This window comes from Desulfosalsimonas propionicica (assembly GCF_013761005.1).
GTDB classification, from domain to species: domain Bacteria; phylum Desulfobacterota; class Desulfobacteria; order Desulfobacterales; family Desulfosalsimonadaceae; genus Desulfosalsimonas; species Desulfosalsimonas propionicica.
The window spans coordinates 286,425-344,095 of record NZ_JACDUS010000001.1 but is presented as its reverse complement, the minus strand read 5'-3'; the positions used below and the strand labels follow the sequence as shown (position 1 = coordinate 344,095).

Here is a 57,671-nt window from a genome sequence, read left to right as displayed (position 1 = left end):
GGGCTCGTCAAAATAATCTCCGATTTGGGCAAATGCCTCGACTTCGGGCATGAACCCGGCAATCTGCTTTTGGGAAAAACCCATTAATCCGCCGCTGTGATACACATTCTGCCGGGCGGTAAATTCGGGATTGAATCCCAGGCCCAGCTCCAGCAGGGCGGAAATATGGCCGTTGACCATGATCCGTCCGTGAGTGGGGACCAACGTTCCGGTAATGATCTTGAGCAGTGTGCTCTTGCCCGCGCCGTTTTGCCCCACGATTCCGATGGCCTGGCCGGGCATCATTCCAAAGGAAATATCGCGAAGGACGACAAACTCCTCTGCCGGCTTTGGCGACAGACCAAACCAGGTAGCGACCCGCTGCAGCTCTCTTCGGTAGGTGCGAAAGATCTTGGTGATACCGCTGACTTCCATTACCGGCGCTGTCATAACACATCCACCATTTCCGGGCTGGCCTGGCGAAACATCCAAAAGGCCGCAGCCAGCAAAACTGCTGCCATGCCGGCGAGCCCCAGCAAGGGAAACCACTGTACGGGCTCTCCAAAAGCCAGCACGTTCCGGTAACCCTGCACCAGGTAGAACACCGGGTTGAGCTGAAGAAAAAACTTCACCTGATCCGGCACAATGGAAACAGGATAGACAATGGGGGTGCCCCAGAAGCCGATCTGCAATATCAGGGGCACCGCCTGGCCGACATCGCGGATGAATACATTGAGAATGCCGAAAATCAATCCAAAACCAAGGCCAAGGGCAGCCGTAAGGGCAACCAGAACGGGCAAATAGATGATTTGCCAGGTAACCCAGTGGCCTACGAGTAAAAATATAAACAGCCCGGCAAAAATAAATAAGATGTTGTTTACCAGTGCCGTGCCCACCGTGATGCAGGGCAGGCAAACTTTCGGAAATACAACTTTTTTCATCAGATTTCCGTTGGCGATAAACATATTCAGGGAACGGATAATCACGTTGGAAAACAGTTCCCAGCAGGCGATCCCGGAAACCAGATAGATGGCGTAGCCAAACCGGTTTTCCTCCAGTCCCGGCAGCTTTGCTCCCAACACCGCAGAGAGAATCACCGCATAGATGGCCACCATGACCAGCGGTTCAATCACCATCCACAGCCCGCCCAGGCGGCTGCGGATGAAATTGCTGATAAACTCGTTTTTGACAGAGGTGATGATAAAGTTCCGATATGCCCAGGCGGCGCGGATCAATGCGCTCATGACGGGTATTTTCCCTATACTTTGGTTTGTCTTGATTTAGCTGCAAAACGCATGGATGGGTTCATGGTTTTTGGTCATAAGTCTCTGTTTCCCTCCGGCCTTGCTCCTTTAAATCCGAAACAATGGACTTTATCTCCTGGACCCGGTTTAAAGTCGAGACCATAACCGCATCCGGCGTATCAATCAAAACCAGGCTGTCCACCCCCAATGCAGCCACCAGCCGGGAATCGGAATGAAAATAGCTGTTGTTCACATCCCGGATATATATATCGCCAATACAGGCATTGCCTGAGGCATCTTTTTCCAAAACTTCATGGAGTGCCGACCAGGAGCCGATGTCACTCCAGCCGCAAGCCAGCGGAACCACCATGGCATGATGGGTTTTTTCCATAACCGCGTAATCAATGGAATCCGCCGGGCAGGCAGCGAAGGCATCTTCATCGAGGCGCACAAAATCGGTATCTTCTATCGCCTGGCTGACCGCCTTTTTGCAGGCCAGCAGCATTTCCGGGCTGTGGGCGCCAAGCTCCCGGAGATAAGCGGACGCTTTAAAAAGAAACATGCCGCTGTTCCAGAGGTAGCCGCCGGTTTCAACGTATTTTTCCGCGGCGGCCCGGTGTGGTTTTTCCACAAACTCCAGGACCGGCAGGGCTTCTGCCGCCTCCCCGGCCCGGGATGTGCGAATATAGCCATATCCTGTTTCCGGTTTGTCCGGAAGGATGCCAAAAGTGACCAGGCCGTCATTTTCTGCGGCCTTTTGACCTGCAATGACGGCCTGGGCAAAAGCCGCCGGGTCCGCAATATAATGGTCCGCCGGCAGGACAAGCAGCAAAGGGTCTTGTCCCGCATCCAGGGCCATCAAAGCCGCAGCCGCAATGGCCGGGGCGGTGTTGCGGGCCACTGGCTCAAGAACAATGCAAGAAGTCTTTACTCCGGCCTCCTGGGCCTGGGCGGCGACCATGAAACGGTGCTCCGCGTTGCAGACGAGCACAGGGGGATTGCAGTCGTCAACAGAGTTCAGGCGCAGCAGCGTAGACTGCAGCAGGGTCTCCTGGCCGCCCAGCATGGGCAAAAACTGCTTGGGATATAATCTGCGCGACATGGGCCACAGGCGGGTACCCGAACCCCCTGACAACACTACTGGTAAAATCATATCTTATCACAATCTCCATGTGATTTGGATCGTTAAAAAGAACGGAAAAAATTCACGCCCCTGTTTTTTGTGCCAAAGGCTTTATTTCCAAGCACTCCGCCCCTTTCGGGGACACAAAAAGCATCGCCGAAAAGGTTTCAAATTTGAACAACTTTGGTACTCTTTCTATGCTTTACTGTCAAGACACGTTTAATGACAAAAGGGGCACCCGTGTGGCCAGGCACCCCTTTTGCTCAATTTATCTTTGATTCGTTTTTCTACCACACAAATCCCGCCTGCAGATAACCGTTGTAGTAATCATAATCCTCGTTGTGCTGGCTGATCACGCCGAGCTTGATCCTAAAGACCTCCCGGCTGTAGATGCCGGCCAAATTCAGGACGGCCGAGGTCGATGCCATGGATTCTTTGATCACTGCATTCTGGCCCATCAGGCTCTGGGCCACTTCCATGTCATTGTCATTGAGGGCCCTTTTGACCCCCATACCGGCGGTTATCCTGAATGCCCCGTCATTTTCCAGGCGCCACTTCCTGGAGGCGTCAATTCCTGCAGACAGTTGAAACCAATCTTCGCTCAGGGAATCATAATGCGTGTTCCAGTCCGAATTGACCGCAACCTTTGAACTGTGGCCCCCGGTTCTCCAGTTGGTCCAGCTGAGCCCCATTGACGGGTAAATGCCCCAAGCCGACGCCTCAAACTTCATTCCGGCCTTTGCCCCGGTCAAAAAAGCATGGCTGTCATAGTCATCTGTTTCCCTTAATTCAAGGTTCATCCCGGTCCATCCGGAATAGTCGTGCTCTATTTTATTGTAGCTGGCAAAAAATTCTCCAAACCATTTGTTCTGGTTATATATTCCGTACACACCCGCGGTGTAGCCGTCCTGGTCCTCGTCATTGTTTTTGTAGGTGTCGGTAAAGTCAACATCGTTTCTGCCGTATCCGCCGAACACGCCAACGGTAAAAGCGTCAAGCTTTCTTTCATATCCCATGAAAAACCCTCTGGAATCAATGTCTGCGCCCAAACCTTTTTCCTTGATTTTTGTATAATACGGCAGAATATAGGCACCGTTTTTATAGGCACCGCCGGAGGTTCCCAGGTTGTATACATCGCTTGTGCCTGCTGAGGCCAGCAGTATCGGCTCCTTGTTTTTTTGTGCATCTGCAAGGAAGCTTCCCCCGCCAAATACGTGGCCGGATAGCAGATACTGCGAAAGCTGCGCCTGGCCGGCATATGCAGCTGTGCGAGCGGCCATGCCCGCCCTTGCCGACTTGTTGCCCTCGGGTGTAAAATTGAAGATCACAGCCGAATTCCCGGCCCTGTCGTCTCCATGCCAGTTCACTGTAATATCCGGGTTAGAAAAGCCTTTTTTAAGCGGCCCCCATGTGTTTGCAACCGTGCTGTCCTCATCCACCAGGTAATAGGGCTGGCCGAGAACCGTGTCACTAGCGCCGTCTGCAATAAGAGGCACGCCGTTTAGATCCAGGGTGCTCAGGGCATCGACATATATGGGTCTTTTTGTTTCAGCCGGGCTGCCGTGGAAAACATAGCCGAATCCGTCCTGAAGCGTTACATCTGATCCATTATAAAGGGACAGGGCGCGGGCATTGCCAGAGGAATACAGACGGCCGGTGTTGCTGAAATCCGCGGTGGTTTTGTCAAACACGACCGCAGAGGCTATTTTAAAACTGCCGCCATTGTCAGGGACTGTTTCTTCGAATTCACCAAGATCGGATACATCAACTTTGATTAGTCCACGGTTCCCAACCTGAACTTTATCGCCATCGCTTTCTCCGATCCAAATGCCTGCAGTCCTGAAGCTGGTCTCACTTGGACTGTTATCGACTGAAGCAGATACCTCTATTGTGCCCTGATTGTCTATTGTGGTTATTTTAGAATCTGATACGGCGTAATCTACAAAGATGCCCAGTGCATAAATATCGGCATTTCCGCTTATGTTTGTCAGATCCGCACTTGACTCTATGCTTCCTGTGTTGATAATGGTGCTGTCTTTTAAAGTTCTGGCCTCACCTAAAAGGTATCCAATCTGAATCCCGCTGGCCTGGGCCAAAGCGTCTCCGTTGACATTATTTAAATTTGCCCTTGCACTGATACTTCCCGAGTTATCAATGGTGCTGTTTTCTACTGTCATCGAGTATACACCTGTGGCCGAACCCGAGGCATCTCCCTGCGTTCCGTCAATGTTGGTCTCTGTTTCAATGATGCCGGAGTTTATAATTGTGCTCTCTATAACAGGCAGCTCAAAATATATGCCGAAGACAGGAGCACTGCTGGCATCAGACGCTGCGAAAATTCTGCCTTCATTGATGATGGAGCCGGAAAATTCCCTGTCGAAACCCACATAATGATTGTTGTAAACCCCCACAACTCCGGAAAATTTTTCATCTTCGGATAAAAAAACCCGAACATCCTCCCAGTTGATATATTCAAATGAGTTGACCTCTTCCCCCGTTTTGAAGGCAGACTTCGCGTATACCGGCATTGACATGAATATCAGTATGCATAACAAAGCTAAAATCCGGCTCCACATAATTTTCTCCTGGCTTTTAAGATTAAAAATCAACTTTCGAGGAATACATTTTAGACGGTATTTACAACAGAGGCCAAATTGGGCATACATTGAAGCTTAAAATATTTATAATTATTTCATGTTGTAATATCACAACTCTCTAATTATAAAATACAAATCCAAGTTGGCACCCATTCGTAAATTCAACATACTGAAAGTATACGAATGTCGAGCAATCCGCAGTGACCAGTAAGAGCCCCAGATGATATTGGCAAATTCAGTTCGGGCATAGAATATTGGAACCAATTGCGGTGTACAATACGCATTCTGCTTTTCGCTTCAGCGAGCCAATAAACTGATTAGATCAGTAGCAACCGTGAATTGCTGAACGGCTGCGAGATTACGAAGATGACTCCCTTCGGTTCATGGATATTGCTATTGTATCGTTTACCAACAACCGGGGAAAAATGATATCCGAATGTCCAAGGTGCAGCAGATTAAAAATTCAAATTAGGGATTGAGGCGGGATATCCGAACACCTCGAAATCTTTGCGGTATAGCCTGTATACGATCTTTGCGGCTGCACGTCCAGACTGCCCTACATAAAAACTTGAAATTTTTTTATCTGCCCCTGTCGGCGCAGAACCTGATTTAATAATTTTTTTACCAATATCCTCATGATATTTATTGGGGGTATCCAAATTCAAAGTTTTAAATAATCTGTGCATATCCGAATCCAACGATTCAGATCTTAATAAATAGTCAATCCTTGATTTTTCAGGCCACAAAAAATCTACCTGTGGAATCCAATGATGATCACTATATAACCCCCCATTTTCTAAAAAAGTTAGAAAAGAAAGAAAACCGTCTATAGAGGGCAAAAAAGATGGCTTAACCGATTGAAACCTTTTAATAAAAGCACTCATCGCAAATTTTTGTAAATATGCACTCAAAATTCTAGTATAAGGATTTCGGCACACTGTAAAAAAAGTGTAGTACTTTAATGGCAAAATTCCTTTCATCAATGTTTTTCCACCTAAATGAGAAAAATGCTCGTAGGTTATCTTTCGTCGATCCCAAAAATCAATCTCTTTTCCACCTGTTGAGAGATACAGATTAAAAAGCAAGGCCGTGTTTGCCGCTTTTGGTATTCTGATAAAGACAAATCTGTGTTGATTTGATACACAAATCGAGGATAGGGTTCTCCACGTTTTATAGATCGTAAGAATTCTTGGACTTCCCAAGACCACCGGGTTTAGAATTGAGGATGCAGCAACAAGAATTTCTTTATTCAGATCCATTCAGTTCCTTTATATTAGCTTCTTGATAAAAATTCTGACTTGTTGAGGTGCAACAAAATAGGAAGTCAGTCTACAAATATTCATAAAATTTAACACATTTTCTTTATGTAATTCTCTAACAAGAACTAAATATGCTTGCCAATTAAAATCATAACTCGCCCTACGAGCCAAAATATCTGTTATAGAATAGCATCTGGATTGAATAGTCATTTTTTCTTTATTTCTTAGATACCAAGCCCAGACTGTCTCAAAGCCTCCGGGTTGGCTTAAACCGTCCTTTTCTGTTACTATCCTTACACATACAGGCTCAGGGGGAATACATGTATTCAACTCGATTCCTGCACTCAGAACCCACTCAACATCCTCTAATTTATTAATTTTCTCATTAAATGGATATTTTAAGAATATATGGCGGGGTGCTACTATTGTTGAAGTATTAAACCCTCCCTTGCGATTCAAAACAGCATCACTAGATTTTATCATCCCTTGAAAATTTCCTTTTGGGCGGCGCCATATTCTTCCTGAGGGTGCATACACCATTTCGATCCCAGCAATTATAGCATTCTTATTATTCTGTTTTTCAAGGTAATTAAATTGTACCTCTAGCTTAGTCGGCAACCAGATATCATCGTCGTCTAACAATGCGATCCAATCACCCTTTGCGCACCCGATACCGAAATTACGGGTTACTGAGGCTTTACCCGAACGGGGGGCTTCAATATATTTTAAATGGTCATAATCCAAGGACGATAGAAGTTCAGCCTTCTCTCGGTCAGGCCCATCATTGGAGACAATAATTTCATATGGCGGTAGAGTCTGCGACAATACGCTCTTCACCGCTCGAAGTAAAAGATCATGTCTTTTATAAGACGGGATAACAACGGAAATCATCATTGGAGTGTCCTGCCAAAGAGAGAAAAGCTTTTGACTTTTTCAATTGCTCGGTGCGTATGGCAGAGGGTGGTTGGATTCATTCGTCTTTCATTAGCGATTCATCCAGATATCTCCTGGACTTGATCAATTCATTATCCATTATTGCCCGGGCTTTTTGAAAATTGATCCGATTTATCTTTTTCGGTCCATCTTTTCCGTCAGAGCCAATGTCCAAAAGGCAATCCTTGATTTCAAATCTGCGGCATGCGTCTTCAAGCCTGTCAAGCGAAATCTGGTTTGCCGGAGCCACTATTACCGGTTTGTTCAGCTTCAGTGCAAACATAAGGCCGTGAAACGAGCGCGTAACAACCATTGATGAATTTTTTAATAAGTTTACCCACTCAAGAGGGCCGACGGATTCCATGGATTCATATTTGCTGTCGGTATTATGGTCTCCTTCCATTCCCGGCGAGACCACAGGCAGATGGTACGCTTTTTCAAGTTGTTCCAAAGCCCTCTCTCCAGCATTGGTCCGGCCGTAATAAAAAATATATTCACCCGGAACTTGAATTGGTCTCGCATGTTCGGAAACAAAATCCCAGTCAATCAGCAGCGATGGATCCACTACCATGTTAACCGGCAGGTTGGTTATGCTTTGAATAATTTCTTTTGTAAACTCATCTCTCACTCCGATGGCGTGAAACTGCTCCACAAACCGCTTATATCGATGCAATTTCGCAATAGGTGCTGTCTTGGATCCGGCACAGGCCGCATACCCGATTTTACGAATTTCTGCCGGCGCATCCCTTAAAAAATATGTGTCCAGCGCTTTTTTACCGTATTTGGGATTCCACACCTGATCACTGCCGACAACCAGGGATTCAATGGCAGTTTCATTTCGAAGGGCCTTTTTCAGGGAATCGTATGGTTGGCTTAACTGAAGCCATTTGTTTCGAAACGCATCAAAACTGTTAGCCGCTTCTTTTTTTGACTCTATCGGCCAAACTTTGTCCTTGACGGTATCAAAAACACGCGAAAATCTTGATCTGGGCCGTATCGACCGATGAAACGGCCTGACATTTAAAATGGTCACATCATAACCGAGGCTGGCTATATACGTCTGTAGCCCGTATGCTTGGAGAAGAGCCCCGTAATTGTAAACGTGGTGAAACGTCAAAATACCTATCATTGAAATTCTTCCGTATATACTCCTGGTTGAAGACCAATTCGGGCTGAGATAAAAATCTTTTGAATGAAGTAGTTTATATTCTTAAGCAGGCTCTTTGAATTCGCCCTGAAATTCTCATTGGGAGCCGGATTATTTTTTGATATTTCTTATATTTGGAAAGTTTTGTGCTCAGTTCAAGCAGATCATTGTCCTTGTTAAATTCAACCAAATTTTTTTTATGAAAATTCCATGCTATTGAGGATTTATCAGAAATTTCAAAATGTATACGTCGAATTCTTGATTGCAATATCATTGGTTTTTTATACAAATAATACCTCAAGGATAAAGAATCTTTTTTATCAAAAAGAAGGCTTTGCTTTTGATTTATCACATTCAGCTGGCTTTGCATCACCCGTTTAATACTAATTTCAGACAATTTTAACTTACCACTACCACAGGCTTCATTGCCAATTAATTCATCAGCTTCTGTATTTCTTATTAATATAATACTATGGCCTTCCGGTTGTTTTTTATACTCCGGCAGCCAAGCGTCCATAAACGCAATGTCTGCACATTCGGCAAAGACATCATCGCAGTAAAAACATCCCGGTATTTGAAAAAAGCCATTTGCAAAAGCTTCGCCTACACCATCTCTCCATAGTACTTGTTTGAAGATTTCATTGCTCCCGCAGCCAGAATGAAAAAGAAAGCCCAAGTTAGAAGCTGGTTGAGTGAGATCTTTGGTTCGAAAAATCATTTCTCTTAGTTCATGAGGATCGCCGCCACCAAGAGCACAGATATATTCCGCAAAAAATTTTGAGCATTGGTGCCCGCATGTCAGTCCCAAGACATAAGGAATTCGCCTTTTAAGCTTCGGGAATATGTCCTGAGCCAAACGAATCGCCTTGCACACACAAGGAAGCCCGATAACTGCGTAACGGCCCTCATTGTTGAGAATATATTGCATAACCTGGCTGACTTCGACCGGATAATAGGCTGAGCGCCCGCTGGCGCGAATTTCTTCAACGCTATGGCAAATCCTGAACTCAAATAATTTGTCCGGGTCTTTGGTTCGTCCAACAGTCGCTACCGCCTCAACCTTGCCTGAGGCCAGAAGCGCCTCCAGAGTCCATGATGCCATCCCGCCGGAGGCCCCGGTTGCCCGATGCTCCTTAGAATAGCCAACATAGGAAGAAAGATAGTAACCAGTCTCGCTTTTGTACTGGACTCCTTCGGCTTTGCCGTACAACTTTTTTCCGATCTCTGTTTCGTCAGGGGTATTGCCATGGGCAGGGCAAACTTTATAGCAAATTTGACAATTCTTGCTGCAATCTGCGCATCCCTCAACTTCTATCGGACTATATTCTCCACGTGGGTTCCAGCGGATTTCCAGCCTCTCTTTCGGGCAAACCGCTGCACACATGCCGCAGCCCACACACCAGCCTTTTTGAACAACTTCTGTTATAATATTCATATTAGAGCCCGGATGATGGACTGGCCGGAGCTGCCATACGGCGTATTTTGGCCAGGATTAAGGTGCTTATTTTACTCTTTACTGGCTTGGGAATCAGAAAAAGCCAGCTTAACAGACAGTATGCTCCCAAAACCAGTAGCCCCTGAAGCGCTAATAAAAAAATATTATCCGAAGAAATTGCGATTTTTAACAGCCATCCGCCTCCAACACACAGAGCGGTAATAATACCGGGAAGGCCGTATACAGACCAGAGATAGCCGGCGAACGAATAAGAAAATTGCCGGGAATAGGCATATGCCAGATAGAAAGTGTTGCGGATAAAAATGCAGCAAGCAATAAAGAGTGCCACGCCAAATATGTTCCATCCAAGCCAAGCAGTGCCGACAAGAGTCCCGAGACATACAACAACAGCCATTGCGACCTGGCTGTAGACCGTAGGGCGAATCTGGCCGCCGCCAAGGGCCAGGAAATAGTTGGCTGCCTGAACCTGGGAAACAGCCACCCCTGTGCTCATCACTGCAACTACGGACCAAACCCAGGCCAGATCGCTTCCAAGCCATAGACGCATAATCTCCGGGCCGAAAGTAGCCAGGGGCAGCGCAATACCAAAACCTACAAATGCTGCCAATTGGCCGGCATAAACAGCCCAGCGCCCAAGGGCCTTGCCTGTGTTTTGTTCCCGGTCCTGACTGGCCAAGGGAACAAGGGGCCGCGTGGTTTGCCCCAAAAAGCCTTTCATGGCGGTGGAAACAAGAAGCGCCGGGGCAAATGCCGCGACCATCTCCTGCCCCAGGACCTTGCCGATGATAAGGATCGGGCTTTGGAATACTACAGCACCAGCAACCGAGTTGGTCAGATTCAGCATGCTGAAGCCGAGCACCTTCCTCAGTGAGCTTTTTGATACATGATGGATTGAAATAAAAGCTGATTTTCCAACATGCGTTACAGCTATTCCAAAAAGGGCTAAAAACCGAAATAACTGAGACACCAATATGCTTAGACCAACAAACAAAATAGATGGATACAATAATTCGAACAAAGCAACGATTAAAACCAAGCGTATCAGATGACTGCTGATTTCAATGCAATTGGCTAGATCGTAGCGATTGGCGGCAAAAACCAGTCCTTGTGGCACAATGACTGTCATGTTCATAAACAGTGAGATGACCATGCAGATCAAAAGGCCGGTGGTGTCATAAGCAAAATCCGGGGGGATTTCATAAAACCGAACAAAGATCGGGATTAAAGCCAAGCCCAGCAATGAAGCCAGTAATCCCAGTCCGCCAAGTAAACACTGCGCCGTGCTGTTTATTCGTTGTAATTCGGTAGTATCATTTTTGGCAATTGCTTTGGCAAAAAAACGGATCAGAGTGGGCCCCATGCCCAACTGCAAAAACATAAAAAAGACAAGAGCAGACCTGGCAAGCTGATATATACCATACCCCTGCTCCCCAAGCCGCATGATAATATAAGGCAGCAAGATGAACCCAACCAGGGCAAAAGTAAGCTGGGCCATCCAGCCGCTGGCGGCATTAAGGGCGAATTGTTTTTTATTTAATGGCATTGATTTTCAGTCGCTCAAGCTTTAAGTATCACCCTTACCAATTCGATTACATTCCTGGTATGGATAGAAAATATGTATCGAAATTACCAAAGTATGCGGCAGGTTCAGGGATATTGCCGGGTTCCGGGTGTTTTCGGCAGTCAGGTAATAATCTGTCATTACGCGCAGGATATCGGCTTTGTCCGCATCCCGGATCATTTTCAAGAAAAACAGGGGCGTCTATTTGTTTCTTTCGGGAGGGCGAAACGGTTATGGTATTTTACCGCGTGGAGAATAATTTCTGCGGTTTCGGGGTCAAAGGCGGAGAGAAGTTTCTGGTTATGGATAATGGTTATGCCGAGGGCAGCGTGGTCTTCTGGCTGATGATCCAAAAAGGTTTTGTATCGCCGGTACTGCTCGAATCTCCCAATATCGTGGAGCAGTGCGATTGTCTCTGCGAGGTGCAGGTCAATTGCGCATAGTCCCAGGCTGCGGCCGATATCCAGAATATTTTCGCAGACACGCAGTGTGTGATCACGTTTTAAGTCCATGCCTTCCTGGACCATGGGATCGTCGGAATCAAACCCGTGCGTGTATGTATCAAACCAATGTTTTAATGTATCCATTTTTTTGGAGGGGAAAGTGTAAAGGGCCGAGGGACAAGGGTAAAGGGTCCTTTAGTCAGTGCTAATCTCAATACCTGAAGAGCTGATTTCATTTACCAATGGATTGTCAAGGGTAAAGTCTTCAGGCCTGAACGGACTTGGCTCTATGCGATCATCAAGCCTTAAGGCCTCTTTCATTAAAAAAACCCGTTCATCAAAAAGATCATGGGAAAAGTCGGGACTAATGATCGCTATATCAATATCACTCCATCTTCCGGCACTGCCTTTGGCATAAGAGCCATACAAATAAGCTTTGGAAACTTGTTTCCGCTGTTTAACCCGGGCAATATATTTTCGTAGAATATTTTCTATTTCAACTGGGACTTCAGCCACTTGAAATACCTCCTTATTATTGCCATTTGTTTGGTTGTGAACTGTTGAGTACATTTTTTACGAAAAGAGCTTTTAAAATCAGGATACCTGGATTCTATATTAAAAGCGGTTATGGTCACAAGGTCACTTTCCGCCTGTTCATCAAGTTCAATACCAGCAGTTTTCGCGAGCCTGACCAGGTTATGGATTGGAGGCGCATGGTCCCGCTGTTCCTTAACACACAGCGCTTTAAGCATCTTTTCCAAGGCCAAATGGCCAAAAAACAAGGCGTAAGAAAAATCTTCTTTTTCAATCAAATGCCCGGCAACCTTCAAGGCTTCTTCTGCCTCGAATGCCCAAAAGTGTATAAGCTTGTCTATGTCAGGTCTCATAATTTCTCCCGTAGGGCCGAGGGATAGGAAACAGGGGACAAGGGTTCTTGATCCTTGGCCCTTGATCCTTGGCCCTTTTAACTTCACCCTTGTCCACCACAAACCTGATTGCTGTTATTGGGCTGTACCATACCCATGATCGCCTTTTCCCTGCCTTTCAAAAGTGCACCCGGCTTCACTCAGATATTTTTTGAGATCCTTTGTAAAGTCGGCCATCAGACAGCAGCCCTCTCAGCAACTTCAAATCTTCTGCTCAACAGTTCAAAGGGAGCTCCCTCGGACATATCCATTCCGTTGGCCTCAAGCAGTTCCGGGATGACAATCTTGAGCTTATGTACCAGATTTTCCAGGTTATCTGATTCAGTGGCAAGGCCAGGGACATCATCGCTGGTGGCAACCCAGACCAATGCCTCATGGTCCCATTCAGCCCTTACAAATAAAGGTTTTGTATTCATTTCTCATCTCCTGACCGCTTGGTATCAGAAAGTTCAGCTACCGAGTTTACGAAGTCGGCTGAAACGACAGGTTCGCCAAAGATTCCTGTCGCAGCGTCATCCAATCTGGCAAAGGAGCATTCGTAGCGTCAGCATAAAGTGTTTCCGGGGCAATATCCACTTCGTCATCCCCCCACGTCAGTACCCCGAGTTCTTTATTTATGCTGAAATTTTTGAAAAATTCTATGCAATTAAATTTTTCAAAAACACTCCCTTGGTTTAAATACTTGGAAAAATCCACAATCCCTGTGACGCAATCTTCAAATGTCACCTCTATTTTATGGTGCGCCTGTAAAAAGTCTTTTTTACAGCCAGTGTTAAGTTTTAAGTGATTAAGTGTTAAGTAAAATCAACAGGTTATTTTTTTATTGGTTAGCGACTAAAGCAGTTTTATGACTTTTTACGGAACCATCAGTCTTTGTTATGCGCGTATTCGAGTTCTTCCTGGAGATCCTGGATTTCGGCTTTGAGGGCCTCGTATTCCTTTATCTTGATCTGCAGGAACCGGGAGGTGAGGCGGATTTTTTCATCAATGCCCCGGGGTGTGAGCTTGTAGATGTAGGCGCGGCGGTTCTGGGATTTTTTGAAGTTGGAAATCTTGACCAGGCCCCTGTCGGCCAGGGCCCGGAGGCAGTAGTTGACCTTGCCCAGGGATGCGCCCGTAATCCCGGCCAGTTCCCGCTGGGTGACCCGGGGATTGTCATGGATGTATTTTAAGATACGGAATTGGGTGGATTCGTTCATGGCAAAGACGGACTCCGTCCCTTTCAGGGGCAGAAAGGCTTCCTGATGAATGTTTAAAATTGAACAATTATTCGTAGCCCATGGCGGGGAGGGTGTCAAGGAAAGTTTTAAGTTTTAAGGGGTTGGGGGAAAAGCCCGGTCGTTTGACCGGGCGTGGGGTTTGACTGGCGGAGGGAGTAGGATTCGAACCCACGGAGCTTTCGCTCAACGGCTTTCAAGGCCGCCGCCTTAAACCACTCGGCCATCCCTCCGGCTTGAACAGATCTTTTCTATCAGAGCGCAAATCCCCGGGTCAATGCTTTTTTGGGGTTTTGGCAGCCGGGGTGCGTGTTGTGTATTGACAGGAGCTATATATGCCTTATTATAGGGTTTCATTGGGATTTTCCGGATTTTGGATTTTATTTATAAATGTCTGACCATACAGCACAAGTTCTTCAGGAGCCGTTTAAATGAAACAGAAATACGCAATTTCAAAAGACAGCAAAACCGGCGGATTGACCATCCAGGAATATGCCGAGCTCAGCAAGGACATGTTTTCCCTGGTCTGCGAGGAGTCTTATGACCCGGACCAGATTCAAACGGCCGTGGACGAAGGCCGAAAATCTTTGATCGATACCCTGCGCACGCCCAATTTGTATCCGATTTCGGATTACATTGAAAAAATCGCTGATACGGTGGTTGATCTTTACCAGCAAAAAGATGCACCCGGCGACCCTGTGGAACTGGTGTTTGATGACGTGGAGCTGTTTCAGCGCCAGGAAGAAGATGTTGAAACCGAAGAAGAGGACTCTGTGGAAATTGAGGATCTGCTCGATGACGAAGCCCCGGCTGACCAGGCACCGGAAAAGCAACCCCCCGCGGAAGAGCCCCTGGATGACGCATCCGACGAATCCCTGGAAGATAAATGATTTCCCGGGATTTTCCAACATAGAAGGAGATCAGAAAAATGTTTGAAACCAAGGAACAGGTATTTGAAAAGATCATGGAGCAGGAAAAGCCTGCGTGTCCCCACTGCGGCCAGGAAATGAGCATATGGGAAATCCCGCCCATTGCCGTTGGCGACGGGCTGGGCTGGGACTCGCCTTACATGTATGTGTGCTTCAACGACGAATGCCCGCTGTTTGTCGAGGGCTGGGAGAACATGTGGGAAAACTATGCCCAGCGGGCATCCTACCGCTGCATCAAAAGCCCCCACGGCAGCAATTTCGAGGTGATGCCGGTTTTCAGCTCCATCGGGGGCCAGGGCCAGATTGTGGATGACGAGGTGGTGGCCGCAGAGGAAAGGCTCAAGGAATCCATTAAAAAGGGCTTTTCCATCCTGTCTGAATGTTATGTGTCCAATGATTCGGTGACCTGCGTGCAGATGCTGCTCGATCCGTCCGAACCGGCCCGGGTGCGGATCAAGGCTGCTGAAATGGCAGGGGACATCGCGGGCCTGGAAGCCCTGGAAGTGCTCAACAACCGGCGCTTCGGCAATGAGCTGCTCCAGGAGAAAAGCAACGAGGCCATTTCCAAAATCCATGAACGCCACTTTACCCGGGAGTGTCCGTTTTGCGCGGAAATCATCAAAAAACGCGCAAAAGTCTGCAAGCACTGCGGCAAGGATGTGGCCGGGGTGTAACCCCCCGCATTGACCCGATCTTAAGGCCCGGAACTGCACAATGCAGTTTCGGGCCATTTTTTTGCAATGGCTTTTTTTAATCCCGCTTGATCTGGGACAGGGCTTTTGCCGCTGCTGCCCGGATGTTTTCCGGATATCCGCTGAAAAACCCCCGGGTGCGCACGACTTTCTCCAGGGCGGAAACCGCCTCTTTCGCCTGCATCCGGCCCAGGGCCTCGCAGGCCTTTGTCCGGATTTCATCACGCACTGCCTTGTTCTGCCAAAAGGATTTGGATTCCAGCAGGTTGATCAGATACGGCGCTGCGGGCTGATATCGAATGGCGCCCAGGACCGAGACAATATGACCGGCCAGCTGGGGCTCAACCACCGGAATGTGCTTTTGCAGCATATCCCCGGCCTTGTCTCCGTCAATGGCCTGAATACTTTTGACCGCCTCGAGCTGCACCCGGTAATCCGGGTATGTGAGCAGGGGCTCAAGCAGGCTCAGCTGCTCCGGCCCGCCGATGCGGCCCAGCAGCAGGGCCAGGTTCCGGATGTAAAACCACGGGCCTCCCTGAGCGAGCCTGTCTGCCACCGGCTGAACAGCGGCATTGCCCATTCGGGAGACGGCCTGAACGATCCGGTTGCGCTCGGCCATGCTGTGGCTGTCGCGCAGCCGGTCAAGCAGGCGTTCAATGGTGGTCGAGCCCAGGATCACCAGGGTGCGGATGTCTTCCTTCCCCGTGTCTGATGTGTTTCCCGTCTTGCTGAGCACCATCTCCAGAATCTGGTCCGTGGAAAGATGCTGGAGCATGTTTGCGGCCAGGGCCTGGATGGCTTCCGGCTTGGAAAGCCGGCCGTCGCGGATCAGGGAGTAGGCCTCGAGAATATGTTCGGCATCCGCTGCCGCATCCTTTTGGGTGATGATGGTTTCAGCCAGATTTTCCAGCCTGCGGGTCACCTGCTCATATTCTTCTGAAATGCGGTCTTCGGTCTTGATCCACTCAACGAGTTTTTTGGACATGGCAATGCGCTCATCCAGCCGCTCTGCGGCCTCCATCTGCTCATCGGTTTCGGCCATGATCCGTGCCACGGCGCAGCGCACCTCGGGGGAGTCATCGCGCAGGGCTTTTCCCATCTGCCCGGTCAGGGCCGCCAGCATATCCTGTTTTTCCTGCCGGGCCATCTGCACGGCGGCCTTGGGCAGCACGTCTGCGGTTTTTTGATCCAGAAACGATGAATGATCGCCTTTTAAAATCCGGGACAGGGCCTCCTTGACGGTCTTTGGGCGGCCCGGGGAAGCGGGCGGCGCTTCCGCCTGCTTGTACTGGTCCAGCAGTTTGCCGATGGTGTCTGCCGGATCTGCTGCGCCCACGTCCTGATGGGTTTGGTCAAAGGCTTCTGAAATGGATTTTAGAATCTGCTCCGTGTCGGCATCTGAAAGCCCTGCCAGAGAATCGAGCATGCGGCCGGCCAGCCGGGTCTGCTCGGCCCGGGTTGCATCCGCGTGCTGCTCAAGCAGATAGCGGGCCCCGGTTTCAAACACCCGGGCAAACCAGTCCGGATCAGCAGCCATCTCCCGGACCTGGTCAATGGTTTGCTGATCCACGGCGCCTTCTTCGCCCAGCAGGTACCGGACAAAATCCGTATCACTGATCTCCAGCCCCGATACAATCCGGTGGTCAGCATCTTTTTCCACGTATATTTTTTCGTCAATGGCAATGTGGGATACGCCGGCCTTTTCCAGCAGTTGACCCGGGCCGCCCGCATTTTGGATCTCCTGGGCGGATTTTCCCATCACCTGCAGAAATTGGGAAATTTCCGGGCCGGTAATACCCGGGAAAAAAGTGATGCTCTTGATGCCAAAATCCAGCATCATTGACAAAAAGGAGCGAATCTGGGGCCGCTGCTGCTGTTTTTCCGGCAGGGGCTGACCGGCAGCCAGCAGGTTCTTCTCGGATTCGGCAAATTCCAGGGCCTCGCCGTCTGCCAGCACCTCTTTTAAAGCGGTTTCCATTCGTGCAACAGAGGTCTGGATGATTTCACTTGTGGGCGGATACAGCCGGATATTGGTAATGGCGGCATTTAACACAAACAAAAAATCAACACCGGTTTTTTTCACAACCCCCCCTTCCGGCATCAGCCGGATTCCTCCTGAACCGGTCTGCAGACATTGACATTCATCATGTCATAGGACCGGAAAATCAGGTATTCTTTTTCCCGGCGCTTTTCCGGCAGTACCACCGGCGGGTTTTCCTGCAGCAGGCGCGCAGCGCTTTGGGCATCCGGCAGGGCGTCTGCTCCTTCTCCAATCTGTTTTCCGGAAACCGCGTCATAAACCAGGGCGGTCCGGCCGTCAGATGCGGCCGCATAGGGCACGATGTTTTCCGGCGAAAGAATCCGGGCTGCAGCCACCACCTCTTTTTGTCTTGAATCCAGGGACCCGGCCGCGCACTTGATCACCATAAACGGCCGGGTTTCCACAAACACCACCAGGTCCAGGGCGGTTTCATATGGATGGCCGGCGGCAGTAAACCGAAGCGGGAGGTTTACGGCAATGTCTTTTGGCGAAAATCCTTTCTGTTCCACCAGCAGGCGCTCCACAGCCTGGCGGTTGGCCTCGGCGCCCACGTTGGCAAGAGTTTTTCCGGTCAAATAATCGGTTATGGTCTCAACGTCTTTACTGGTTTCCATGGGTCTGGCCTGCATTGCTTTGGCATTTCAGGTTTGGATCATATTTTTTCCGGTCATCTCTTCGGGCTGGTCAATGCCCATGAGATAGAAGATGGTCGGGCCAATATCGCCAAGCACACCGTGCTGCAGATTTGTCCCGGAAAGCCCTTGTCCGCAGAGCACAAACGGGACCGGGTTCATGGTATGGGCGGTATGGGGGGAGCCGTCAGGCTCCCGGAGCTGGTCCGAATTGCCGTGATCAGCGGTCACCAGGGATATGTACCCGTGCTCGCGGGCGCATGTGACCACCTTGTTTGCGCACGCATCCACGGCCTCGGCCGCCTTTACAGCCGCCTCCATGACCCCGGTATGGCCCACCATGTCCATGTTGGCAAAATTGATCACGATCAGGTCGTATTTTTCCGAATCAAGCCGGGCCACGGCTTCTTCAGCCACCTCATAGGCGCTCATTTCCGGTTTTTCATCATAGGTGCGCACCTGCCGGGGAGAGGGGATCAGTTTTCTGTCCTCGTTTTCAAACGGGGTCTCCTCCCCGCCGTTGAAAAAATAGGTCACATGGGCGTATTTCTCGGTTTCTGCCATGCGCAGCTGGTGCAGACCGTTTTTGCTGATCACCTCGCCCACGATGTTTGTCAGGTGAACCGGGCCGAATGCCACGGGCAGGTCAAAGGATTCATCAAACTGGGTCATGGTGACATAGCCGGACAATTTGGGCTGCTTTGTGCGCTCAAAAGGCTCAAAAGGCTCTTCGGTAAACGCCCGGGTGATCTGCCGGGCCCGGTCCGGGCGGAAGTTGTAGAAAATGATGCCGTCGTCATCAGCCACCGTGCCCATTGGGCCGCCCTGGCCGTCGGTGATGACCACGGGCTTGACAAACTCGTCTGTTTCCCCCCTGGCGTAGGCGTTTTTTGCAGCGCGCACCGGGTCGGTTTCCGGCTCTCCCTGCCCCAGGGTATAGAGCTCATAGGCCATGCGCGTGCGGTCCCAGCGGGTGTCGCGGTCCATGGCATAATACCGGCCGCACAAAGTGGCGATCTTGGCATACGGGTGATTTTCCAGTTTTTCCTGAATCCGGCCCACATATCCCACCCCGCTGTCCGGCGGGGTGTCTCTGCCGTCTAAAATCGGATGAATATAGACTCTCTCAAGCCCGTAGCGCCCGGCCATTTCCACCAGGGCAAACAAATGGGCCAGCTGGCTGTGGACCCCGGCATCCGAGGCAAGGCCCATGAGATGAAGGGCTGAGCCCTTATCCCGCACGGTTTGCATTATTTCGGCCAGGGCCGGGTTTTCAAAAAAGGAGCCGTCCCTGATGGCCAGATCAATGCGCAGCAGCACCTGGTAGACCACCCGGCCGGCGCCGATGTTTAAATGCCCCACCTCGGAGTTTCCCATGACCCCTTCCGGAAGGCCCACAGCCGGGCCTGTGCATTCCAGATACGTATGCGGGCAGGTTTCCATGAGGCGGTCGAGAAACGGCGTATTGGCAACAGACAATGCATTGTCCGGCCCTGCCGGACCAAGGCCCCATCCGTCTAAGATCAAAAGCAGGCATCGGTTTTTGGGAAAATCATTCATCGCTGTCATCGCTTTCTTCAGCCGTTTGTTGAAATTGGGGATATGCAGACAAGTCAATGCGCCGGGCATCGGCCCACAGGCTTTCCAGATCGTAAAACCGCCGCACCGGATCATAAAAAATATGGACGATCACGTAGCCGTAATCAATCAGTGCCCACTGGCCGTCCTTGACCCCTTCAACGCTCAATGGCCGGATTCCGGCTTTTTTGAGCTCGGATTCCACATACTCGGCAATGGCGGATACCTGCCGGCTGGACCGGCCGCTGCAGATCATAAACACATCTGCCACGTCCGTGACCCGGGCAACATCCAAAGCCACCAGATCCATTGCCTTGCGGCCCAGGATGGCTTGCACAAACGGCTTTAAATCCGGTTCGGTTTTTGCCTCTGTCATTTATACAACCCCTTTTTGTAAATATAGCCCTCTGCCGCCTCAGGCACAAGGTAGCGGATGGATTTTCCCTGTGCAGCCAGAAAACGGATCCGGCTGGCGGAAATATCCAGTGCCGTTGCCTCAAACCAGTAAACCGTCTGTTTTTCCGGGTGGTAAAACCGTCGGGCCGCAGGGTCATATTCATAGCCGGCAGATATACGGTCAAAAATCATCTCTGCCATTTTTTTCTTTGGATCCGCGGGTGCCGGACGGGAAATCACGATCACTTCAATGGTGTCAAACAGGCGATGAAAATCCTTCCAGGTGTCAATTTCGGCAAACGCGTCCAGGCCCATGATCAAAAAGCAGCGGGCGCCCCGGGGCAGCACGGCTGAGACCTGGCTTACCGTGTCAATGGTATAGGATCGGCCCGGCCGCCGCAGCTCTGCATCAGAGATTTCAAAACCGGGATTTCCGGAAATGGCGGCCTGCAGCATTTCATAGCGGTCTTTGGCCGGGGCCAGGTCTTTGTCGGTCTTGTGGGGCGGATTGGCTGCGGGAATAAAATAGATTTTGTCCAGTCCAAAGGCCTCGCGCACCTCCTCGGCCATGCGCAGATGGGCCAGATGCACAGGATTAAACGTTCCACCGAAAAGCCCGGCCTTGATTTGCATGGGATCCATACCTGAATTATGTCCGGATCTGGCCGGTTCCCAGAACCACGAACTTGGTGGTGGTCAGTTCCCGAAGGCCCATGGGGCCGAAGGCATGCAGCTTGGAGGTGCTGATGCCCATTTCCGCGCCCAGGCCGAGCTGGCCGCCGTCGTTAAACCGGGTGGAGGCATTGACCAATACCACAGACGAGTCGGCCTCCTGCAGAAACCGGTGGGCGCGCTGATAATGGCTCGTGACAATGGCTTCTGTGTGCTGAGAGCTGTAGGCGGCAATATGGGCCAGGGCTTCGTCCATGGATGCAACGGTTTTCACGGCCAAAATCAGATCCAGGTATTCCTCCGGCCAGTCGGCTTCCGTGGCCGGGATGATATCGGGCAGAATTTGGCGGGTTTTTTTACACCCCCGCAGTTCCACGCCGGCCCGGCCAAACTGCCGGGCCATTTCCGGCAGAAAGGTTTGCGCCGCATCCTGGTGCACCAGCAGGGTTTCCATGGCATTGCACACCCCCGGGCGCTGGACCTTTGCATTCATGCAGATCTCCATGGCCATCCCGGTTTCGGCTGAAGCGTCCACGTAAACGTGGCAAACCCCCTTGTAATGCTTGAGCACGGGAATTTTCGAGTTTTCCGCCACAAACCGGATCAGTCCCTCGCCGCCCCGGGGGATGATGAGATCCACATGCGCGTCCTGGTTCAAAAGGGCGTTTACCGCTTCGCGCTCCCGCACGGGAATAAGGCTGACCGCAGTTTCCGGCAGGCCGGATTCGGCAAGGCCCTCGGCCACGGTTTCAGCCAGGATCTGGTTGGAGTGCAGGGACTCTGATCCCCCCCGCAAAATCACCGCATTTCCGGACTTGATGCAAAGCCCGGCCGCGTCAATGGTTACGTTGGGCCGGGATTCGTAGATAATGCCGATCACTCCTAAAGGAATGCGCATGCGGCTGACCGCCAGGCCGTTTGGCCGTACCCAGGTCCCGTCCATGGAACCCACCGGGTCTTCCAGGGCAGCCACCTCCCTTAATCCGTCGGCCATGGTTGAAAGCACCTTGTCTGTAATGGTCAGCCGGTCGATCATGGCCGCAGACAATCCCTGGTTTTTGGCCGCATCCACATCTTTGGCGTTTTGGGCCTGAATTTCGGCCTTATTTTCAATGAGTTTTTCGGCAATGCGGTTTAAAGCGCTGTTTTTCTCTTCGGATGAGCACCGGGCCAGGGCCCTGGCGGCCCGGCCGGCTGCTTTTGCCATTTCCGCCACTGTGGTTTCAATATTCATGGCACCCGTCCTTTTCTGGTGTTTTTCAGCCCTTTTCTTACCCCAGAAGGGTCATGTTGTTTCTGTGGATGACCTCGTCATAGGATTTATGCCCCAGCTTCTCGCTGATTTGGCACGACTGGCAGCCCATGATCCGGCGGATCTCGGTTGCGCTGTAGTTGACCAGGCCCGCTGCCAGATGCCGGCCGTCAGGGTCCACGATATGCACCGGCGAGCCCGCGCCGAAATCACCGGTCACATCCCGGATGCCCCCGGAAAGCAGGCTTTTTCCCTTCTCCAGGATGGCCCGGGCCGCGCCCTGGTCAATGATTACCTCGCCCCTGGGTTTTAAGGCAAACCCGATCCAGGATTTCCGGTTGGGAATCCGCCCGTGTGCGGGCCCAAAAAAGGTGCCCCGCGCCCGGCCCTCAAAGAGCCGGATCAGCACGTCTTCTTCCCGGCCGTTGGCAATGACCATGGGAATGCCCGCCACCGTGACCTTGCGCGCGGCCCGGATTTTCGACAGCATCCCGCCTGTGCCCAGCACCCCGGGCAGCCCGCTTGCAGTTTTTTCAAGGTCCCGGGTGATGCGCGCTACCTCCGGAATCTGGCGGGCTTCAGGATCTGTCCGGGGATCGCCGGTATACAGGCCGTCAATATCAGTGAGGTTGACCAGAATGTCGGCATTCATCATCAGGGCGATCAGGGCGGAAAGATTGTCATTATCCCCGAACTTGATCTCCTCGACCACCACGGTGTCGTTTTCGTTGATAATGGGCACCACGTGCCAGGCCATGAGGGTGTGCAGGGTGTTTCTGGCGTTTAGATACCGCCGCCGGCTCACGGACAGATCATCGCTTGTCAGCAGGATCTGGGCCACCTGCCGGTTGTAGCAAGCAAAGGCGTTTTCATAGCACAAAATCAGTCCGGCCTGGCCCACGGCCGCCATGGCTTGGCGCTTGGGTATTTCCTCGGGCCGCCGGTCCAGGCCGATTTTTTTCTGGCCCGAGGCCATGGCCCCGGATGAGACCAGCAGGATTTCCAGGCCGTTTCGGGTCAGATGGCAGATCTGGCGGCTCAAGCTGGCAATCACATCGGTGTTGAGCCCGTCATCTGCGGTCAGCACCCCGCTTCCCACCTTGACCACCACGCGCCGGGCCTGATCAAAACAGGTTTTGCGGTCAATTTCCATTGGTGTGTTTTCCGGAATTGACAATCTCGTTTAGCTTATTGACCAATTGGGCAACGCCTTTGCCTGTGGCAGCGGAAATTTGGATCACCGGCAAATTTCCGGCCGCCCGGGTAAAGGCTTGAGCCCGGGTTTGGCTGTCTGGCAGATCCATCTTGTTTAGCACCACTACCTGGTTTTTTTCCGCCAGCTCCGGGTTAAATCCGGCCAGCTCGCTGTTGATGGCCTTATATCCGGAAAGGGGATCATCTGCGTCAATCTCTGAGGCATCCACCAGGTGCAGCAGCACCCGGGTGCGCTCAACATGCCGCAAAAAACGCGTGCCCAGGCCCGCTCCCTGGTGGGCGCCCTGAATCAACCCCGGGATGTCGGCCACCACAAAGGGCTCACCTGTCTCCGGGCTCACCACGCCGAGCACCGGATTGATGGTGGTAAACGGGTAATCGGCAACCTTTGGCCGTGCAGAAGAGATCCGGCTGATCAGGGTTGATTTGCCGGCATTGGGAAAACCGATAATGCCGATGTCGGCAAGGAGCTTGAGATCCAGCTTTAGGCTGCGGGTTTCGCCCGGCTCGCCCGGCTGGGCGTGTCTCGGGGCGCGGTTGGTGGAGGTGGCAAAGCGCCGGTTGCCCCGGCCGCCCCGGCCGCCTTTGGCAACGACAAACGTTTCCCCGGGTGTGATGCAGTCATGGATGATTTCATCGGTTTGCCGGTCCCGGATCACGGTGCCGGGCGGCACTTCAATGACCAGATCCTGGCCGTTTTTGCCGGTTTTCTGGCTTCCCTGGCCGTGACCGCCGCTGGCTGCCTGAAACTGACGTTTGAAACGGAACTGGTGAAGGGTTCGCAGGCGATGCGATGTGCGGATTGTTACATTGCCGCCGTGGCCGCCGTCTCCGCCGTCCGGGCCGCCTTTGGGAATATATTTCTCCCGCCGGAAGCTCACGCAACCCCGACCCCCGTGGCCGGCGGCCACGTCAATTACAACTTCATCGATGAATTTCACGCTGCATAAACGCTGACTTTTTTCCGGGAGCGGCCGAGACGTTCATAACTCACCATTCCGTCGATCTTGGAAAACAGGGTATAGTCCTTTCCCATGCCAACGTTCTCACCGGGATGAATTTTGGTGCCAAGCTGCCGCACCAGGATATTGCCGGCCCGGACTTTCTGTCCGCCGTAACGCTTGACTCCCCGGCGCTGTCCCTGGGAATCCCTTCCGTTTTTAGAGCTTCCGCCCGCTTTTTTGTGTGCCATTTCCCGTATACCTCATAAAAAATTTGGATCAGACAAAATTGACGGCTTCGTAAAAAGTGCAATATCTGCGTTGCGCTTCATCTCTCGTCATTCGACGTACGGACAAGTACGCCTCATTCCTCGAGATTCGCGCGCCTTGATCTTGAACTTTTTACTTTGCCGTCCCAAAATTGACTTTTTACGACGCCATCAAAATTGTTACGCACCTGCTGCGATGTCATCGATCTGCACGGCCGTATAGGACTGGCGGTGGCCTTTTTTCAGGCGGTACCGCTTGCGGCGCTTGTATTTGAACACCAGAATTTTCTTGGAGCGCGCCTGTTCCACGATCCGGGCCTGTACTGACGCGTTTTCCAGCACCGGCTGACCAAGGGATACCGCATCACCGTCTGACAGCATCAAGATCTTGTCAAAGGTCACACTGTCGCCCACATCCCCGGCGATCTTTTCGATGCGCAACACATCGCCTTTTGTTACTTTATATTGCTTGCCCCCTGTGGCAACAACTGCATACATGGCTAAAACCTCCCAGAAACTCGTATTTTCAAAATTTATCCACTATACTCAATTTTATCCGTTTGTCAATAACATTTGATCGGCAGATACGTAAAAAGGGTTCACCATCGGGTTATGATGAGTGAACCCCGGAAAAAATCGTTTTTGAAAAACTGCCGCCCGGACTATCCCTGGCCGGCCACTTCCCTTTTGACGCCGGTGACCACCTTGTACAGAAGGGTCAGCACCAGAAATCCAAGCGCATAAACGCCGATGGTGATGACAATTTCGGGAATCGAGGGAATGTATTCGTTGACCTCGTGTAAGGGATTGGGCACAAACCCGCCGGAGATCATTCCCAGTCCCTTGTCAATCCAGGTGCCCACAAACACAAACGCGCAGGAAAAAATCAGTGTTGTTTCATTTTGCCGGGCAGCGGGAATGATCAGAAAAATCACCGCCAGCACCATCAGGGCCATGGAACTCCACATCCAGGGAACCAGCGCATCATGACCGTGAAGACCGAAAAACAGATACTGCAGATGGCTCATATGCTCCGGGATCTGACTGTAGACGGCCACAAACACTTCGCAGAGAAAGAAAAACAGGTTGGCCAGCACAGCATAGGCCACGATCTTGGCCAGGGTCTGCCGGGCCCGGGTGCCGGCGTCAAAGTTGGTAAACCGGCGAATGATAAAACTCAGCAGAATCAAAAATGCCGGGCCTGCTGCAAAGGCGGATGCCAGAAAGCGCGGGGCCAGCACCGCGGTCAGCCAGAAGCCCCTTCCGGGAAGGCCGCAGTAGAGAAAGGCGGTGACCGTGTGAATGCTCACCGCCCAGGGGATGGAAAGATAGATCAGGGGTTTGATCCATTTTTCCGGAGCCGTGTTGTTTCGCTCCGCATCCAGCACGTTCCAGCCGATGACAATATTTAAGAACAAATACCCGTTTAAGACGATCATGTCCCAAAACAGCATGGAATTGGGCGTGGGATAGAAGATCACGTTTAAAAGCCGCATGGGCTGGCCCAGGTCCACGATGATAAACAGCATGCACATGAGCACAGAGGCCACGGCCAGAAACTCGCCAAGCACCGTGATCTTGCCGAAGGTCTTGTAATCGTGCAGGTAGTAGGGCAGCACCAGCATCACCGCCGATGCGGCCACCCCGACCAGAAAGGTGAACTGGGCGATGTAAAACCCCCAGGTTACATCCCGGCTCATGCCCGTAATGCCCAGGCCGAATTCGAGCTGGCGCAGGTATACCACAAATCCGACGGCAATCACCACCGCCAGGGCCAGCAGCCACATCCAGTAGGTCTTGCTTCCTTTAAGCGCTTTTTCTAGCATAGCTCCCTCATACGATCAAACGATATAGAACACCGAGGGGAAGGTCCCCAGGTTCGGTTTCCGCCGGATGGCATACTCATCTGCCAGCAGTTTGCGAATGTCAGAGTCCGGGTCATTGAGATCCCCAAAGGTCAGTGCGCCTCCGGAGGCCTCAACGCAGGCCGGCATCTTGCCAACAGCCAGGCGCTCGGCGCAGAAATTGCATTTTTCCACCACCCCTTTCATGCGGGTTGGAAAATCCGGATTTTCCTCTTTGATGGCCGGTCGGGGATCCCGAAAGTTAAAGCTGCGGGCGCCGAACGGGCAGGCGGCCATGCAAAACCGGCAGCCGATGCAGCGATGGAAATCCATGAGCACAATGCCGTCTTTTTCCCGCTTGAAAGTGGCCTTGGTGGGGCATGCGCGCACACAGGGCGGGTTGTCGCAATGGTTGCACAACACCGGAACCGGTGCGTGTTCCAGCCTGTCAGACAAAAATTCGGCTTCCTGGCCCGGAAAGGCATGCTTGAACTCGGTGTCCCAGATCCACTTGATCTCATGGTTCTTGTTGCCGAATTTGCCGATATGGTCGGGCACGTTGTGGATGCTGTGGCAGGCTTCTTCCATTTTCCGGCAGGTGCGCGCGTCGAGTTGGCGCGTATCAATCACCATTCCCCAGCGCCGGGCGTGCTTTGCTTCAGGCCGGTCGCCGAACTCCGGCCCGGATGCGGCGCCCGGGCCTGCGGCAATCCCGGGTCTGGCCGCAAGACCGATGAGCATGGAACCGGCACCGACTCCCAGTATGGAAAATCCTGCGGTTTTCAAAAAGCGTCTTCTGCTGTTTTCCATTACTCTGTCTCCTCCGGATATGTATGACAATCCCAGCAATAGGGATCCACCGAGGTGTAATTATGGCAGCTGTCGCAAAACTCCTCCTTGTTGGAGTGGCAGTCCATGCAGGTATTGGAAAGGCTGGCTTCATACTCCTTGCCGTTTTCGGCCTTGTAGATCCGCTTGCCGTCCCGGACCACCGTATCTCGCCATTGATCAAGAATCTGCATATGCTCGGTGCGCATATGATCGGTTTCGGCAATACAGGTTTCCGCTTCCTTGGCTTTATCGGTCAATTCAGGTTCCGGAGCCGTGGCGGCTCCTGCGGCACCGAAAATCAGGTTAAACCAGAAGGGAAACAGCAGCACCACAAAAAAGATGACCAAGCCCGTGATGATCTTGTTCTTATCATTCATCGGCGTCTTCCTCCGTTTCTTCGTTCAGGGGTTCGAAGCGCAGGTCCATGGTCCGCTCGATTTCCCCTTCCATCACCAGCGCATTGCCCACCAGTTCATGAATGCCGGTTACGCCGACACCGGGCACCCAGTAATCCATCAACGGCGGCAGTGCGGCGCGGTCAATGGCGCAGATGCAGGAAAGCATATTGACTCCGAAAGTGTCATGCACGTGCTTGACCGCATTTGCGCGGGGAAGGCCGCCGAGCAGGCGCAGTTCCATGATCTCTTCGGTGTTTAATCCCGAGCCGCTGCCGCAGCAGAACGTCTGTTCCCGGATGGTGTTTTCCGGCATTTCGTAGAAATGGTTGCAGACGCTGTTGAGCACGTACCGCGGTTCATCGAGCAGGCCCATTGCGCGGGAAGGATTGCAGGAATCGTGATAAGTGACCACGTGTTTGTCGTTTCTGGATGGATCGAGTTTCAGCTTGTTGTTGCGGAGCAGGTCCGCGGTAAACTCGGTTATGTGAACCATTCGGGTGGAAGCCGCGTTTTCAAACACCGTGCCGGTGATCGGGGATTTGGGCACCTCGCCGAAATCCGCGGGTCCGTTCATGGTGTCCATATACTGGTTGATCACCCGCCACATATGGCCGCACTCACCGCCCAAAATCCACTTGACCCCGAGCCTTCTGGCTTCGGCATACATCTTGGCGTTTAACCGTTTCATCACCTCTGAAGAGGTAAACAGACCAAAGTTGCCGCCCTCGGAGGCATAGGTGGAAAGGGTGTAGTCCAGGCCCAGTTGTTCAAACAGGAGCAGGTATCCCATGAAAGTATAGGTGCCCGGATCGGCAAAAACATCGCCGGAAGGGACAATAAACAGAATCTCTGCGCCCTTGCGGTTAAACGAGGGGTTGATACGCACACCGGTGATCTCTTCAATATCGTCACAGAAAAAATCCACCATATCCTTAAAAGCGTGAGGCTGGATTCCCAGGTGGTTGCCGGTACGAAAGCAGTTGGCAACCGGCTCCAGGACCCAGTTGATGTTGAGCCCCAGCAGCGACAGCAGTTCCCGGCCCATCATGGTCACTTCCGCGGTGTCAATGCCGTAGGGGCAGTACACCGAGCATCGCCGGCATTCCGTGCACTGATAAAAATAGGAAAACCATTCCTTTAGTACCTGCTTTGTCAGGGGTCGGCCGCCGTTGATCTTTTTTAAAATCTTTCCGGCGGTGGTAAAGTCATTGCGGTACACGGAGCGAAGCAGTTCCGCGCGAAGCACCGGCATGTTTTTGGGATCGCCGGTACCAATGAAAAAATGGCATTTGTCTGCACACGCCCCGCACCGGACACAGACATCCATGAAAATTTTCAGGGAGCGGTATTTTTCCAGCCGCTCCTTGAAGCCCTCATGAATGATTTCCTTCCAGTTATCGGGAATGGGCCATTCCTCGTCTGCCGGTGACCACTCATCCTGGGTGGTGGTGGGCAGGTCCAGATATTCCAGATTCTTTTTCTTGGTGGGATAGCAGAACCGGCCTTCGGAAAGATCAGGCGGTATCTCTTCCCACGGCTCATCCGGCAGGCTGTGATCAATATTTTGAAACAGTTCTTCGGGTTTCGGCGTCTCTGCCATAGCTACTCCTTTTCAACTGGAAGGCCAGCCTCTTTCATTTTATCTCTGAAATCGTCTTCATATTCTTCATAAGTATGGGTCTTGACCGGATAATTCCAGGGATTGACATGGCGCTTGGCCCGGGAATTGTTGGCCAGGTTTCGGGTGGGGCTCAAAAAGACACCGCCCATGTGCATCAGCTTGCTAAACGGAATATAGGCCACCAAAAGAGATACAAAAAACAGGTGCACGTAAAAAAGCCCGCTGATGGATCCCTCGGGAATGGAGGGCTGGAAGGTGGCCAGTCCCATGGTCAGTTCCTTGACCCGGATCACGTCCACCTTGCTGATATACCGCATCATCAGGCCGGTGACCGCGATGCCGATGATCAAAAACAACGGAAAATAATCAGCCGGCCTGGAAATATAGACCAGTTTCGGCAAAAGCACCCGGCGCAGCAGAAGCAGCGAAGCTCCGGCCAGCAAAACCACCCCGGAAATAAACAAATTGGGCAGCATAATCTGGAGCATGCCGTCGACGCGCTCGATCATGGTAACAAAAAACGGCACAGGCTCGGCAAAAAACCGGAGATGCCGGATCACCACAACCAGAAAGGAATAATGAAACATCAGGGCAAACAGCCACAGCCAAACCACCCACTTGTAGGTGATTTTCTGACCGTCTTTTCCGAATCCGGTTCTGAGATTTTTAAACAAAGAGCGGAACAGCAGGATTTCAAGCGCCATGCGGATCACCACCTGGCCGGTGGTATAGGGGCTGTCAAACTTGTTTTGTTTGATCCACGGCAGGCTTTTTTGCTGGCCCAGGGTCGTGGGAATCCGGAAAGGAACCGGGGATTTGGTCCAATCCAGGATCTTGTTGGCAAAGCCGATCAGAAAAACAATCAGGGCGAGATACGGTATGATCACGCCGAATAAAACTTCGAGCCCAGCTGCTTCCGCGCCTGCATATGCGATCAGTCCCAGAAGCACCACTGTAATGAGGGAATACAAATACGCTGCATTCATTGACCACCACCTCGCTTTGCCCGGCTGCGGCATGTCCCGGAGTATCCCGACCCCGGGCCGCCATGCCGGTTGTGCCGGTTAACCTTGTTTGTTTATTCCATAACTGCCGGATCAATATCCGGCAATTCGCTAATCAGCTCATTTTTGACCAGCAGCTGCCGGACACTGTTGCGGGCCTGTTGGGCCCGAAGGGTATAAACATGCTTTTTGCAGCCCATATATAAATCAAAAGCCGTCAACAGGGCTTTGTCAGCATGTTCGGCTATTTTGTCCATCCTGATTTTATCCGCCCCGGCCGCATTGCTTACGGCTTTGCCATCCCGGGCCATGATAGCCTTGATCTGCGGAATAAAACCAAGAGCTGCCGAAGGTGTCAGTTCTTGTATGGCCCTGACGCGGACCATGGGATCCAGAGCCTTGCGGGCGGCCTCGGGATCATAGGCGTCTGCTGCCAGAACTTCAAACAGATTTCTGATGCCATTTCTAAAGGCGGATCCCACCGGGTTGGCAAACGGGTCGGTGGTATCCTTGAAAAAACGGGCGGATTCATTGGGATAAGTGCTCATCAGCGCATCCAGCCACTGATCCATCCACTTTTCTTTTCTGGCGGAGACAATGTCCTGAGATTTTTCTTCCGGCATTTGCAAAATTCTCTTTTAACTTAAATTCAAATGAATTACGTAATTTAAAGGTGTTGACTATAGGCAAAACCCGCTATATTGTCAAGCAAATTCAGATCAACAAGGCACACGCAACCTGTTTTTGATCCGGCTTTTTTGCAATGGCCGGGCATAACAACGTCGCATACCGGGAACCATACAATATGGATATTGAAAAACAAGCCGCGCGGCTGGGCATGGATGAAGCCGAATACAAAGTGCTGCTCCGCCTTTTTGTTCAGACATCGGTGGCGGAACTATCGGATTTACAGGATTCAATAAAAGCCGGGGGCCTTGAAAAAGCAAAACACCTGCTCCACTCCTTTAAAGGCGCATCTGTTAACCTCGGATTCACGGAGTTGGCCGACCAAAGCTTTTATCTGCAAAACCTTGTTGATTCAGACCCGGGCCAGGCCACGGAATTGAGCCGAAAACTGATCCGGGAAATCCGGGATCTGGAAAAGTATTTCACCGCATCCCGGTAAAGTGCCGGCCATGGTTGGTAGGCCGGCCAATGGGTCTAAATGTCAAGCATGCTGACTTCCAGGGCGTTGTTCTGGATAAAATTGCGCCGCGGCTCCACCTCGTCTCCCATGAGGATGGTGAAAATATCGTCGGTATCCACGATGTTTTCCACATTTACCTGCAGAAGGGTCCGGGTTTCCGGATTCATGGTGGTGGCCCACAGCTGGTCCGGATTCATTTCCCCCAGACCCTTGTATCGCTGAATGGAAAGCCCTTTCTTGCCTTCCTCCATGAGGTAATGGATCAGGGCCTCCTTGGTTTTGACCACCACGGGTTCGGATTTTTTCCGATCTTCTTCGCCGGCCTGATAAATTTCAAATTCATCACCGTCATAGGGCTCAATCTCTTCATAAAGGGTCAGGGCCTTCTGATAATCTTTGGAATGCACCAGGCTGCGGCCAATTTTGACCGTGATCTGCTTTTTCTCGGATATGTCTGAAAACATCTGCTCCATTTCATCCGCCTGTTTGGGATACACCAGCAGTTCAAAGACATTTCGCTCCTCGTTCCATTCCGGCTCGCCCACGGTAAATCCCCCCTGTTCGAGGATGCTTCGCAGGTGTGCCACCCGGCCTTGATCCTGCATGTGGGTTTTGTCGGATATACCGGTGCGGATCATGGTTTCAACGAGTTCGGCATATATCCCGTGGCGCTGGAGGCGGCCGAGCATGGTCAGGTATTCGGCCATACTGGTAACCAGCAGATAAAACCGGTGGCCGGTCAATACCGCGTCCTCACTGCTCTGGATCCTGGCCTTGATGTATTTTTCATCACAGGCCCGCCGCAGGATGTTTTCGGTGTATTCCTTTTCATCCTTGAGGTAATTGTCCTTTTTGCCCCGGCTGAGTTTAAAAAGCGGGGGCTGGGCGATATACAAATACCCCTTTTCGATGAGTTCGGGCATCTGGCGGTAGAAAAAGGTTAGCAGCAGGGTGCGGATATGAGAGCCGTCCACATCAGCGTCTGTCATAATGATGATCTTGTGGTACTTGATTTTGCTGATGTCATATTCCTCGCTGCCGATGCCGGTTCCCAGGGCGGTGATCATGTTTTTGATCTCCTCGCTTCGCAGCAGCTTGTCAAACCGGGCCTTTTCCACATTTAAAATTTTGCCCTTCAGGGGCAGGATGGCCTGGGTTTTCCTGTCCCGGCCCTGTTTGGCGGATCCGCCTGCGGAATCGCCCTCCACGATGAACAATTCCCGGAGTTCCGGCCTGGATTCCTGACAATCGGCCAGTTTGCCCGGCAGGGTGGAGTCCAGCAGGCTTCCCTTGCTGCGGGCCATATCCCGGGCTCTTTTGGCCGCATCCCGGGCCCGGGCCGCATCCACGGCCTTGCCGATGATCTTTTTGGCAATGGAGGGGTTTTCTTCAAGGAATATGCTGAACTTTTCGTGGATCAGCGACTCCACGATACCCTTTACTTCACTGTTGCCCAGCTTTGTCTTGGTCTGGCCCTCAAACTGGGGCGACATGATGCGAACGCTGATCACCGCGGTCAGGCCCTCGCGCACGTCATCGCCGGTAATCTTCGCCTTGGCCTTTTTTCCCGCATCTGATGCCGCAACATACTGGTTCAGTGTCCTTGTCAGGCCGGTCTTAAACCCGATTAAGTGAAACCCGCCTTCTATGGTGTTGATGTTGTTGGCAAATGAGAAAATCTTCTCATTGTACGTGTCATTGTACTGGATGGCGATTTCCACCTGGATATCGCTTTTTTCGCCTTCCACGAAAATGGGTTCGTGAACCGCGGTGTGCCGGCGGTTGAGATATTCCACGAACTCGGCAATCCCGCCCTGGTAGCAGAATTCCTCTTTTTCATCGCCTCGCTCGTCTTCAAGGACAATTCTGATTCCCTTGTTTAAAAACGCCAGTTCCCGCAGCCTGCGGTTTAAGGTATTGTAATCAAATTCATCAGTGGTCAGAATTTGGGTATCCGGCTTGAACCGGATCAGGGTCCCGGTTTTTTCCGTATCCCCGATAACCTGGAGCTCAGAGGTTTTATCCCCGCCGCTGTAGCTCTGGTAATAGATTTTGCCTTCCTTGTAGACCCATACCTCCAGCACGGCAGACAGGGCGTTGACCACGGAAACCCCCACCCCGTGAAGGCCGCCGGAGACCTTGTAAGAGTCGTGGTCAAATTTGCCGCCGGCATGCAGCTTGGTGAGCACCACCTCAAGGGCGGGCATGTTTTCGGATTTGTGCATGCCCACGGGAATGCCCCGGCCGTTGTCCTCCACGCTGACGCTTTTGTCCGTGTGAACCGTCACCCATATGGTATCGCAATACCCGGCCATGGCTTCGTCAATGCTGTTGTCCACGATTTCATAAACCAGGTGATGCAGTCCCTGGAAATCAACATTTCCGATATACATTGAAGGCCGCATGCGCACTGCCTGCAGCCCTTTTAACACATTGATGCTGTTGTGATCGTAGGTATAATTGGGTTCTGTCATAGTCTTCTCATCTCTTGATGAGCCTGTAAAAAATCTTTTTTACCGCGCCCGCTGTTTTCGCAGGAAGGAAGCCCTGCGGTCGGGGTCGGTTTTTTTGCTCCTGACCGTTTTCGGGATTCAGCCAATGCCTTCGCTAAAATTTCAAAAACTCGGCCTTTCGGCCTCAAACAGTTTGAAATTTTGACACTCCGGCATTTGCTGAATTTTTCCCGAAAACGCTCAATGTCGCTTCAAAAACCGACCCCGACCTTGGACTTCCTTGGAAGTCTTTTTTACAGACAGTGTTAAGTTTTAAGTGATTAATTGTTAAGTAAAATCAAAAAGTTATTTTTAATCGGCTATCGATTCTATCAGTTTTAAGACTTTTTGCGTTTCCGTTTATATTTTGATGGACTCGTAAAAAGTCGATTTTCAGATGGCGCCGTAAAAAGTTCAAGATCAAGGCTTGCGCGATTTCGAAGAATGCAGCGTACTTATCCGTACGTGAAATTCTGAGAAATCGCGCGTAACGCAGATATTGAACTTTTTGCGGTGCCATCATATTTTCATCGGCATGATAATGTTTAAATACGACAGGTCATCTTCAGACCGGACAATGCACGGATGATCCTCGTCCTGGATATTGAGGCGAACCTTGTCTGTGCTGATAAAATTGAGCGCATCAATGAAATATCTGGGATTAAAAGCAATCTCCTGCTGGTGGCGGTCATATGCGATTTCCATGGATTCTTTGGATTCGCCCAGGGCGGCGTTGACCGTGCGCATGGTAATTTCATTGTTTTCCAGGTGAAAAACCACTCCCCGGTATTCTTCTGATGTGAGAATGGACATGCGTTTTAACATCATTAAAAGCAGATTGCGATCAAAAATAATATCATAAGCCGGATCCGGGGCCAGCAGCTCTTCATAGGCGGGAAACATCCCGTTTAACAATTTTACGCTGATGGTTTCGTTTTCCTTTTTTGCGATCAGGTAATTGTCCTTGATCCCCACCTGGACCCGGCCTTCTGCGGGCAGAAACCGGTTGAGCTCATTTAATCCCTTTTTGGGCACGATCACCGTGGGCCCGGGAGCAAAGCCGGAATCCGGATCGCACAGGTAATCCGCCTTGGCCAGTCTTCTGATATCTGTTGAAACCATGCGCAGCAGGTTGTCATTGCCCTGCTCGATGCGTTCCAGGTTCACGCCGATCAAATGCGCCCGTTTTTCATCTCCGCCAACACCCACAGCCACGGTTTTTTCTATCATTTTTTTAAGCTCCGGCGAGGCCATGGAAAAAAAACTGACTTCATCAATTTTCGGGGTCTCCGGAAACTCCTCAGGATCCATGCCCACAATATGATATTCCACGTTATCAGATGCGATTTCCACCCAGTTGTTTTCCATTTCCGACATACGGATGGCATCTGTGGGAAAATTTTTAACAATCTCGTTGAATTTTCTGGAATTAATGGTAACCGCCCCCTCAGCCTCCACTTCAGCCGGGAAAAAACCTTCAAATCCGGTTTCCAGGTCCGTGGCGGTTAATTCAACTCCGTTTTCCCTGGTTTGAAGCAAAACGTTTTCCGTGATGATCAGATTGGTTTTTCTTCCTGTAAGGCCCTGAATTTGGGATAATACATCGGCAATGGTGCTTTTGTGGATTGTGATTCGCATACAGGATCCTTATTTGTTTATTAATGAATGAATAAAGAAATAATAATATATATGGTTTGTCGAAAAATGGAATAACTTTTTAATTTATTGAATTTGTTTGAAAATTAATTAAATTTGAATTGTGAGAATTCTTTGATAAAAAGGTTGATAACTTCGGCATTGTAGAACCCGGCCAAAAAGCTGTTTAAAACTATTCGCTTGTTGACAAAATATCAATATCAAATTGTCAGCTTTCCATCAGCATGTCCGGTGCCAGCGTCGGGTTCAATAACAGAAATAATTGTATCAATTGTGACAGTTCAAATCCAGGGATAAAAAAAGAAATAATTGATGTACTGACACAAACCATGATATCTGTTTTATCTCCGTGCCGGGGGTATGTTGCATGGCCCGGAATGGATTGTCTATGCAGCACAACGGGCTGCTTTCCGAATAATAAAAGGAGTATGTTTGCATATGCGTCGTTTGGGCCGCTGGATTCTGGCTTTAACGAAATGGGCCGTTATTTTACTGCTGATCTGCGGAGTTATGTCCGTTTTTGCCGCAGCGGGAACATATATTTATTTCAGCCGCGATCTTCCGAAAATTTCCTCCCTGGAAGATTATCAGCCATCCGTGGTAACCACGTTTTATTCAGAAGATGACCGCAAGATTGCTGAATTTTACAAGCAGCGCCGGATCGTGGTGAAATTGTCCGAAATGCCGAAACACCTGATCCAGGCGTTTGTGGCCACGGAAGACGCCCGTTTCTATGAGCATGAGGGAATTGATTTATACAGCATCATGCGTGCGTTTTTCAAAAACCTGGAAGCCGGCACCATTGTTCAGGGCGGCAGCACCATTACCCAGCAGGTGGCCAAATCCTTTTTTCTGACCCCGGAGCGCAGCTATACCCGTAAGCTCAAGGAAGCGATTCTGGCATACCGGATAGACCGGCATTTCACCAAGGATGAAATCCTGTTTTTGTATCTCAATCAGATTTATCTCGGCCACGGGGCCTACGGGGTGGAGGCGGCGGCCCAGAATTATTTCGCCAAATCCGCAGAAGAGCTGACCATCGGGGAATCGGCCATGCTCGCCGGCCTGCCCCGGGCACCGAGCTGGTATTCGCCCCATCGTCATTTTGAACGCGCCCGGCAGCGGCAGATTTATGTTTTAAACCGCATGGTTTCAGAAAATTTTATCACCAATTCCGAGGCCTCAGAGGCCATGAATACCAATGTGACCATTGAAAAACGGCCCAACTGGTTCCAGGAAACGGTTCCATATTATACAGAGCACGTGCGCCGGATTGTAAAGGAACAATATGGTGAAAAACTGCTTTATACCGGTGGACTCAGAGTTTATACGGCCGTTGATATTGAAATGCAGGAACAAGCGCGAAAATCCGTTGAAAAAGGTTTGCGGGATTTAGACAAACGCCAGGGATACCGGGGCCCTGTTCGTCATATTTCCAGAAAAGAGATTGAAGCCTTCAGCCGCAAACTCCAGGAGGATATAGAGGATCAGGCGCTTCACGAGGACCTGATCGTTCAGGGCGTTGTGGTGGACGTGGATGATAAAAAAAACAAGACCACTGTCCGGATCGGAAAAAATGTCGGCGTGATTCCGTTGGAAAAAATGCGATGGGCAAGAAAACCCGACCCGGAAGTGGCCCCGGGGGTCATCCGGGTGCAGAGACCCGGTCAGGTCCTGCGGGTGGGTGATGTGATTCGCGTCCGCCTGGAATCCTGGGACGGGAAAAATCAGCAGTGGAATCTGTCACTGGAACAGACACCCAGGGCACAGGCAGCCCTTATTTGCATGGAATCCGATAATGCTCATGTCAGGGCCATGGTCGGCGGCCGCAAATTTTCCGAAAGCCAGTTTAACCGGGCCACCCAGTCCCGCCGGCAGCCGGGTTCGGCTTTCAAACCCGTTGTCTATGCTGCGGCCCTGGATAAGGGATATACCCCGGCCACGGTGATTGCCGATACATCCATTGTCTTTACCGATGATGAGAGGGATTTTACATGGAAGCCGGACAACTATGACAATACCTTTCATGGTTTCACTCTGCTGCGCGATGGCCTGATCCATTCCAGAAACGTCGTTACCGTAAAAATCATGCAGGATATCGGCGTGGATTACGTGATCGATTATGCCCGAAAACTCGGAATCGAATCCCAATTGGACCGCAATCTTTCAACGGCTTTGGGATCTTCGGGTGTATCGCTTCTGGAACTGGTGCGCGCCTACGGGGTGTTTGCCAACCAGGGAATCCGGCAGGAGCTGGTTTTTATCCGCCGGATCGAGGACCGAAACGGCAATGTGATCTATGAAGCTCCGGAAGAAAAAGAATCTGTGATTGATAAAAGCACGGCTTATATCATCACCCACTTGCTTGAAAAAGTGGTCACCGAAGGCACCGGATGGCGAATCAAGGCCCTGAAACGGCCGGTGGCCGGAAAGACCGGCACCACCAACAATCTCTATGATGCCTGGTTCATGGGATATACACCAAGATTTGTCACAGGCGTATGGGTGGGTCATGACCAGGAAAAATCCCTTGGGAAAAATGAAACCGGCTCCAGGGCCGCTAGTCCCATTTGGCTTGATTACATGCAGCAAATCCTGGAAGGCCGGACTGAGCGGGTATTTCCGGTTCCGGACAATGTTGTTTTTGCCAAAATCGACGCCAAAACCGGCCTGCTGCCCAACGAGGATTCAGAAAAGGTTATTGACATGTGCTTCAAGGAAGGGACAGTGCCCGAGCGCCGCACCAAGACCGAGGATGAAATCGCGGATACAGATGACTTTTTCAAAAAGGGAATCCAATAAAATTGATGGCACCGTAATAGTTCAATATCTGCGTTACGCGCGATTCCTCAGAATTTTACGTACGGATAAGTACGCCGCATTCTTCGGCAATCGCGCAAGCCTTGATCTTGAACTTTTACGGCGCCATCAATGCGACGCGCAAACCATCCCCGGGCCGGCGTGGGTTTTTAAAACGGCATTGAACGTTTAGGTTTTTTTCTCCGCTTTTTTTCCTGTCAGTTGCTGGTAAAATTCGATTACATCGGTGTTAAAGCGCCCGGGCTGGTCCATGTAGGCCGCGTGCTGGGCTTTTTCATATATCCGTGGGGTTATGCCCAAAAGTCGGCCCAGACGCTTGATTTCATCGCGATAGACCACGTTGTCATTTTCCCCGTAAATCAGGCGGACCCGGGCGGAGATCTGGGGGTAGCGGGCTGCCAGTTCCGCCTGGAGACTCATGACCGGCGCCACGAGCATCAGTCCCCCGGCCGGCCGGGCCACGCAGTGTTTTAACGCAATATAGCCGCCCAAACTGGCGCCGATCAACAGGGAGTCATGGGAAGCCATACTGTCAACAATTGCCGTGTTTTGCTCCGGATTTCCGGATCGGGGCGTGCATTCGCTTCTGTGCCCGTAGGGCATGTCAACGGCGCTGAAAGCAATGTTTTTCTGTTCCAGCAGGCGCAGCAGACCGATGTCATTCCATACATCGCTGGTATACATGTAACCGTGGAGCAGCACAATGCAGGGGCGCCTGCCGCTGCCGGAAATGACGCGGCATTCAAAACCGTTTATTTTGACTGTTTCTTCTTTCATTTTCCTGTCGTTATCCCTTTGCCCGGGTCATTGCGTTGCCCCGGTATATGGCCCAACCCGGGGCGATGATCAGGCTCTTTTATATACCGGATTTCTTAAATTTCAATAAAAATCACACCATGTTTCAAACCGGTACATCAACAGGTCCGGGAATGTATAATTATTGCAAACAGGGGCGTTTCATGCCAAAACAATAAAACCTCAATTTAGGTAAAAATCATGCCCATGGCCGAATTAAGGGAGTCTTTATTTGATGGCCCGAAACCCCGGAATATCGAAATTTTATTTTGATCAGCGGGATTATCACCTGCTCCATATTGTCAACGGGATTGTCACGGGGCAGCGGTCACGCTTTGAAATCCAGCGCCAGTTTTTTCATTATTTTCATCCCCGGGGAATCAAGGAAATGGCTGAATCCCGGGGTCTGCGGATCGCATATGCGGTGATTCATCTGCTCCAGTCCCTGGAATCGGCAGAGGCCGGACATCGTTTAAAAGCGCTTCGGGCCCTGCGCGACGAGGTGATGTGCAGCACCAGCCAGGAGCTGCAGATGAACACCGCCCGGGTGCTCATAGAAATCATGAAGGAACTGGTCCGGGCCTGTGAAAATTATCCGCGCCAGCTGGAGCTGGCACATCATTTCCGACTGGCCGCATCGGGCAAACCCCGGATTGTGCGCTATTTTTTAAAGCAATACCGGCTGCTGGAAATGCCCGAGGCATGGAATCACCTGGCTTTTGACGACCATGTACATGACGCCTTTACCAAGGGCCGCAAGTCGCCCACCCATCTGATCATGGATGCCTGGATCAAGGGGGTGCGGCGGCTCCGGGTGATTCATTACAACTACATCCGACCGGAAACCGCGGCAGAGCTCATGGAGGCCGCCGATGCCATGGGTATCATGATCCGCATCGGTATTGAGTTTTTTGCCTCTTTTCACAACCGCCATGCCCAGATTATCTGGGTTCCCCGGGGTTTTGCCGATTCCGGGGATTTTTTGCGCTTTCTGGAAAAAAGCGAAGTGCGAAATCTCATGGAGGAGGGGCGCAGTGTCTCCGAATACCAGCGCGGCCAGGTCATCGACATTCTTCATGCCTTTAACCGGACTCACCGGCATACGATAAATTCTGAATTCGGCCTGGAAATGGCGCCCCTGAATCCCGAAGCGTTCATGGCGTTTGTGGGCTTTGGCCAGGCCTCCCTGCTGCACCTGGCCAAATATATCCACCTGCTGCTGCTGCCCCGGATGCAGGAGCGGGTGGCGGAATTGCGCGGCGAGTACGCGGATGCAGACGAGGAAAAGCGCCGGAACATAGAGGCCCTGGCGGACCGGATGAATCGCATGGATGCAGATGATATCCACCATCGGTTTCTGACCCCGGGACGCAATCCTGGGGCCGGCGGCAGCGGAGATGATGCCCCGGCCCTGATGCAGCTTTCACCGTGTGAGCTGGTGGACCGGCTGTCCCGGTTGCATTCGGCATACCGCATTACCCTGAATTTAAGCAACATGAAGGTCGAAGACGTCCTTGAGCTGCTTTATGAATGCCGGGGCCGGATATCCCGGCTGGAGATCTTTAACCTAAAGGATTTTGCCGACTGCAAGGTTGATCATATTCCCGATATTGATCGGCTGCAGCAAAGCATCAACAATGCCAATGTCATCCAGCTCAAACGCCTGATCCTTGAAATCATATCCCGGCTCCGGGAGACAAATGATTCCCTGGCCCTGATGCGCATCCAGAAATTTAACTGGATACTGGCCGACATGGAATCACTGATGGGCATGTACCGGGTCCGGCCTCTGAAATCAAGGATCGGAAGCGATTCCACAGGGCATTCCCGCAGGCTGCCGGGCATGGGACTGGCCGTGCTGGATACCCTTCCCAAAAGGGCTCAGCGGGAAGTGCGCAAAGACGAGGCCGGCGCATATATGGTGATTCCCTTTTACGTGCAGACCTTTTTCCGGCTGATTTACGGCCAGGCGGCAAAAGCCGGGACCCTGCTGTCCCTGCTGATGTCTGTGATCCGTGCAATTCCGGGCCTGGCTCTGGCCGGACGTCTGCACCACAGGGATTGGTTTGCCAGGGAGGAAACCACGAAAATGTCGGATTGCGGCAATATCGTGACCTTAAGCGGCTTTTCCACTGAGGCCAACAACGGGCTCTATATCAAAAAGCCGCCCGGACCCGGGAAAAAACCACGTCTGCACCGGTTTGAATACCTGCGGACCCATTTCAAAAACAGCCTCAAGGTGATTTTCGGTTTTGTGCCGGCTTTTCTGACCTTTTACCTCACCCATGACTGGTGGGTGCTGGCATGTTTCGGGGCGTTTATCTGGTTTGGGATCACTGGGCTGCGCAATATACTCCAGTCGGTCATGGCCGGCGGCGGGCTGCGGCGATCACCGCTTCTGCAGTGGAATGATTACATCAGCTGGGACCGGATCACGGATTCTTTAATGTATACCGGGTTTTCAGTGCCCCTGTTGGATTACCTGGTCAAAACCCTGATGTTAAACCAGGGTCTGGGTATTACCACCGCAACCCATCCGGTCATGCTCTATTCAGTGATGGCCCTTGTCAACGGGCTTTACCTGACCAGTCATAACCTGTTTCGCGGACTTCCCAGGGAAGCCGCATTTGCCAATTTTTTCCGCTCGGTGATCTCTATACCCGTAGCCTTCGGGTTAAGTGAACTGCTCGGGGGCGTGCTCGGCCTTGCCGGTGTGGTGCAGGTGGACATGATTCTGCAAAGCTGGGCCGCGGTCATTTCCAAGACCGCTTCGGATTTTGTGGCCGCGCTGATCGAAGGGGCCGTGGACCGGGCCAAAAACATTGAAAACCGGATGAACGACTACCGGCAGAAACTCCGGCAGTTTCTGGACTGCTACGCCCGGGCGGAAATGCTGTTTCCAGAATCCGAGGTGCTGGATCTGCTGGAGCGCCCCCGGGAGCTTCTGCACTCCGAGGACGAGGAATCCCGGCGCCTGATCCAGGTTTTGATCATAAACGCCCTGGACCTGCTTTATTTCTGGATGTATCAACCCAGGGCACGCACGGCTTTTGGCAATTTTGTCCGGGATCTGTCCGAAGAAGAGCGCCATGTGTTTATCCAGGCCCAGAGCGTGCTGAAAATGGAGAGGGAAATCAGTCAGATGTTTATCGACGGCATCCTTGGCCAGTATTTTTCCAAACCCCTGGCATTTTATCTGGACAGCTCAGGCGAATATCTGAAAAACATCGGCAAATTCCGGGATTGAGGCACCGGAATCTGTTTTGACAAATAAGCGGCATTGCTGTAAATTGTTCTCCGGATGACCGGAATCGGGCATCTGATTTATCCTAAAGCAAAGGCTTCTATCTTACAGACACGGCAGGAGATGCAGATGAGCAGGCAACAATCCGGCGCAAAGGGCTTGCGGCAGAGCCTTTCTGAATATGATGCCAAGCAGTTCTTAAAACCTTTTGGCGTACCCGTGGTGGAAGAGACCGTTGCTGCCGGGGCCGGCCAGGCCGCAGAGGCCGCGGCCCGGATCGGCTTTCCCGTGGTTTTAAAAGCCCTTGGAAGCACGCTTTTGCACAAGACCGAGGCGGGCCTGGTACACATGAACCTATTCGATGAAACCGCTGTGAAACGTGCCGCAGAAGAGATTGCCGGCCAGGCCGGCGCGGCCCTGGAAGGTTTCCTGGTTCAGCCCCAGGTTTCGGCCAAACGGGAGTTTGTTGCCGGCATGTTTCGGGATCCGGAATACGGGCCGGTGGTCATGTTCGGGCTTGGCGGTATTTTCACCGAGGCTTTCTCCGATGTGGTTTTCCGGCTTGCGCCCCTGAGTGCAGAAGATGCCCGGGATATGATTGATGAAATCCGCTCCCGTGCGCTTCTGGATTCGTTCCGGGGAGAAGCGGCCGCAGACCTGGCCATGCTGGTCAGCACCCTCACCGGTATTTCCCGGGCGGCCCTGGAATACCCGGATGTGGCTGAAATTGATATCAACCCCCTGCTGATCACCCAAGACGGCACCGTGGTGGCCGTCGATGCCCTGGTGGTCAAGGCCCCGATCGCGGAGGGCAAAAAATTTCTTCCGGCCGTGGATCCCTCTGTTCTGGGCGCGTTGTTCCATCCCCGGTCTGTTGCCTTTGTGGGTGCATCCGCCGAGCTTGGCAAATGGGGCTATACCCTGCTGACCAATGCCATCGGCGGCGGCTATAAAGGTGATATTTATCTTGTCAATCCCAGGGGCGGAAAGATTGCCGGCCGAACGGTTTATAAGCGTGTTACCGATATTCCCGGGCAGGTGGACGTGGCCGTGGTGACCATCCCGGCCGCAAAAGTACCCGATTTGATCCCGGAGTTTCAGCAAAAAGGGATTTCTTACATGCTGCTGATTGCTTCGGGATTTGCTGAAACCGGTGAAGAAGGGGCCCGGTCCGAAAGACAGCTCGTGGAACAGGCCCGCAAAGCCGGCATTTATCTCATCGGGCCCAATACCATGGGCATCTGCAATCCCCATATTTCGTTTTACTGCACCGGCAGTCACGTGCGGCCGGAAGACGGATCGGTTAGCATGGTGGCCCAGTCCGGCAACATGGGCAACCAGCTGCTGGCGTTTGCCGAATTGCAGGGCGTGGGTATCCGGGCTTTCTGCGGATCCGGAAACGAGGGCATGATCACCATCGAGGATTACCTGGATGCATTTGAGGTCGATTCCCTGACGAAAACGGTGATGCTTTACGTGGAAAGTGTTAAAAACGGCCGGCGGTTTTATGAAAGCGCCCGCCGGGTGGGACGCAAAAAACCCATTGTTTTGCTCAAGGGTGGGCAGACCGCGGCCGGAACAAAGGCGGCTTCAAGCCACACCGGGGCAATGGCCTCCGATACCCGGGTGTTTAATGCCGTTTGCCGACAGGCCGGCATCGTCAAGGTGGACAAGCCGCTGGACCTGCTGGATCTGTCTGCCGCGTTTTCCTCCCTGCCCCTTCCCCGGGGCAGCCGGGTGGCCATCATGACCCTGGGCGGGGGCTGGGGTGTGGTGGCCGCCGACCTTTGTGAGCACTACGGCCTTCAGGTGCCGGAGCTGCCCGGAGATCTGATCCGCGAAATTGACCATGTGCTGCCCCCCTACTGGAGCCGGGCCAATCCCGTGGATCTGGTGGGAGAAAACGATGAGCAGCTGCCCGTGAAAGTCATTGAGCTTCTGGCCAATTGGGACGGTTGTGATGCGGTGATCAATCTCGGCATTGTGGGCCGGCGCCACATGCTGTCAAGAATGGTAGCTTCCGTGCAGACCGCGGATCCGGACTGCCCCGAGGATTTCATGGAATCCATGCTCGCGTCCCTGGATGATTTTGAGACCCGTTACATCGCCCATATCGCGGACTTGATGGAATCCTGCCAAAAGCCGATTCTGGGCGTGAACATGCTGCGCGATGAAAAGGACAAAACCGTCTACACCTTTGAGGGCCGCCAGTACAAAGGATTGTTTTACCCCACGCCGGAGCAGGCAGTGAAATCTTTGGCCAAGCTATGCGAATATCAGCGTTTCCGCAAAAAAGAAAACCGCCAGTCCCCGAAAGCGCAGTGAACTAAAAACCAAGTCTTATTTCATGGGTGTTTAAGTCCGGGTCCGGGCGGATTTCAAATTTTTCCACTTCCGGATAGCGCGTATGGAGTTTTTTCAGATTGGATTTGGAAAGCCCCTGCATCCGGCTGATGCTTCCGGGGTGCACGTTGAGTACAACGGTATCCGGAAGCTCTTTGGCGGCATCCAGCAGGTTTGCGGCATGGTCATACATCAAAGAGGCAAACACCATATGGCCGAAAGCCGGGTGATAGGGCCCGGCCAGAATGGCACCCGGCGTATCCAGGCCCTCTGATGCCTGAAGGCCCATCCGAATCACATTGATTCCGGAATGGTTAAAAATTTGAAACAGTTTTTTGGCGCGCAAAACACCGGCTTCCAGGTCCAGGGGGGCAAACCGGCCGGCCCGGTAATCAGCGGCCAGGGGGCTTTTGTTTAGCACCACAAGCGGATAAATGCGGACAAAATCCGGCTCCAGGGCAGCCACGGCCCGGGCCGTATCCAGGCTCGATGCCTCGTCCTCCCCGGGCAGGCCGGTCATGATCTGGCAGCCCAGGGTATATCCGGCGGTTTTCAGTCTTTGGGCCGCAAGCCGGGTATCTGCAGCGCTGTGGCCCCGCTTTACTCTTTCCAGTACCCTGTCATCCATGGACTGCACCCCGAGTTCCACGGTGGTCACCGGGTAGTTGGACATGATTTCAAGACGTTTTTTGTCAATGGTATCCGGCCGGGTGGAAAACCGGATGCCGTTGATTTTTCCCGAGGAAACAAAACCGGCTGCCGTATCCAGCAGCCTTCGGATGTCCGCAAACTCAAGACCCAGAAAATTGCCTCCGAAAAAGGAAATTTCTGTAAAACCCCGGCTGGTGCGCTTAAATTTGAGGTATTGTCTTGTTGTGCGGGTGATTTCGGTTTCATCCGGCAGCACGGCGGCGGCTCCGGTCACAAAATTCTGGTTGCAGAACCGGCACCTGTGTGCGCATCCCTTGTGGGGAATAAATACCGGGATGACAAAATGTTTGGCTCTCCGGCCGATCACATCCATTATTCCGGTTCTGAGGTCAGGCGCGCATAGGCTTTTTGGGCCGCATCCTGTTCAGCCCCTTTTTTGTTTTTGCCCGTTCCGTAGACCCGAATGCCGCTGACCGAAAGCGCCACTCGAAAGGTCTTGTCATGATCGGGTCCGCTTTCTTCGATGATTTCATAGGCCGGCATGTCCTGGTGCCGGCCCTGGACATATTCCTGCAGCAGGCTTTTGAAATCATAGGTGGGTTCTTTTTCCTCAATGGCATCGAGAAACACGGCAAAATGCCGGGAAATCACCTCAAAGACCCGGGCAAAACCGCCGTCTATATAGACTGCGGCAACCAGGGCCTCAAAGGCGTCAGCCAGGATGGAGAATTTCTGCTGGCCGTGGGAGCGCTGCTCGCCTTTTCCCAGCTGAAGGTATCGACCCAGACCGATGTTTTTGGCGGCTGCGGCCAGTCGGTTTTCATTGACCAGCCCGGCACGCACCCGGGATAAATCCCCTTCGGCCAGTCCGGGAAAACGATCCATTAACAGATGGCTGACAATGAGGTTGAGTACGGCATCGCCCAGAAACTCCAGCCGTTCATTGTCTTCCATGGGGCCGTTTTGCTCGTGCACAAAGGATCTGTGCCGCAGGGCGGTGGCCAGGGTCTGCCGGCTGGCAAAACGGTATTCAAGGGATGTTTCGAGTTCCGAAAAATCAGGGGTATGCATGATGCCTGTCTATCCGGTGGAAGTCCGCTCCGTCAGGGCGCGGCAAAGCCGGACAAACAGCTCATAAGGAACGTGTAAATTTCCAGCTCCTTTGCCCATGCGGATTTCCGGGTTAATGTCTCCGTGAAAATCGCTGCCGCCGGTGAGCAAAAGACCATATTTTTCTGCAAGCGCCTCAAAGGCAGCCGTTTGCGCCGGGCTATGGCCGCTGTAATATGCTTCCAGGCCGTCAAGACCCATGGCCGTAAGAGCGGCAACCAGTTTTTCAAGCTCTCCCCCGGGTTTAAAAACCAGCAGCCCGGGATGGGCCAGCACGGCCACGCCGCCGCTTTGGTGGATGTGGAAAATGGCTTCCTCCGGATTGATCCGGAACCTGTCCACATAAGCGGGCTGTCCTTTGGCCAGAAAGCGGTCAAAGGCATCGTCAATTGAGGCGGCATAGCCCTTTTTCACCATGTGGGCGGCGATGTGGGGGCGTGCGATTTCGTCTTTTCGGGCTTCGGCGGCAATGTCGGCCATGTGCATATCAATGCCCAGATCCGCAAGTTTTTCAAGTATACGGGGATTTCTCCGGACCCGCGATTGTTGCTGTTTTTCAAGCAACTCGGCCAGCGGCTGATTGTACGGATCAAATCCGTAGCCCAGAAGATGCATGCTGCCGGCTGCATTAAAGCCCGGGGGAAATTCAGCGCTGATTTCCACGCCGGAAATAAACGCCGGTCCTTGTGAACGCCTGATCTCCAGGGCGGTCTTGACTCCCGCTACTGTGTCATGGTCTGTGATGGAAATGGCGGCAAGACCGCATGCCGCAGCCTGGGAAAGGATTTGCGCAGGCGCAAGGCTTCCGTCCGAAGCATTGGAATGAATATGTAAGTCGATTTTCCCGGATTTACAATCCAACTTTATAATCCAAGGGCTTTTTCCTGAGCTTCCTCTTTGGTTTTGCACTCAATGCACAAAGTGGTCACCGGACGAACCTTCAGCCGCTTGGTATCGATATCCTCCCCGCATCTTTCGCAGATGCCGAAAGTGCCGTCTTCGATCCGCTCCAGGGCTTTTTTGACCTTTTTAATCAGTTTATGCTCCCGATCCCGGATACGCAGCTCAAAGTTTCGCTCCGCTTCATAGGCGGCCCGGTCCGTGGGGTCCGGAAAATTGCCTTTGGAATCGTGCATATCCGAAACCGTGTCCTCGGCTTGGGCCAGCAGATCCTCAAGTCGTTGAGTTAGCAAATCTTTAAAATAATCAATATCTTTTTGATCCATAGGAGCTTCCTTAACCTGACAATCGCGTTTTCATGCCAATGCTTCCCGACAGCAAAGCGCATTTTACAAGAAATGTTTTCCTTAACACAACCGTTTTTCAAAAGTAAAGAAAAAATCAGCAGGCCGTATTACTCATCTTCCAGGTTAAAGACGTTGCGGATCAGGTCGATATACAAGGATTTGTCCCGGTGCGAGCCGGGATTTTTGAGAAATTGCATGGGGTCATGGAGGATTTTTTTGATCACGGCTTCATTCATTCTTTCCAGCGCATCAATGTCGTCCTGGCTGAGATGGTCCAGAAAATGGAGGGTCTTGTTGAGTTCAGCGGCGAATATGGTTGACAGTTTGCTTTGCAGGTCCTTGATTGTGGGGACCACGTCAAGGCTGTCATACCACTGCTGAAACCGGAGAGCGGCTTCGTCGATGATGCGTTCGGCCCTGGCGGATTCGTTTTTTCTGGATTCCATGTTTTCTTCAATCACCCCTTGCAGTTCGTCAATGTCATAGACGTATGCATTGTTGAGCCGGTTGATGGCCGGATCCACATCCCGGGGAACGGCAATGTCGATGAAAAACAGGGGTCTGTTTTTTCTTTTGCGCATCACCGGGCGTACCTGATCCCGTGTGAGCACGTAATCGGAAGCGCCCGTGGAGCTGATAATGATATCTGCGGATTCCAGTGTTTCGCTGATTTCCTCAAAGTCAATGGCTTTGCCGGAAAAGCGCCGGGCCAGCTCCACGCCAACCGAAAAGGTTCGGTTGGCCACGTATAGCGCTCCCGTGGACCGGGACCGGTTTAAGTGCTCCACGGCCAGTTCCGCCATTTCCCCGGCGCCCACCAGCAGCACGGTCTTGTCCTCTAACCGGCCGAAAATCTTGCGGGCCAGTTCCACGGCCGCGTAACTGATCGAAACGGCCCGGTCGCCGATACCGGTTTCGCTGCGGATGCGCTTGGCCACGGAAAATGCCTTGTGCAGAAGACGGTTTAAGATCACTCCCGTGGCCCTGGATTCCACCGCGGTTTTGTAGGCGGCCTTGACCTGGCCGAGAATCTGCGGCTCTCCCACCACCATGGAATCAAGGCTGGATGCCACCCGGAACAGGTGGCGCACTGCCTCGGCACCGGTGTAAGTGTACATGGACTGCCGCAGCCGGGCTACGTTCACATCCCGGCTGCGGGCGATGTGGGCCTCCACCCGCTGAATAGCGGATTGGGGATCATGGGCGGTCAGAAGCATTTCCACGCGGTTGCAGGTGGAAAGAATTATAATTTCGCGGATTTCCGGGTGATCTTTGAGTTCCTGGATTGTGCTGCGGCTCTCCTCCGTGGAAAAAGCCAGGCATTCCCGCAGTTCCACGGGAGCGGAGGTGTGGCTGATGCCGGCAATGACGATTTCCGGCAACTGCTCCTTTCCGGGAAACTTCCGGGTTTCAGCAGAAGGGCTACCACCGGGTAAATTCATTGTGATGCCCCTCCAGCAGTAAATTGACGCCCAAAAAGGTAAAAAGCATGGCAGCAAACCCGATAATGGCGAAAATGGCCGCCTTTCGTCCCCGCATGCCGGCCACCAGCCGTTCATGGAGAAGGGCGGCATAGATAAGCCAGGTAATGCCGGACCAGACCTCCTTGGGATCCCAGCTCCAGAAACGCCCCCACACGGAATGGGCATAGACAAATCCGGTGATCAATCCCACGGTCAGGGCGGTAAAGCCGATGATGATAAACTGATATCCCGTGTTGTCCAGCAGTTCCAGGGAGGGCAGGCGCCTGAAGAAAAACCGGTGTTTTTTGAACTTGATGTTGCGCTCCTGGATCAAATACAGCACACCTGCGGCACAGGCCAGGGCCAGACAGGCCTCGCCGATAAAAATGACCACCACGTGGACAATGAGCCAGAACCCGGTCAAAGATGTTTCGATGTCAGCGGCGGTATCCGGGACAAAAAAGGCAGCTGCCGCCACCAGGGTAATCAGGGGGGCGGCAAATACGCCAAGGATTTTCAGGCGGCTTTTCCACCACAGCACCAGAAAAACAAAAGCCAGGGTCCATGCGGCAAACCACAGGGTTTCGTGAAGGTTGCGCACGGGTATCGTCCCTGCCCGCAAAACCGCTTCTGCCAGCAGCAGTGTGTGGATGACAAACCCGGCGGTGACCAATGCGTAGGCCAGTTGATTGTAGCCGTTTTTCTGCCGGAACAAAAATCCGGCATATGCGGCGGATCCGGTCAGATAGCAGCAAATGGCCGGAAGCAGTGCATAATTCATCTATCCCTCATTACAGGCACCTGCCTGGTGTTGGCCGGTCAGCGCCGGGGTCCTTGTTCCTGCTGACGGCAGCCGGTTTCCAGAAGCGCGTCATAATCAAAATCGTCTCCCAGCACTTCATGGAGCAGCCGGTTGATGGCTTGTTTGTCCCTGTTGTGGATCATGTCGAGCAGGCCGTTGTCAATGAGTTTTTCAAACAGGGGCTTGTGCGCCTCGGGTGCGTGCTCGGCTGCCAGCAATTTTTCCCGGATGGCGCCCATGAGCCCGAGAAATGTGGTATATTCCTCTCCGAACTGCTTTTCAAGCTGTTTTCGCAAATGCTTTGCAAAAGCCGGGCTTTTACCCGAGGTGGAAACGGCAATGGACAGATCGCCCCGGCGAACCACTGCCGGCAGGATGAAACTGCAGGCATCGGGCACATCCGCGATGTTGCACAAAATATTGCGGATGTGGGCGTCTGCGCTGACCTGGCGGTTTAATGCCGCATCGTTGGTGGCGCCGATGACCAGAAATTTGTCATCCAGATCCGATGTCTGGTAGGATCGCCGGATCATGCGCAGGGGCAGGGATTGATCGATTTGCTGAAAATCCGAATGAAATTCCGGGCTGACAACGGTCACAATGGCCCCGCAGTCCAGCAGGCCGCTGACTTTGCGCAGGGCCACGGCGCCGCCGCCCACAACCAGGCATTTCCGGTTTTGAATATCAATGTAAACAGGATAATATTTTTCCATATTTCATTTCTTTTTAAGGGGATGCGTCGGTTTTTGGTTTTTGGCACTGGTCAAATACCGCGTTGATCCGCTCAAGGATCCATTGTTGAACCGTATCTTTTTCCAGATTTTGAAGATTTTCCCTTACGGTTTCCAGAGGGATTTCAGCCCTGGCCATGCTTTTGTGACCGCCTGCGGTGCCGAACCGGCCGAACTGCTTTGCAGCCACCCCGCCTGCATCCTTTCGAAGCCCGTCGTTTCGCAGTATGATAATCAGGCGCCCCTCGCAGAGCCCGGAGACAATGCTCCAGGTCACGGTATTGACCCGCATGAAAAAATCAGCGATCAACACGCATATGTCCGGGGTTTCCACGTTTCCCAGGTGCACGCAGATGCGGTCGTCTGCCACTGTTTTTTCCGATATGGCCTGCTTGAAATAATCCAGAAAACCCATGCGCAGGTCCACCTGCTCAATTCGCCGGGCCAGGTGGATGTTGGCGTGCCGGAACAAAAACTGAAACGCCTGGATATCGGCATTGGTGGCCATGCGTTCGAAATTGTTGGTATCTGTCTTGATCCCGTGGAACAAAGCCGTGGCAAGCTTGTCCGAAGGCTTGATCTTGGCGGTTTTCAGGTATTCGGTCATGATGCTGGCCGTGGCGCCGTATTCGGGCCGGACATCCCTAAACGGGGCATCATAGCTGTCGGGTTCGTGATGGTCGATGATTACGTTGAACTTAAACTCCCGGAAGCTTTCGTTGTGAGAGGGCTGGGAGTCGAGCAGCACCACCTTGTTGAATTCGTTCGGGGTAATCTTGGTGACGTGGATGAGGGTGACGTCCAGCAGCCGGATCATGGCCATGTTATCGGGCCGGGTGATGGTATTGATATTCGACAGGGTCAGCCGGGTGACCCTGCGCCACAATATTCGCTTCAGGGCCATGGCGCTGGCGATGGCATCCGGGTCCGCATTGATTAATACCAGTACATGGTCAGAGCCGGAAAACTGCTCCATCAAGTGTTGAAGTTTCTGGGCTGTCGACAAAGTCATAATGAGTCGTCCTGTGCGGGCCAACCGCTGCAAAATCGCTTTTTTGGGGAATTCAAATAAAAAAGCGTGTACACCGACACGCCGCGTTCGCCCTTGCCAGGTCTTTTTTGCACAAATGGCAGATCACATCGGGTTTCTGCTTTTTTGGATCACGCCGTGGCACCGGCGCGAAAGCCCTTTTTTCGCAAGGGTTTGCCGGCCCTTGATTTGCTAAAACAATATGCAGAATCCAACGGGTTGTCAAGAGGGCAAATTTGATTGAAAACTCAGGGGGCTATGAAAGATGAACCGTTTCTGCGGGCAATTGGTGTTGAAACGCCATGGGTTTTGTTGTATAAAACCGTCTAAGATTGATGTTCTTGATAGTATAGTGCCCGAATGAAAACCAGGATTTTTCGTCAAGGTCAAGGACGGCGAAGATTTTAACCGCAGGAATACTCGACGTATTTTGAGGATTAAAATTTGAGCCGGACGCAGAGATTGGCGGAAAAGACGGTTTTCGTTCAGGCACTAGTATATGAGTTATGCTCTAGGCAAACGCCACCCAGGCTCATCCGGGTGGCGTTTTTTTATTGGAGGCGGGCAAATCATGGCCGGACTGCTGGTAATTGACAATTATGATTCCTTTACCCACAACCTGGTGCAGATGTTTATGTGCTATGACCTGGAAATTTCCGTTTTCCGGGCCGACTGCATCACTGTTGAGCAGATCGCGGCTCTCAGGCCCGATTACCTGCTTATCAGCCCGGGCCCCCGGGCCCCGGAGCAGGCCGGCGTCAGCGTGGATGCCATCCGGTCTTTTGCCGGCCGGATTCCGGTGCTGGGCGTATGTCTGGGCATGCAGTGCATCAACGCGGCCTTCGGAGGAAATACCCTCCGGGCACCCGTGCCCGTGCATGGAAAGACCAGCCGCATATTTCATGACCGCACGGGCCTGTTTGAACATATGGCGTCCCCGTTTACCGCAACCCGGTATCACTCCCTGGTCATTGACGGCCGGGGCCGGGGCCTGAAGACCTGCGCATGGACCCGCACCGGCGTGATCATGGGCATTGCCGATCAGGGGCGGCGGCTTTTTGGTGTGCAGTTTCATCCTGAGAGTTTTATGACACAAAGCGGATTTGCCCTTGTGGAAAATTTTCTTTCCCAGGGGCCGCTCAACCTCCGGGAGCACAGGAAATGATGATGGCGCTGTAAAAAGTCCAATATCAGCGTTACGCGCGATTTCTCAGAATTTCACGTACGGATAAGTACGCTGCATTCTTCGAAATCGCGCAAGCCTTGATCTTGAACTTTTTACAGCGCCATCTGAAAACCGACTTTTTACGAGTGTGTCAAATGATAAACGACCTGCAAACGCAGATCTCCGGTTTTGCCGGCGGCATTGACAGGGTTTGCACCGAGACAATTGATCTCAAGGAGCCCTTTGTTGACACTGCCGCCCGGTTTGCCGATCTTGCCGGCACCGTGGTGCTGGCAAGCGGCACGGATCATGACGCGGCCAGATATCATATCCTGGCAGCCCGGCCCTGGCTGACCTACCGGTTTGACGGCGTCTATGCCCGGCTTGAAACCAACGACGACACCCTGTGTGTGAAGGCAGATCCCCTGGAGGTTTTGCGCGCGCTTCTCCAGACCTGCGCCGTGGGTCAGTCCTGTCCGGACCTGCCCCTGTGTGCGGGCCTTCTGGGATATCTGTCCTATGACCTGAAAAACCGGATCGAAAACCTCCCCAGAACCGCAGTAGATGACCAGGGGCTGCCGGAGATCTGCCTGTATGCCCCGTCAGTGCTTATGATCTGCGACCGGCACCGGCAAACCACCCGACTGTGCATCCCGCAACGGTCTAAAACCGGACAAACCGGGCCGGCCCGGGCCCGGGACTGGTTTTTGGCGCAGACAGACCGCCCGGTCCAATGCCTTGAGGCCGGCTTTTCCGGCGGATCAACGGGTTTTATTTCACCGTTTACCCGGCGCACCTACATGGAGGCGGTGGAGACGATCAAAGACTACATTGTTTCCGGTGACATCTACCAGGTGAATTTTTCCCAGCGCTTTGAAACCGATTTTTCCGGCCATCCCTACGCCATGTTCGCCCGCCTGTTTGCCGATGCCCCGGCGCCTTTCTATGCTTATGTCCATGCCGGGGATCACTGGATCGTGTCCACATCCCCGGAGCGGTTTGTCTGCAAAACCGGAGCCCTGGTGGAAACCCGGCCCATCAAGGGAACCCGGCCCCGGTCAGAGACGCCCGCGACCGACCGGGCTTTGGCAGAAGAACTGCAGTCCAGTGCAAAAGACGATGCTGAACTGTCCATGATCGTGGATCTGATGCGAAACGACCTGGGCCGGGTGTGTGCGGCCGGCACCGTGGAGGTGGCCGCACACAAACGCCTGGAAGCCTGGCCCAACGTATTTCACCTGGTATCCGTCATCCGTGGACGACTGGCTGAAAACAAAGGCAGCGTGGACTTGATCCGGGCGGCTTTTCCCGGCGGATCTGTGACGGGATGTCCCAGAATCCGGGCCATGGAAATCATAGATGAGCTTGAGCCCGCCTGCAGACATGTCTATACCGGCTCCATCGGCTATATCGGCTTTGACGGGCAGATGGATCTCTCCATTGCCATCCGCACGGCGGTTATTCGCGGAAGCAGGATGTTTTTTTCCGTTGGCGGGGGCGTGGTGTTTGACTCGGATCCGGCCTCGGAATACGAGGAAACCCTTCACAAGGGACGGTCCGTGATGAGCGTGTTCAGCGGGGCCGGCCGGGTTGAAGACCGCCGGCCCAGGATCTGGTTAAACGGCATGATCGTTTCCGAAACCGATGCCCGGGTGCCGGTAACCGACCCGGGAGTGCAGTATGGATACGGATTTTTTGAAACCATCCGGGTGGAAAACAATCAAATTCATCTGGCAGACGCGCATCTGGAGCGGTTTTTCCGCACGTGGCAGGCGCTTTTTAACACCCCTGTGCCGGATCTGAGCTGGCAGACCATCATTTCCCGGGTGGTGGCGGCCAATAACCTGGCAAAACAGGTGTGCGCAGTCAAGCTCCTGGCCGCGGCCCGTCAGGAGGAAAACCGGGTTGATCGCCCGCCCCATCTGATGGTTTCAGCTGCTTCGTATGTGCACCGGCTCGAGCAGGCGGGAAAGCCCGCCCTGGATCTGGCCACATACCCCTGTTTCCGGCAGACCCCTATGGCAGATCATAAGACTTTGAATTACCTGTATTATCTCATGGCCGGCAAATGGGCGCGCCGGCAGGGGGCGGATGAAGCCGTGATCTGCAATCCAGACGGATCTGTTTCTGAGACCAACACCGCCAACCTGCTGGCGGTTTACGGAAAAACCGTGATCTGTCCGTCATCCGCCCATGTGCTGGCCGGGGTCATGGAGCAGGCCGTGACACAGCAGCTTCAAAAATCGGGTTTTTTTATCCGCAGAAAACCAGTCACGGTCCAATCTCTGATTGATGCAGACCTGGTGCTGGTCACCAATTCCCTGATGGGCCCGGTGGGGGTGCGCTCGGTTGACGGCAGAGCCCTTGCCTGCGATCCGGAATGGGTCGCGGCCCTGCGCAGCAGTGTATTGTCTGATTTCAGCTAAATAGTGCCTGAACGAAATAAAAGCGGCAGTACCCGGATGCTTTACCCTGTTTTTTTTATCCCAGGGCTTTGCGGATCCGCTGCATGGCCCGGTCCACGTTGTCATAGCTGTTAAATGCGCTCAGCCGGATGTATCTGGACCCGCAGGGTCCGAATCCCGCACCCGGGGTGCAGACCACCCCGGTTTTTTCCAGAAGCGCGTTGAAAAAGTTCCAGGAATCGGTCCGGGCATCCACCCAGATGTAGGGCGAGTGTTTGCCGCCTGCGTATGAATAGCCCAGTGCATCCATTTCCCGGCAGATCCGGTCGGCGTTTTTCATGTAATCATCAATAATTGCCTTTACCTGTTTCTGTCCCTGCTCGCTGTAGACGGCTTCAGCGGCCCGCTGCACCGGGTAGGCCACGCCGTTGAACTTTGTGGAATGCCTGCGGTTCCACAGGGGATGGAGCATTTCCGGGCTTCCGTTTTTGTCAAAGGCCCGGCACTCCTTGGGCACTACCGTGTAGGCGCAGCGGGTGCCCGTGAACCCGGCGGTTTTGGAAAAGCTTCTGAATTCCACGGCCACTTCCCGGGCGCCGGGGATTTCGTAGATGGACCGGGGCAGGGTTTCATCCCGGATAAAGGCTTCATATGCCGCGTCATAGAGTATCAGGGCCTTGTTTTGCCGGGCAAAGTCCACCCACTTTGAAAGGGTTTGCTTTGTGGTGGCCGTGCCCGTGGGGTTGTTGGGAAAGCACAAATAAATCAGGTCCACGTCGGTATCCGGCAGGTCCGGCAAATAGTCGTTTTCCCGGGTGCAGGGCATGTACACAATGTTTTCAAACCGGCCGTCTTGAAACGCTCCGGTGCGGCCGGCCATGACATTGGTGTCCACATACACCGGATACACCGGATCGGGAACAGCCACCCGGGTCTCTGTTGCCAAAATTTCCTGAAAATTGCCGGTGTCGCACTTGGCCCCGTCGCTGACAAAGATCTCGTCTGCTGCAATCTGCGCGCCCCTGGCGGCAAAGTCGTGCTCCGCGATTTTTTCCCGCAGAAACGCGTATCCCTGCTCGGGTCCGTAGCCGCGAAAGGAGGCGTCTTGTCCCATTTCGTCAACTGCTTCGTGCATGGCCGCAATGCAGGCCGCGGGCAGCGCCCGGGTGGCGTCTCCGATGCCCAGGCGGATGATTTCGGTATCCGGGTTTTTTTGGCTGAAATCGGAAATCCGGGCGGCAATATCGGAAAACAGGTAAGAGGCCTGGAGTTTTTTGTAATGGGGGTTGATACGAATCATTGTCAGCGGTCCTTTTTGATAAATTTTATGGCATTGTTGTCAATTGCCGGGCTGGCATCTCCCGGTTTCATATTTTTACATTTGACGGCTTCGGAAAAAGTCCAATATCTGCGTTACGCGCATTTTCTCAGAATTTCACGTACGGATAACTACGCTGCATTCTTCGAAATCGCGCAAGCCTTGATCTTGAACTTTTTACAAAGCCGTCTAAAAACCAACTTTTTACGGGTGCATCAAATTTTCCATGATTGATAAAAATTTCTGCTCGTATATAATAGAAAACCCGCTTGTGTCAATATCGCCCGGGCCGCTCCGGTCCCCTGCTGTTTTCAGGCCTGCTGAAGCCGGGTTTTCATTCTTGACACAAGCCTTGTATTGTACTTTATTTGCCGGAATTTGGCCGGTTGCAAATACGATTGTTTTTATGAACAAACAGTCGCTTTGGCAAAGTCGCAAAAAGGCCCAAATCGGATATAACCGTTATTCAATAAACAAATAACTTTTTGATTTTACTTAACACTTAATCACTTAAAACTTAACACTGCCGGTAAAAAAGATTTTTTATCAGCTCATCAACATTTCTGTATACAAATTTAAGAATATATAAAGGAACAAAGGAACACGCTCATGACTGAACAATTGCTGCAGGAAACCACTGAGGACGACATCCGGATTGTCACTTTAAACCACGGCAAAACCAATTCTTTAAACCGGGATATGCTCCGGCGCCTGGGAGAAATCGTTGCCGAGGCAGATGAAAACCCCTCACCCAAGGGCATTGTGCTTACCGGCGAGGGCCGGTTTTTTTCCAGCGGATTTGATCTGCCCATGTTTCTGGGTTTCTCCGAACTCCGGGAAGCTGTGGAGTTTTTTGAGTTTGAAGAGCAGGTGCTCACGTCCCTGTTTGCCTGCAGAAAACCCGTTGTGGCGGCCTTAAACGGCCATACCGCGGCCGGCGGGCTGATTTTGGCCATGGCCGCAGATTACCGGATTATCAAGGAGCATCCCAAAATTAAAGTGGGCATGTCTGAAAACAAAATCGGCCTGCCCCTGAGCGTGGCCCAGCACGA

At 52.3% G+C, this 57,671-nt stretch carries 52 protein-coding genes and 1 tRNA gene (2 of these 53 cut by a window edge); 9 read left to right on the top strand and 44 right to left on the bottom strand.

Features of this window, described 5'->3' with window-relative positions:
* The 16 genes from HNR65_RS18090 to HNR65_RS01460 form a co-directional block, all read right to left on the bottom strand.
* A protein-coding gene (locus HNR65_RS18090) for an ABC transporter ATP-binding protein (protein ID WP_220128244.1) crosses the window boundary here: on the bottom strand, positions 1–429 show its 5' end (the start). It extends 798 nt beyond the left edge of the window; the window shows 429 of its 1,227 coding nt (coding positions 1–429); its start codon is at positions 427–429; its stop codon lies beyond the left edge, outside the window.
* Positions 426–1,223, bottom strand: a complete 798-nt coding sequence (locus tag HNR65_RS01530) for an ABC transporter permease (RefSeq protein ID WP_181549679.1) — start codon at positions 1,221–1,223, stop codon at positions 426–428. The genes HNR65_RS18090 and HNR65_RS01530 overlap by 4 nt, the downstream gene beginning before the upstream one ends.
* Before the next feature lie 61 nt (positions 1,224–1,284).
* Entirely contained in the window at positions 1,285–2,376 is a 1,092-nt protein-coding gene (locus tag HNR65_RS01525) for a mannose-1-phosphate guanylyltransferase/mannose-6-phosphate isomerase (RefSeq protein ID WP_181549678.1), read from the bottom strand.
* A 257-nt stretch (positions 2,377–2,633) separates the two neighbouring features.
* A complete protein-coding gene (locus tag HNR65_RS01520) occupies positions 2,634–4,874 on the bottom strand; it encodes an autotransporter family protein (protein ID WP_181549677.1) in 2,241 nt (746 codons plus the stop codon).
* Positions 4,875–5,398: 524 nt separating this feature from the next.
* The gene (locus HNR65_RS01515; RefSeq protein ID WP_181549676.1) at positions 5,399–6,202 is read right to left on the bottom strand and encodes a sulfotransferase family protein; all 804 of its coding nucleotides are present in this window, start codon (positions 6,200–6,202) and stop codon (positions 5,399–5,401) included.
* 9 nt (positions 6,203–6,211) lie between these two features.
* Positions 6,212–7,096, bottom strand: a complete 885-nt coding sequence (locus HNR65_RS01510) for a glycosyltransferase family 2 protein (protein ID WP_181549675.1) — start codon at positions 7,094–7,096, stop codon at positions 6,212–6,214.
* A gap of 76 nt (positions 7,097–7,172) precedes the next feature.
* Positions 7,173–8,264 (bottom strand): polysaccharide pyruvyl transferase family protein, encoded by a 1,092-nt coding sequence (locus HNR65_RS01505; RefSeq protein WP_181549674.1) that lies wholly within the window; start codon positions 8,262–8,264, stop codon positions 7,173–7,175.
* 73 nt (positions 8,265–8,337) lie between these two features.
* A complete protein-coding gene (locus HNR65_RS01500; RefSeq protein ID WP_181549673.1) occupies positions 8,338–9,717 on the bottom strand; it encodes a Coenzyme F420 hydrogenase/dehydrogenase, beta subunit C-terminal domain in 1,380 nt (459 codons plus the stop codon).
* A 1-nt stretch (position 9,718) separates the two neighbouring features.
* Positions 9,719–11,281, bottom strand: coding sequence for a lipopolysaccharide biosynthesis protein (locus tag HNR65_RS01495; RefSeq protein ID WP_181549672.1), 1,563 nt, complete (start codon positions 11,279–11,281; stop codon positions 9,719–9,721).
* A gap of 200 nt (positions 11,282–11,481) precedes the next feature.
* Complete coding sequence (locus HNR65_RS18240; RefSeq protein ID WP_181549671.1) at positions 11,482–11,811, bottom strand: HD domain-containing protein; 330 nt, start codon at positions 11,809–11,811, stop codon at positions 11,482–11,484.
* Between the two features lie 126 nt (positions 11,812–11,937).
* Positions 11,938–12,258 (bottom strand): nucleotidyltransferase domain-containing protein, encoded by a 321-nt coding sequence (locus HNR65_RS01485; RefSeq protein WP_181549670.1) that lies wholly within the window; start codon positions 12,256–12,258, stop codon positions 11,938–11,940.
* The gene (locus HNR65_RS01480) at positions 12,234–12,629 is read right to left on the bottom strand and encodes a HEPN domain-containing protein (RefSeq protein WP_181549669.1); all 396 of its coding nucleotides are present in this window, start codon (positions 12,627–12,629) and stop codon (positions 12,234–12,236) included. Before HNR65_RS01480 ends, HNR65_RS01485 begins: the two co-directional genes overlap by 25 nt.
* Positions 12,630–12,844: 215 nt before the next feature.
* Entirely contained in the window at positions 12,845–13,084 is a 240-nt protein-coding gene (locus HNR65_RS01475; protein ID WP_181549668.1) for a DUF1902 domain-containing protein, read from the bottom strand.
* Positions 13,085–13,130: 46 nt separating this feature from the next.
* Complete coding sequence (locus tag HNR65_RS01470) at positions 13,131–13,400, bottom strand: DUF2442 domain-containing protein (protein WP_181550050.1); 270 nt, start codon at positions 13,398–13,400, stop codon at positions 13,131–13,133.
* A 134-nt stretch (positions 13,401–13,534) separates the two neighbouring features.
* Positions 13,535–13,867, bottom strand: a complete 333-nt coding sequence (locus HNR65_RS01465; RefSeq protein WP_181549667.1) for a MarR family EPS-associated transcriptional regulator — start codon at positions 13,865–13,867, stop codon at positions 13,535–13,537.
* Positions 13,868–14,032: 165 nt separating this feature from the next.
* Positions 14,033–14,118, bottom strand: a tRNA-Ser gene (locus tag HNR65_RS01460).
* A gap of 198 nt (positions 14,119–14,316) precedes the next feature.
* Here HNR65_RS01460 and HNR65_RS01455 point away from each other — a divergent pair.
* Together HNR65_RS01455 and HNR65_RS01450 are read left to right on the top strand one after the other, a co-directional pair.
* On the top strand, positions 14,317–14,775 hold the full coding sequence (locus tag HNR65_RS01455) for a hypothetical protein (protein WP_181549666.1): 459 nt from the start codon (positions 14,317–14,319) through the stop codon (positions 14,773–14,775).
* Between the two features lie 38 nt (positions 14,776–14,813).
* Entirely contained in the window at positions 14,814–15,488 is a 675-nt protein-coding gene (locus tag HNR65_RS01450) for a zinc ribbon domain-containing protein (protein ID WP_181549665.1), read from the top strand.
* Positions 15,489–15,564: 76 nt separating this feature from the next.
* Here the strand turns inward: HNR65_RS01450 and HNR65_RS01445 are convergent, their stop codons facing one another.
* The 16 genes from HNR65_RS01445 to HNR65_RS01370 form a co-directional block, all read right to left on the bottom strand.
* A complete protein-coding gene (locus HNR65_RS01445) occupies positions 15,565–17,589 on the bottom strand; it encodes a HEAT repeat domain-containing protein (protein ID WP_181549664.1) in 2,025 nt (674 codons plus the stop codon).
* A gap of 17 nt (positions 17,590–17,606) precedes the next feature.
* Positions 17,607–18,161, bottom strand: coding sequence for a type I restriction enzyme HsdR N-terminal domain-containing protein (locus HNR65_RS01440; protein ID WP_181549663.1), 555 nt, complete (start codon positions 18,159–18,161; stop codon positions 17,607–17,609).
* Positions 18,162–18,188: 27 nt separating this feature from the next.
* A complete protein-coding gene (gene gpmI, locus HNR65_RS01435) occupies positions 18,189–19,748 on the bottom strand; it encodes a 2,3-bisphosphoglycerate-independent phosphoglycerate mutase (RefSeq protein WP_232364606.1) in 1,560 nt (519 codons plus the stop codon).
* Complete coding sequence (gene rsfS / locus HNR65_RS01430) at positions 19,732–20,133, bottom strand: ribosome silencing factor (RefSeq protein WP_181549662.1); 402 nt, start codon at positions 20,131–20,133, stop codon at positions 19,732–19,734. Before rsfS ends, gpmI begins: the two co-directional genes overlap by 17 nt.
* Positions 20,130–20,795, bottom strand: coding sequence for a nicotinate-nucleotide adenylyltransferase (gene nadD / locus HNR65_RS01425; protein WP_181549661.1), 666 nt, complete (start codon positions 20,793–20,795; stop codon positions 20,130–20,132). The genes rsfS and nadD overlap by 4 nt, the downstream gene beginning before the upstream one ends.
* 7 nt (positions 20,796–20,802) lie before the next feature.
* The gene (locus HNR65_RS01420) at positions 20,803–22,059 is read right to left on the bottom strand and encodes a glutamate-5-semialdehyde dehydrogenase (RefSeq protein WP_181549660.1); all 1,257 of its coding nucleotides are present in this window, start codon (positions 22,057–22,059) and stop codon (positions 20,803–20,805) included.
* 37 nt (positions 22,060–22,096) lie between these two features.
* Positions 22,097–23,230: a glutamate 5-kinase gene (gene proB / locus HNR65_RS01415; protein ID WP_181549659.1), complete on the bottom strand. Its 1,134-nt coding sequence runs from the start codon at positions 23,228–23,230 to the stop codon at positions 22,097–22,099.
* Complete coding sequence (gene obgE, locus HNR65_RS01410) at positions 23,220–24,233, bottom strand: GTPase ObgE (protein WP_181549658.1); 1,014 nt, start codon at positions 24,231–24,233, stop codon at positions 23,220–23,222. Before obgE ends, proB begins: the two co-directional genes overlap by 11 nt.
* Positions 24,230–24,484, bottom strand: a complete 255-nt coding sequence (gene rpmA / locus HNR65_RS01405; RefSeq protein WP_181549657.1) for a 50S ribosomal protein L27 — start codon at positions 24,482–24,484, stop codon at positions 24,230–24,232. Before rpmA ends, obgE begins: the two co-directional genes overlap by 4 nt.
* A gap of 198 nt (positions 24,485–24,682) precedes the next feature.
* Positions 24,683–25,000 carry a 50S ribosomal protein L21 gene (rplU, locus tag HNR65_RS01400; protein ID WP_181549656.1) on the bottom strand — a complete coding sequence of 106 codons (318 nt, stop codon included), beginning with the start codon at positions 24,998–25,000 and terminating at the stop codon, positions 24,683–24,685.
* 164 nt (positions 25,001–25,164) lie between these two features.
* Entirely contained in the window at positions 25,165–26,328 is a 1,164-nt protein-coding gene (dsrP, locus tag HNR65_RS01395) for a sulfate reduction electron transfer complex DsrMKJOP subunit DsrP (protein WP_181549655.1), read from the bottom strand.
* 15 nt (positions 26,329–26,343) lie between these two features.
* The gene (dsrO, locus tag HNR65_RS01390) at positions 26,344–27,156 is read right to left on the bottom strand and encodes a sulfate reduction electron transfer complex DsrMKJOP subunit DsrO (protein WP_181549654.1); all 813 of its coding nucleotides are present in this window, start codon (positions 27,154–27,156) and stop codon (positions 26,344–26,346) included.
* A complete protein-coding gene (gene dsrJ, locus HNR65_RS01385) occupies positions 27,156–27,554 on the bottom strand; it encodes a sulfate reduction electron transfer complex DsrMKJOP subunit DsrJ (protein ID WP_181549653.1) in 399 nt (132 codons plus the stop codon). Before dsrJ ends, dsrO begins: the two co-directional genes overlap by 1 nt.
* A complete protein-coding gene (gene dsrK, locus HNR65_RS01380; RefSeq protein WP_181549652.1) occupies positions 27,547–29,175 on the bottom strand; it encodes a sulfate reduction electron transfer complex DsrMKJOP subunit DsrK in 1,629 nt (542 codons plus the stop codon). The genes dsrJ and dsrK overlap by 8 nt, the downstream gene beginning before the upstream one ends.
* A gap of 2 nt (positions 29,176–29,177) precedes the next feature.
* Complete coding sequence (gene dsrM, locus HNR65_RS01375; RefSeq protein ID WP_181549651.1) at positions 29,178–30,182, bottom strand: sulfate reduction electron transfer complex DsrMKJOP subunit DsrM; 1,005 nt, start codon at positions 30,180–30,182, stop codon at positions 29,178–29,180.
* Positions 30,183–30,274: 92 nt separating this feature from the next.
* A complete protein-coding gene (locus HNR65_RS01370) occupies positions 30,275–30,823 on the bottom strand; it encodes an RsbRD N-terminal domain-containing protein (protein WP_181549650.1) in 549 nt (182 codons plus the stop codon).
* 182 nt (positions 30,824–31,005) lie between these two features.
* Here HNR65_RS01370 and HNR65_RS01365 point away from each other — a divergent pair, with 182 nt between their 5' ends.
* The gene (locus HNR65_RS01365; RefSeq protein ID WP_181549649.1) at positions 31,006–31,326 is read left to right on the top strand and encodes an Hpt domain-containing protein; all 321 of its coding nucleotides are present in this window, start codon (positions 31,006–31,008) and stop codon (positions 31,324–31,326) included.
* A gap of 35 nt (positions 31,327–31,361) precedes the next feature.
* Here HNR65_RS01365 and gyrB read toward each other — a convergent pair whose 3' ends face one another.
* Positions 31,362–33,821, bottom strand: coding sequence for a DNA topoisomerase (ATP-hydrolyzing) subunit B (gene gyrB, locus HNR65_RS01360; RefSeq protein ID WP_181549648.1), 2,460 nt, complete (start codon positions 33,819–33,821; stop codon positions 31,362–31,364).
* Between the two features lie 537 nt (positions 33,822–34,358).
* The gene (dnaN, locus tag HNR65_RS01355; protein ID WP_181549647.1) at positions 34,359–35,477 is read right to left on the bottom strand and encodes a DNA polymerase III subunit beta; all 1,119 of its coding nucleotides are present in this window, start codon (positions 35,475–35,477) and stop codon (positions 34,359–34,361) included.
* 456 nt (positions 35,478–35,933) lie between these two features.
* Here dnaN and HNR65_RS01350 point away from each other — a divergent pair, with 456 nt between their 5' ends.
* On the top strand, positions 35,934–38,297 hold the full coding sequence (locus tag HNR65_RS01350) for a penicillin-binding protein 1A (protein WP_181549646.1): 2,364 nt from the start codon (positions 35,934–35,936) through the stop codon (positions 38,295–38,297).
* Between the two features lie 186 nt (positions 38,298–38,483).
* On the opposite strand, the gene HNR65_RS01345 is transcribed toward HNR65_RS01350, so the two are convergent.
* Positions 38,484–39,092 carry an alpha/beta fold hydrolase gene (locus HNR65_RS01345; protein ID WP_181549645.1) on the bottom strand — a complete coding sequence of 203 codons (609 nt, stop codon included), beginning with the start codon at positions 39,090–39,092 and terminating at the stop codon, positions 38,484–38,486.
* A gap of 253 nt (positions 39,093–39,345) precedes the next feature.
* On the opposite strand from HNR65_RS01345, the gene HNR65_RS01340 reads away from it, so the two are divergent.
* A complete protein-coding gene (locus HNR65_RS01340; RefSeq protein WP_181549644.1) occupies positions 39,346–42,357 on the top strand; it encodes a hypothetical protein in 3,012 nt (1,003 codons plus the stop codon).
* A gap of 126 nt (positions 42,358–42,483) precedes the next feature.
* Positions 42,484–44,679 (top strand): acetate--CoA ligase family protein, encoded by a 2,196-nt coding sequence (locus HNR65_RS01335; protein ID WP_232364605.1) that lies wholly within the window; start codon positions 42,484–42,486, stop codon positions 44,677–44,679.
* A gap of 1 nt (position 44,680) precedes the next feature.
* Here the strand turns inward: HNR65_RS01335 and HNR65_RS01330 are convergent, their stop codons facing one another.
* The 8 genes from HNR65_RS01330 to HNR65_RS01295 all read right to left on the bottom strand — a co-directional run bounded on the left by HNR65_RS01330 (position 44,681) and on the right by HNR65_RS01295 (position 51,713).
* Entirely contained in the window at positions 44,681–45,715 is a 1,035-nt protein-coding gene (locus HNR65_RS01330) for an elongator complex protein 3 (protein WP_181549642.1), read from the bottom strand.
* 5 nt (positions 45,716–45,720) lie between these two features.
* Positions 45,721–46,419, bottom strand: coding sequence for a ribonuclease III (gene rnc / locus HNR65_RS01325; protein WP_181549641.1), 699 nt, complete (start codon positions 46,417–46,419; stop codon positions 45,721–45,723).
* A 9-nt stretch (positions 46,420–46,428) separates the two neighbouring features.
* Entirely contained in the window at positions 46,429–47,319 is an 891-nt protein-coding gene (locus HNR65_RS01320; protein ID WP_181549640.1) for a PHP domain-containing protein, read from the bottom strand.
* 2 nt (positions 47,320–47,321) lie between these two features.
* The gene (gene dksA / locus HNR65_RS01315) at positions 47,322–47,684 is read right to left on the bottom strand and encodes an RNA polymerase-binding protein DksA (RefSeq protein WP_181549639.1); all 363 of its coding nucleotides are present in this window, start codon (positions 47,682–47,684) and stop codon (positions 47,322–47,324) included.
* A 128-nt stretch (positions 47,685–47,812) separates the two neighbouring features.
* Positions 47,813–49,147, bottom strand: coding sequence for a glutamyl-tRNA reductase (hemA, locus tag HNR65_RS01310; RefSeq protein WP_232364603.1), 1,335 nt, complete (start codon positions 49,145–49,147; stop codon positions 47,813–47,815).
* Positions 49,128–49,949 carry a c-type cytochrome biogenesis protein CcsB gene (gene ccsB / locus HNR65_RS01305; RefSeq protein ID WP_181549638.1) on the bottom strand — a complete coding sequence of 274 codons (822 nt, stop codon included), beginning with the start codon at positions 49,947–49,949 and terminating at the stop codon, positions 49,128–49,130. Before ccsB ends, hemA begins: the two co-directional genes overlap by 20 nt.
* Positions 49,950–49,987: 38 nt before the next feature.
* The gene (locus HNR65_RS01300) at positions 49,988–50,683 is read right to left on the bottom strand and encodes a precorrin-2 dehydrogenase/sirohydrochlorin ferrochelatase family protein (protein WP_181549637.1); all 696 of its coding nucleotides are present in this window, start codon (positions 50,681–50,683) and stop codon (positions 49,988–49,990) included.
* A 13-nt stretch (positions 50,684–50,696) separates the two neighbouring features.
* A complete protein-coding gene (locus tag HNR65_RS01295; RefSeq protein ID WP_181549636.1) occupies positions 50,697–51,713 on the bottom strand; it encodes a DHH family phosphoesterase in 1,017 nt (338 codons plus the stop codon).
* Between the two features lie 589 nt (positions 51,714–52,302).
* Here HNR65_RS01295 and HNR65_RS01290 point away from each other — a divergent pair.
* Together HNR65_RS01290 and pabB are read left to right on the top strand one after the other, a co-directional pair.
* Positions 52,303–52,896, top strand: a complete 594-nt coding sequence (locus tag HNR65_RS01290; RefSeq protein ID WP_181549635.1) for an anthranilate synthase component II — start codon at positions 52,303–52,305, stop codon at positions 52,894–52,896.
* Between the two features lie 155 nt (positions 52,897–53,051).
* Positions 53,052–55,322 carry an aminodeoxychorismate synthase component I gene (pabB, locus tag HNR65_RS01285; RefSeq protein WP_181549634.1) on the top strand — a complete coding sequence of 757 codons (2,271 nt, stop codon included), beginning with the start codon at positions 53,052–53,054 and terminating at the stop codon, positions 55,320–55,322.
* A gap of 55 nt (positions 55,323–55,377) precedes the next feature.
* Here the strand turns inward: pabB and HNR65_RS01280 are convergent, their stop codons facing one another.
* Positions 55,378–56,601 carry an LL-diaminopimelate aminotransferase gene (locus HNR65_RS01280; protein ID WP_181549633.1) on the bottom strand — a complete coding sequence of 408 codons (1,224 nt, stop codon included), beginning with the start codon at positions 56,599–56,601 and terminating at the stop codon, positions 55,378–55,380.
* A 627-nt stretch (positions 56,602–57,228) separates the two neighbouring features.
* Between HNR65_RS01280 and HNR65_RS01275 the strand changes: the two genes are divergently transcribed.
* Positions 57,229–57,671, top strand: partial view of an enoyl-CoA hydratase/isomerase family protein gene (locus HNR65_RS01275; RefSeq protein ID WP_181549632.1) — the 5' portion only. The gene runs 331 nt beyond the window's last position; only the first 443 of its 774 coding nucleotides appear in the window; the start codon lies at positions 57,229–57,231; the stop codon falls past the right edge of the window.

Bases quoted from the DNA above. Each gene is read 5' to 3' on its own strand.
- HNR65_RS01530 (WP_181549679.1), bottom strand. From the start codon at position 1,223: ATGAGCGCATTGATCCGCGCCGCCTGGGCATATCGGAACTTTATCATC.
- HNR65_RS01525 (WP_181549678.1), bottom strand. From the start codon at position 2,376: ATGATTTTACCAGTAGTGTTGTCAGGGGGTTCGGGTACCCGCCTGTGG.
- HNR65_RS01520 (WP_181549677.1), bottom strand. From the start codon at position 4,874: ATGCCGGTATACGCGAAGTCTGCCTTCAAAACGGGGGAAGAGGTCAAC.
- HNR65_RS01515 (WP_181549676.1), bottom strand. From the start codon at position 6,202: ATGGATCTGAATAAAGAAATTCTTGTTGCTGCATCCTCAATTCTAAAC.
- HNR65_RS01510 (WP_181549675.1), bottom strand. From the start codon at position 7,096: ATGATGATTTCCGTTGTTATCCCGTCTTATAAAAGACATGATCTTTTA.
- HNR65_RS01505 (WP_181549674.1), bottom strand. From the start codon at position 8,264: ATGATAGGTATTTTGACGTTTCACCACGTTTACAATTACGGGGCTCTT.
- HNR65_RS01500 (WP_181549673.1), bottom strand. From the start codon at position 9,717: ATGAATATTATAACAGAAGTTGTTCAAAAAGGCTGGTGTGTGGGCTGC.
- HNR65_RS01495 (WP_181549672.1), bottom strand. From the start codon at position 11,281: ATGCCATTAAATAAAAAACAATTCGCCCTTAATGCCGCCAGCGGCTGG.
- HNR65_RS18240 (WP_181549671.1), bottom strand. From the start codon at position 11,811: ATGGACTTAAAACGTGATCACACACTGCGTGTCTGCGAAAATATTCTG.
- HNR65_RS01480 (WP_181549669.1), bottom strand. From the start codon at position 12,629: ATGAGACCTGACATAGACAAGCTTATACACTTTTGGGCATTCGAGGCA.
- HNR65_RS01475 (WP_181549668.1), bottom strand. From the start codon at position 13,084: ATGAATACAAAACCTTTATTTGTAAGGGCTGAATGGGACCATGAGGCA.
- HNR65_RS01465 (WP_181549667.1), bottom strand. From the start codon at position 13,867: ATGAACGAATCCACCCAATTCCGTATCTTAAAATACATCCATGACAAT.
- HNR65_RS01455 (WP_181549666.1), top strand. From the start codon at position 14,317: ATGAAACAGAAATACGCAATTTCAAAAGACAGCAAAACCGGCGGATTG.
- HNR65_RS01450 (WP_181549665.1), top strand. From the start codon at position 14,814: ATGTTTGAAACCAAGGAACAGGTATTTGAAAAGATCATGGAGCAGGAA.
- HNR65_RS01440 (WP_181549663.1), bottom strand. From the start codon at position 18,161: ATGGAAACCAGTAAAGACGTTGAGACCATAACCGATTATTTGACCGGA.
- gpmI (WP_232364606.1), bottom strand. From the start codon at position 19,748: ATGACAGCGATGAATGATTTTCCCAAAAACCGATGCCTGCTTTTGATC.
- rsfS (WP_181549662.1), bottom strand. From the start codon at position 20,133: ATGACAGAGGCAAAAACCGAACCGGATTTAAAGCCGTTTGTGCAAGCC.
- nadD (WP_181549661.1), bottom strand. From the start codon at position 20,795: ATGGATCCCATGCAAATCAAGGCCGGGCTTTTCGGTGGAACGTTTAAT.
- HNR65_RS01420 (WP_181549660.1), bottom strand. From the start codon at position 22,059: ATGAATATTGAAACCACAGTGGCGGAAATGGCAAAAGCAGCCGGCCGG.
- proB (WP_181549659.1), bottom strand. From the start codon at position 23,230: ATGGAAATTGACCGCAAAACCTGTTTTGATCAGGCCCGGCGCGTGGTG.
- rpmA (WP_181549657.1), bottom strand. From the start codon at position 24,484: ATGGCACACAAAAAAGCGGGCGGAAGCTCTAAAAACGGAAGGGATTCC.
- rplU (WP_181549656.1), bottom strand. From the start codon at position 25,000: ATGTATGCAGTTGTTGCCACAGGGGGCAAGCAATATAAAGTAACAAAA.
- dsrP (WP_181549655.1), bottom strand. From the start codon at position 26,328: ATGCTAGAAAAAGCGCTTAAAGGAAGCAAGACCTACTGGATGTGGCTG.
- dsrO (WP_181549654.1), bottom strand. From the start codon at position 27,156: ATGGAAAACAGCAGAAGACGCTTTTTGAAAACCGCAGGATTTTCCATA.
- dsrJ (WP_181549653.1), bottom strand. From the start codon at position 27,554: ATGAATGATAAGAACAAGATCATCACGGGCTTGGTCATCTTTTTTGTG.
- dsrK (WP_181549652.1), bottom strand. From the start codon at position 29,175: ATGGCAGAGACGCCGAAACCCGAAGAACTGTTTCAAAATATTGATCAC.
- dsrM (WP_181549651.1), bottom strand. From the start codon at position 30,182: ATGAATGCAGCGTATTTGTATTCCCTCATTACAGTGGTGCTTCTGGGA.
- HNR65_RS01370 (WP_181549650.1), bottom strand. From the start codon at position 30,823: ATGCCGGAAGAAAAATCTCAGGACATTGTCTCCGCCAGAAAAGAAAAG.
- HNR65_RS01365 (WP_181549649.1), top strand. From the start codon at position 31,006: ATGGATATTGAAAAACAAGCCGCGCGGCTGGGCATGGATGAAGCCGAA.
- gyrB (WP_181549648.1), bottom strand. From the start codon at position 33,821: ATGACAGAACCCAATTATACCTACGATCACAACAGCATCAATGTGTTA.
- dnaN (WP_181549647.1), bottom strand. From the start codon at position 35,477: ATGCGAATCACAATCCACAAAAGCACCATTGCCGATGTATTATCCCAA.
- HNR65_RS01350 (WP_181549646.1), top strand. From the start codon at position 35,934: ATGCGTCGTTTGGGCCGCTGGATTCTGGCTTTAACGAAATGGGCCGTT.
- HNR65_RS01345 (WP_181549645.1), bottom strand. From the start codon at position 39,092: ATGAAAGAAGAAACAGTCAAAATAAACGGTTTTGAATGCCGCGTCATT.
- HNR65_RS01340 (WP_181549644.1), top strand. From the start codon at position 39,346: ATGGCCCGAAACCCCGGAATATCGAAATTTTATTTTGATCAGCGGGAT.
- HNR65_RS01335 (WP_232364605.1), top strand. From the start codon at position 42,484: ATGAGCAGGCAACAATCCGGCGCAAAGGGCTTGCGGCAGAGCCTTTCT.
- rnc (WP_181549641.1), bottom strand. From the start codon at position 46,419: ATGCATACCCCTGATTTTTCGGAACTCGAAACATCCCTTGAATACCGT.
- dksA (WP_181549639.1), bottom strand. From the start codon at position 47,684: ATGGATCAAAAAGATATTGATTATTTTAAAGATTTGCTAACTCAACGA.
- hemA (WP_232364603.1), bottom strand. From the start codon at position 49,147: ATGAATTTACCCGGTGGTAGCCCTTCTGCTGAAACCCGGAAGTTTCCC.
- ccsB (WP_181549638.1), bottom strand. From the start codon at position 49,949: ATGAATTATGCACTGCTTCCGGCCATTTGCTGCTATCTGACCGGATCC.
- HNR65_RS01300 (WP_181549637.1), bottom strand. From the start codon at position 50,683: ATGGAAAAATATTATCCTGTTTACATTGATATTCAAAACCGGAAATGC.
- HNR65_RS01295 (WP_181549636.1), bottom strand. From the start codon at position 51,713: ATGACTTTGTCGACAGCCCAGAAACTTCAACACTTGATGGAGCAGTTT.
- HNR65_RS01290 (WP_181549635.1), top strand. From the start codon at position 52,303: ATGGCCGGACTGCTGGTAATTGACAATTATGATTCCTTTACCCACAAC.
- pabB (WP_181549634.1), top strand. From the start codon at position 53,052: ATGATAAACGACCTGCAAACGCAGATCTCCGGTTTTGCCGGCGGCATT.
- HNR65_RS01280 (WP_181549633.1), bottom strand. From the start codon at position 56,601: ATGATTCGTATCAACCCCCATTACAAAAAACTCCAGGCCTCTTACCTG.